This is a genomic window from Thalassotalea sp. PLHSN55 (genome assembly GCF_052030545.1).
Lineage (GTDB): Bacteria > Pseudomonadota > Gammaproteobacteria > Enterobacterales > Alteromonadaceae > CANMXU01.
Genome location: NZ_JBPDIH010000003.1, coordinates 403,701 through 461,371, shown reverse-complemented (window position 1 = coordinate 461,371; position 57,671 = coordinate 403,701). Strand labels below are relative to the sequence as shown.

The 57,671-nt window shown below is 41.2% G+C and carries 42 protein-coding genes (1 of these 42 only partly in view); 31 read left to right on the top strand and 11 right to left on the bottom strand.

Features of this window, described 5'->3' with window-relative positions:
• The first annotated feature begins 34 nt into the window (after positions 1–34).
• The 3 genes from acuI (at position 35) to ACRRSQ_RS07770 (ending at position 2,324) form a co-directional block, all read left to right on the top strand.
• Positions 35–1,018: an acrylyl-CoA reductase (NADPH) gene (gene acuI / locus ACRRSQ_RS07780; protein ID WP_440875148.1), complete on the top strand. Its 984-nt coding sequence runs from the start codon at positions 35–37 to the stop codon at positions 1,016–1,018.
• A gap of 415 nt (positions 1,019–1,433) precedes the next feature.
• Positions 1,434–2,021 carry an aspartyl/asparaginyl beta-hydroxylase domain-containing protein gene (locus tag ACRRSQ_RS07775; RefSeq protein WP_440875147.1) on the top strand — a complete coding sequence of 196 codons (588 nt, stop codon included), beginning with the start codon at positions 1,434–1,436 and terminating at the stop codon, positions 2,019–2,021.
• Positions 2,022–2,030: 9 nt separating this feature from the next.
• Positions 2,031–2,324, top strand: coding sequence for a DUF6916 family protein (locus ACRRSQ_RS07770; RefSeq protein WP_440875146.1), 294 nt, complete (start codon positions 2,031–2,033; stop codon positions 2,322–2,324).
• 27 nt (positions 2,325–2,351) lie between these two features.
• On the opposite strand, the gene ACRRSQ_RS07765 is transcribed toward ACRRSQ_RS07770, so the two are convergent.
• Positions 2,352–2,840, bottom strand: a complete 489-nt coding sequence (locus ACRRSQ_RS07765) for a GNAT family N-acetyltransferase (RefSeq protein ID WP_440875145.1) — start codon at positions 2,838–2,840, stop codon at positions 2,352–2,354.
• Positions 2,841–2,941: 101 nt separating this feature from the next.
• On the opposite strand from ACRRSQ_RS07765, the gene ACRRSQ_RS07760 reads away from it, so the two are divergent.
• The 3 genes from ACRRSQ_RS07760 to ACRRSQ_RS07750 are packed head-to-tail and all read left to right on the top strand — an operon-like array spanning position 2,942 to position 4,574.
• Positions 2,942–3,478, top strand: coding sequence for a phage tail protein (locus tag ACRRSQ_RS07760; RefSeq protein ID WP_440875144.1), 537 nt, complete (start codon positions 2,942–2,944; stop codon positions 3,476–3,478).
• 14 nt (positions 3,479–3,492) lie between these two features.
• The gene (locus ACRRSQ_RS07755) at positions 3,493–4,023 is read left to right on the top strand and encodes a phage tail protein (protein WP_440875143.1); all 531 of its coding nucleotides are present in this window, start codon (positions 3,493–3,495) and stop codon (positions 4,021–4,023) included.
• Between the two features lie 11 nt (positions 4,024–4,034).
• Complete coding sequence (locus ACRRSQ_RS07750; RefSeq protein WP_440875142.1) at positions 4,035–4,574, top strand: phage tail protein; 540 nt, start codon at positions 4,035–4,037, stop codon at positions 4,572–4,574.
• 44 nt (positions 4,575–4,618) lie between these two features.
• Here ACRRSQ_RS07750 and ACRRSQ_RS07745 read toward each other — a convergent pair whose 3' ends face one another.
• Entirely contained in the window at positions 4,619–4,825 is a 207-nt protein-coding gene (locus ACRRSQ_RS07745; RefSeq protein ID WP_440875141.1) for a hypothetical protein, read from the bottom strand.
• 46 nt (positions 4,826–4,871) lie between these two features.
• Here ACRRSQ_RS07745 and ACRRSQ_RS07740 point away from each other — a divergent pair, with 46 nt between their 5' ends.
• The 19 genes from ACRRSQ_RS07740 to rarD all read left to right on the top strand — a co-directional run bounded on the left by ACRRSQ_RS07740 (position 4,872) and on the right by rarD (position 39,826).
• Positions 4,872–5,924, top strand: a complete 1,053-nt coding sequence (locus ACRRSQ_RS07740) for a S8 family peptidase (RefSeq protein WP_440875140.1) — start codon at positions 4,872–4,874, stop codon at positions 5,922–5,924.
• 164 nt (positions 5,925–6,088) lie between these two features.
• Positions 6,089–7,384 (top strand): TIGR03032 family protein, encoded by a 1,296-nt coding sequence (locus ACRRSQ_RS07735; protein WP_440875139.1) that lies wholly within the window; start codon positions 6,089–6,091, stop codon positions 7,382–7,384.
• A 13-nt stretch (positions 7,385–7,397) separates the two neighbouring features.
• Positions 7,398–17,102 carry an Ig-like domain-containing protein gene (locus ACRRSQ_RS07730; RefSeq protein WP_440875138.1) on the top strand — a complete coding sequence of 3,235 codons (9,705 nt, stop codon included), beginning with the start codon at positions 7,398–7,400 and terminating at the stop codon, positions 17,100–17,102.
• Between the two features lie 180 nt (positions 17,103–17,282).
• Positions 17,283–18,062, top strand: coding sequence for a bifunctional demethylmenaquinone methyltransferase/2-methoxy-6-polyprenyl-1,4-benzoquinol methylase UbiE (ubiE, locus tag ACRRSQ_RS07725; RefSeq protein WP_440875137.1), 780 nt, complete (start codon positions 17,283–17,285; stop codon positions 18,060–18,062).
• 27 nt (positions 18,063–18,089) lie between these two features.
• Positions 18,090–18,737, top strand: coding sequence for a ubiquinone biosynthesis accessory factor UbiJ (locus ACRRSQ_RS07720; protein ID WP_440875136.1), 648 nt, complete (start codon positions 18,090–18,092; stop codon positions 18,735–18,737).
• Positions 18,730–20,367 carry a ubiquinone biosynthesis regulatory protein kinase UbiB gene (gene ubiB, locus ACRRSQ_RS07715; RefSeq protein WP_440875135.1) on the top strand — a complete coding sequence of 546 codons (1,638 nt, stop codon included), beginning with the start codon at positions 18,730–18,732 and terminating at the stop codon, positions 20,365–20,367. The genes ACRRSQ_RS07720 and ubiB overlap by 8 nt, the downstream gene beginning before the upstream one ends.
• A gap of 42 nt (positions 20,368–20,409) precedes the next feature.
• Complete coding sequence (locus tag ACRRSQ_RS07710) at positions 20,410–21,234, top strand: cupin domain-containing protein (protein WP_440875134.1); 825 nt, start codon at positions 20,410–20,412, stop codon at positions 21,232–21,234.
• Between the two features lie 275 nt (positions 21,235–21,509).
• Positions 21,510–23,417 carry an alpha/beta fold hydrolase gene (locus ACRRSQ_RS07705; protein WP_440875133.1) on the top strand — a complete coding sequence of 636 codons (1,908 nt, stop codon included), beginning with the start codon at positions 21,510–21,512 and terminating at the stop codon, positions 23,415–23,417.
• Positions 23,418–23,724: 307 nt separating this feature from the next.
• Entirely contained in the window at positions 23,725–23,916 is a 192-nt protein-coding gene (locus ACRRSQ_RS07700; protein ID WP_440875132.1) for a hypothetical protein, read from the top strand.
• Positions 23,917–24,899: 983 nt separating this feature from the next.
• Positions 24,900–26,318 (top strand): TolC family protein, encoded by a 1,419-nt coding sequence (locus tag ACRRSQ_RS07695; RefSeq protein ID WP_440875131.1) that lies wholly within the window; start codon positions 24,900–24,902, stop codon positions 26,316–26,318.
• 2 nt (positions 26,319–26,320) lie between these two features.
• The gene (locus ACRRSQ_RS07690; protein ID WP_440875130.1) at positions 26,321–27,553 is read left to right on the top strand and encodes an efflux RND transporter periplasmic adaptor subunit; all 1,233 of its coding nucleotides are present in this window, start codon (positions 26,321–26,323) and stop codon (positions 27,551–27,553) included.
• Positions 27,550–30,651, top strand: a complete 3,102-nt coding sequence (locus tag ACRRSQ_RS07685) for an efflux RND transporter permease subunit (RefSeq protein WP_440875129.1) — start codon at positions 27,550–27,552, stop codon at positions 30,649–30,651. The genes ACRRSQ_RS07690 and ACRRSQ_RS07685 overlap by 4 nt, the downstream gene beginning before the upstream one ends.
• Before the next feature lie 52 nt (positions 30,652–30,703).
• Positions 30,704–31,303, top strand: a complete 600-nt coding sequence (locus ACRRSQ_RS07680) for an outer membrane beta-barrel protein (protein WP_440875128.1) — start codon at positions 30,704–30,706, stop codon at positions 31,301–31,303.
• Between the two features lie 429 nt (positions 31,304–31,732).
• Complete coding sequence (locus ACRRSQ_RS07675) at positions 31,733–34,588, top strand: TonB-dependent receptor (RefSeq protein WP_440875127.1); 2,856 nt, start codon at positions 31,733–31,735, stop codon at positions 34,586–34,588.
• A 119-nt stretch (positions 34,589–34,707) separates the two neighbouring features.
• Positions 34,708–36,198 (top strand): tryptophan halogenase family protein, encoded by a 1,491-nt coding sequence (locus ACRRSQ_RS07670; RefSeq protein ID WP_440875126.1) that lies wholly within the window; start codon positions 34,708–34,710, stop codon positions 36,196–36,198.
• A 363-nt stretch (positions 36,199–36,561) separates the two neighbouring features.
• A complete protein-coding gene (locus ACRRSQ_RS07665) occupies positions 36,562–36,996 on the top strand; it encodes a biotin/lipoyl-containing protein (protein WP_440875125.1) in 435 nt (144 codons plus the stop codon).
• Between the two features lie 213 nt (positions 36,997–37,209).
• Entirely contained in the window at positions 37,210–38,121 is a 912-nt protein-coding gene (locus tag ACRRSQ_RS07660; protein WP_440875124.1) for a DMT family transporter, read from the top strand.
• A gap of 126 nt (positions 38,122–38,247) precedes the next feature.
• Entirely contained in the window at positions 38,248–38,706 is a 459-nt protein-coding gene (locus ACRRSQ_RS07655) for a thioesterase family protein (protein WP_440875123.1), read from the top strand.
• 193 nt (positions 38,707–38,899) lie between these two features.
• Positions 38,900–39,826, top strand: a complete 927-nt coding sequence (gene rarD / locus ACRRSQ_RS07650) for an EamA family transporter RarD (RefSeq protein WP_440875122.1) — start codon at positions 38,900–38,902, stop codon at positions 39,824–39,826.
• Positions 39,827–39,929: 103 nt separating this feature from the next.
• On the opposite strand, the gene ACRRSQ_RS07645 is transcribed toward rarD, so the two are convergent.
• The 7 genes from ACRRSQ_RS07645 to ACRRSQ_RS07615 form a co-directional block, all read right to left on the bottom strand.
• A complete protein-coding gene (locus ACRRSQ_RS07645) occupies positions 39,930–41,183 on the bottom strand; it encodes a diguanylate cyclase (RefSeq protein WP_440875121.1) in 1,254 nt (417 codons plus the stop codon).
• Between the two features lie 86 nt (positions 41,184–41,269).
• Positions 41,270–43,444, bottom strand: coding sequence for a DNA helicase II (gene uvrD / locus ACRRSQ_RS07640; RefSeq protein WP_440875120.1), 2,175 nt, complete (start codon positions 43,442–43,444; stop codon positions 41,270–41,272).
• Between the two features lie 84 nt (positions 43,445–43,528).
• Positions 43,529–44,233 (bottom strand): HAD-IA family hydrolase, encoded by a 705-nt coding sequence (locus ACRRSQ_RS07635; protein ID WP_440875119.1) that lies wholly within the window; start codon positions 44,231–44,233, stop codon positions 43,529–43,531.
• A gap of 12 nt (positions 44,234–44,245) precedes the next feature.
• Positions 44,246–44,911 carry a DUF484 family protein gene (locus tag ACRRSQ_RS07630; protein WP_440875118.1) on the bottom strand — a complete coding sequence of 222 codons (666 nt, stop codon included), beginning with the start codon at positions 44,909–44,911 and terminating at the stop codon, positions 44,246–44,248.
• Positions 44,912–44,922: 11 nt separating this feature from the next.
• Positions 44,923–45,753, bottom strand: coding sequence for a diaminopimelate epimerase (gene dapF, locus ACRRSQ_RS07625; protein ID WP_440875117.1), 831 nt, complete (start codon positions 45,751–45,753; stop codon positions 44,923–44,925).
• Positions 45,754–45,806: 53 nt separating this feature from the next.
• The gene (lysA, locus tag ACRRSQ_RS07620; RefSeq protein ID WP_440875116.1) at positions 45,807–47,054 is read right to left on the bottom strand and encodes a diaminopimelate decarboxylase; all 1,248 of its coding nucleotides are present in this window, start codon (positions 47,052–47,054) and stop codon (positions 45,807–45,809) included.
• Positions 47,054–47,227 carry an LptM family lipoprotein gene (locus tag ACRRSQ_RS07615; protein ID WP_440875115.1) on the bottom strand — a complete coding sequence of 58 codons (174 nt, stop codon included), beginning with the start codon at positions 47,225–47,227 and terminating at the stop codon, positions 47,054–47,056. Before ACRRSQ_RS07615 ends, lysA begins: the two co-directional genes overlap by 1 nt.
• A 111-nt stretch (positions 47,228–47,338) precedes the next feature.
• Between ACRRSQ_RS07615 and cyaY the strand changes: the two genes are divergently transcribed.
• The 6 genes from cyaY (at position 47,339) to ACRRSQ_RS07585 (ending at position 55,778) form a co-directional block, all read left to right on the top strand.
• Positions 47,339–47,659 carry an iron donor protein CyaY gene (gene cyaY / locus ACRRSQ_RS07610; protein ID WP_440875114.1) on the top strand — a complete coding sequence of 107 codons (321 nt, stop codon included), beginning with the start codon at positions 47,339–47,341 and terminating at the stop codon, positions 47,657–47,659.
• A gap of 46 nt (positions 47,660–47,705) precedes the next feature.
• The gene (hemC, locus tag ACRRSQ_RS07605) at positions 47,706–48,644 is read left to right on the top strand and encodes a hydroxymethylbilane synthase (RefSeq protein WP_440875113.1); all 939 of its coding nucleotides are present in this window, start codon (positions 47,706–47,708) and stop codon (positions 48,642–48,644) included.
• A gap of 5 nt (positions 48,645–48,649) precedes the next feature.
• Entirely contained in the window at positions 48,650–49,393 is a 744-nt protein-coding gene (locus ACRRSQ_RS07600; protein ID WP_440875112.1) for a uroporphyrinogen-III synthase, read from the top strand.
• A 2-nt stretch (positions 49,394–49,395) separates the two neighbouring features.
• A complete protein-coding gene (locus tag ACRRSQ_RS07595; protein ID WP_440875111.1) occupies positions 49,396–50,802 on the top strand; it encodes a uroporphyrinogen-III C-methyltransferase in 1,407 nt (468 codons plus the stop codon).
• The gene (locus tag ACRRSQ_RS07590; RefSeq protein ID WP_440875110.1) at positions 50,799–51,989 is read left to right on the top strand and encodes a heme biosynthesis HemY N-terminal domain-containing protein; all 1,191 of its coding nucleotides are present in this window, start codon (positions 50,799–50,801) and stop codon (positions 51,987–51,989) included. The genes ACRRSQ_RS07595 and ACRRSQ_RS07590 overlap by 4 nt, the downstream gene beginning before the upstream one ends.
• Positions 51,990–52,106: 117 nt before the next feature.
• Positions 52,107–55,778, top strand: coding sequence for a hypothetical protein (locus tag ACRRSQ_RS07585; protein ID WP_440875109.1), 3,672 nt, complete (start codon positions 52,107–52,109; stop codon positions 55,776–55,778).
• Positions 55,779–55,852: 74 nt separating this feature from the next.
• On the opposite strand, the gene ACRRSQ_RS07580 is transcribed toward ACRRSQ_RS07585, so the two are convergent.
• Together ACRRSQ_RS07580 and queG are read right to left on the bottom strand one after the other, a co-directional pair.
• Complete coding sequence (locus ACRRSQ_RS07580) at positions 55,853–56,722, bottom strand: hypothetical protein (protein ID WP_440875108.1); 870 nt, start codon at positions 56,720–56,722, stop codon at positions 55,853–55,855.
• 292 nt (positions 56,723–57,014) lie between these two features.
• Positions 57,015–57,671, bottom strand: partial view of a tRNA epoxyqueuosine(34) reductase QueG gene (gene queG / locus ACRRSQ_RS07575; protein WP_440875107.1) — the 3' portion only. Its footprint extends 507 nt past the window's final position; only the last 657 of its 1,164 coding nucleotides appear in the window; its start codon lies beyond the right edge, outside the window; it ends in the stop codon at positions 57,015–57,017.

Here is a 57,671-nt window from a genome sequence, read left to right as displayed (position 1 = left end):
ACCAGTCTAAATATAACCGCTATGAGGAAATAACATGTTTAACGGTATTTTAATTGAAAAAGACGAACAGGGTTATCGCGCTGACTTAAAGCCGTTAACTGAGGCCGATTTACCCGAAGGTGATGTCACCATTGATGTGCAATTTAGTACCTTAAATTATAAAGATGGCTTGGCGATTACCGGTAAAGGGCCTGTTGTTCGTCAATTTCCTATGGTGCCCGGTATAGATTTGGTTGGCACAGTGAAAGAATCATCATCGAATGAGTTTAGCCAAGGTCAACAGGTGCTTCTAAATGGTTGGGGCGTAGGTGAAAAACATTGGGGCGGATTAGCACAACAAGCAAGGCTTAGCAGCGATTGGTTGATCCCACTGCCAAGTAAAATTACGCCACAACAAGCAATGACCGTAGGTACCGCAGGTTATACCGCCATGTTGTGTGTTATTGCTCTAGAAAAACATGGTATTACGCCGACAAGCGGCAAAGTTTTGGTGACCGGTGCTAATGGTGGTGTTGGCAGTTTCGCGATTTCAATATTAGCCAAGCTAGGTTATCAGGTTGTTGCATCAACTGGCCGTATGGAAGAAAGCGATTATTTAACTGCACTGGGTGCGAGTGAAATTATCGACCGCGCGAGTTTATCTGAAGCGGGTCGGCCGTTAGCTAAAGAGCAATGGGCAGCGGCTATTGACTCGGTTGGCAGCCATACCTTGGCGAATGTTTGTGCTGGTTTAAAATATGGCGGTACGGTGGCTGCTTGTGGCTTAGCGCAAGGTATGGATTTACCTGCCAGTGTTGCCCCGTTTATTTTACGTGGTATTACCCTTGCGGGTATCGATAGTGTGATGCGACCAAAAGCGGATCGACTTGAAGCGTGGGAACGCCTAGCAGAGGTAATTAACGAGTTGCAATTGGAAAAAATTCAAACCGTTATAGGTTTATCTGAGGTTGTTGAAACGGCTGAGCAATTAATGGCTGGTAAAGTACAAGGTCGTGTTGTTGTTGATTTAAACCTATAGCGAATAATAGTTAACCTGAACTCGGTTTAAGAGATATTTAACGAGTTGAAATATAACATCATATTTTTTATGTTAACCTCTAGCTTGCTGGTTTTGCTTACTTCAAGGCAAATTTACGCGACAATAGCTGGTCTATTGCAAGTGAATTTAACGCGGAAGTTAGTAAAAGTAGCGGCTAGAGAAGTATTTATTAAGCCGAGCTCAGGTTAGTTAAGTACTTCAATCGCACCAAAGCGTAGCGCAGAGCGTTATATCCTTCTGCGCTGCCATCCCTTCGTTATTATTTCTTGTTTAAAACTTGCTCATTGGTCATTTTACTAGTATTACTATCTTTAAAGGATTTGGTGATTTAAATCACCGCTGAGGTAATTGATTTACATTATCTTTAGTTAAGTTTTACGTTTCAAGGAGTGAGATGTCGGCCATTATTTATTCAGCGCTGCTGCCATTGCAGGTCAACCTGCATGTTTTACAACAAGAAGTTTCTTCGTTACTGAGCGAACACTGGGTCGATCACGTCAATACCTCATGCTACCAAGGTAGCTGGGATGTATTACCGATTAAAACGCTCGCTAAAAATCTTAAGCAGCACCCAATACTGCAAAGTTTTTCGCTAGAAGAACAAGGTGATTGGCAGTACCTACCAATCATCAAAAAATTACCCTACCTTCAAAAAATGCTTGATAGTTTGCCTTGCTCTGCTCAAGCGGTGCGATTGATGCGCTTGAAAGCAAATGCTTATATCAAACCTCATCAAGATAAAGGTTTATCGATGACCAATGCTATTGCTCGTTTGCATTTACCTATTTTTGCCAGTGAACAGGTTGAATTTACCGTACATGAAAAGATTATACCGATGAAAAATGGCCAATTATGGTACATCAATGCTGACGCGCTACATAGCGTTAAACATATCGGTAGTGAAGACCGTATTAATTTAGTAATTGATTGCCAAGCCAATGACTGGCTGAAGCAGGCAGTGTGCAAAAGTAACTCTCATTAAGGACAGACAATGGAAAAATATAACTTAGAAAACTTGACCAATATCGTGGGTGAATCAGTGCAAGTAGCTGATCAGCAAGGCAATCAGGTTGAACTTACACTGGCAGAGGTAAATGTCGGGGTACTTGATGGTGAGCAGTGGGAAGCTTTTTCAGTGATTTATCATGGCAGCGATGAGTTTGAAATTCCGCAGGGCAGTTATGTTTTTTCTCATCAACTCTTTGGTCAGCAAGAATTGTTTCTCTCGCCGAACAGTGCGACTGAATATGAAACGGTGATCACCCGTGCCAAGCAAGCACATTAACTTTTTCGCGCAGATGTTGGCTGATCATTAAGGCGTCCATTGCATCAATAAATAAATATCATTGGTTTGGGTTTTTAATTCAAACCCCAGCCGTTGATAGAGTTTTTTTGCAGGATTGTTATGTTCAACATGAATCGTAATCGGCTTTTTCTTAGCGCGAGCTAGAGTAAACAATTGCTCAAATAAATAGCTACCAATGCCTTGGTTTTGGTATTGGCTTGTTAAGGTAATATCAACAATGCGAATTTCGTTAGTCCAATAGTCAACAAATAAGCGTCCTATGGCAGCGCCGTTGAGCTCAATAATATCAAAGTGCTCACTGTTGTAATGTTGCAAATAATGCTGGTATTGGGCATTAAATTGTTGGCTGATAAATTGATTTTTCTCTTGCTCGCTAAAATTAGTCATTGCCAGTTCAGCTTGGCGAGTAGTTGCATATAAAGCCAGCATAAAGGGCAGATCATCGGCGTTATGTTGTCTAAGGGTAATGTTTTTGTGCTGGTTATTTTTATCCATAAATATAGCTAGCTCTAATTGTAAGGTATTGGTTAAAAAGAATAATTGATTGAACCATTGTGGAATGTTCCACATTTAATGTAAATAGCAAGGAGAATAAAATGGCAGAACCATTTATGAGCGAAATACGCATGTTCAGTTATAACTGGGCGCCTAAAGGGTGGGCGTTATGTGATGGGCAATTATTAACTATTAATGATAACCAGGCGTTGTATGCCTTGCTCGGTACCAATTATGGTGGTGATGGGCGGACCAATTTTGCCTTACCTGATATGCGTGGTCGAACCCCAGTAAATGCCATGAACAGTCAAACGGGTATTAATATGGGGGCTAGAGCTGGACTTGAAGGGGTCACCCTTACTGCTGCAGAAATGCCCGAACATACTCACCAAGTAAATGCCAATACCGCAGATGGTAATACTACAGCTTTTGCAGGTAGTACTTTTGCTGGTGGCGCAGATATTCGGGCAGGGAAAACTGATCCATTGAATATTTATACCACGCCAAGCAGCTTAACGCCTATTAACCCAGCAAGTGTTGCAGAAACGGGTAATGGTCAGCCGCATTATAATATGCAGCCGTCATTAGTGGTTAGTTTTTGCATTGCTATCACGGGACAATTCCCGTCTAGAAATTAATAAGGAAATTAATTATGAGTGATCCATTTATCGGCGAAATCCGCATGTTTGCCGGCAATTATGCCCCAAAAAATTGGGCTTTTTGTGACGGTCAACAACTTGCCGTAAATAGTAACGATGCTTTATTTTCATTAATTGGCGCAACGTATGGTGGTGATGGTAGAACAAGCTTTGCTTTACCTGATTTGCGTGGCCGTTTACCTATCCATCAAGGGCAAGGACCGGGCTTAACCAGAAGAACATTAGGCAGTCAATTGGGCGTAGAAACAGTTCGATTGTCCAGTGAAGAAATGCCGAGTCACAACCATACCTTAAAGGCGAGTACTGTTATTGCAAATGCTAGTCAACCAACTGGTCAGGTGTTAGCAGCTCAAAATGACGGCGACCAACATTATATTTTATCGCCAACCCCTTCTCGTCTTGAAGCAATGAATGCAGAGACTGTTGCAACGCAGGGAGCTGATGAAGCTCATTTTAATATGATGCCTTATAGCTGTGTTAATTTTATTATTGCAACCCTTGGCCAATATCCAAGTAGAAACTAAGGAGAGTTATTATGTCAGAACCATTTGTTGGTGAGGTTAGAATGTGGGCTTGTTCATATGCGCCACGGGATTGGGCATTTTGTGATGGCTCAGAGCTGCAAATTTCTCAGTTTACTACGTTATTTGCCATATTAGGCAATACCTATGGTGGTGATGGACGCACCACTTTTGCTTTACCAAATTTAACCGATAGAGCCCCTATGCATCAAGGGCGTGGTCCAGGTTTAACTTCCAGAAGGTTAGGAGAGTTAGGTGGTCTTCCTGCGGTTCAATTGAGTAGTGCTGAAAACCCTGCTCATAGCCATAGCGTGTACGGAACTTCTGAAGCAGGTGATACTGCCAGTCCTACGAGTATTGCTTATATGAGTAGAGAAAGTGGTAATCGGAGTGAAAGAAATGCCTATTTATCAACATTGCAAACAACAGATACGAATTTAGCTTTGGAAACTTTGGCAACCGCGGGGCAAAGCCAAGCGCATGAAAATAGACAACCCTTTATTGGTGTTAATTTTTGTATTGCGTTAGACGGATTATTTCCAGCGAGAAATTAGTCTACTTCACTGTTTAGTTGTTAATATTTAATCAGCTTAAGTTATTATGATGATGTTTGAGTCATCATAATAACTTTTTTATTTTTAAAGAGAGTGCCTTTGCCTGCTATTATTTCCCCATTTTCAGTTTGTTTATTTTTTTCATGGCGAGTAATAGTTTGTGCTTTTTGCTTGTTGAATGTAGTTTCAATACCAGCCTTGGCAGCTAATTTAACTTTTAAAAACTTTACAGAATCAGTTACTTTAATCAAACAGCAACAACATTATTTAGTTGCGGGTAGTGGCGTTAAAGTATCGGTGAGTAATCGACTTATTGTTAAAACTTCAAAAAAAATAACTAAAGCTAAGTTGCAGCAATATCATCAGCAAATAAGTAAAGTTACGGAATTATTTATTGGCCAAAAATATCATTATTATGCGGTAGAAATAATTGAAAAAGACTTGTTATCGAAAGTATTAACAGAATTTGCCGATCTGCCAGAAATTAAATTAGTACAGCCTGATATTTTACAACTCAAACAAAAGTCGGCTATTAAAAATAATACTGCTTCTTTATTTGAAAGCAACGAATATATTAACCAGCTTAATTTGCCTAAATTGTGGCAATCCACCAAAGGTGCAGGTATTAAAATTGCGATTATTGACGATGGCTTTGCCCTTAAGCACCCAGATCTTAAACACTTAAAGCCGCTGCTTGCTTATGATGTCACTAATAAAAAATTAACCGCTCACCCGCTGTCACGATTAGATAACCACGGTACTAAAGTGGCGGGTATTATTTTTGCCCAGCACAATAATATTGGTATTGATGGCATTGCGCCTGAAGCTGATATTATCGCCTTACGTCAACCCGATAGCTGGACGTCAAATACCTTACTTAGTTTTCATTTAGCCGCCCTTGCTGGCGCTGATATTATTAATTGCAGTTGGCATTCACAATGGCTATTACAGCCGGTTGCCGAAATTGTGACTGAACTGGCTCAAACAGGTAGAAATGGTAAGGGCATTGCCGTGATTTTTTCCTCAGGTAATCAAGGGAAGCAATTAAGCCAATTTAGCAGCGAAGCCAGCATTGCTGAGGCAATCGTGGTGGGCGCGGCTGATCAATATGGCAATCCGTTACGTTTTAGTAATTATGGCGCTAGTGTCGATTTATTGAATTATGGAAAAAATGCTAAAACTACACTACGCTTAGGAAAATACGGTAATTTTTCAGGAACTTCGTTAGCATCGAGCATAACTTCTGGTTTAGCTGCTTTATTGTTATCGAAACAACCAGAGCTGACGGTAAGCCAATTGTTAGCACAATTGAAATTATTGACTTCGCCGATAGCAAAGCAACCAAGATAAGTTCGCGAAGTAAAAACATATTAACTGCAGGTAACTTCAGTAAAGTTAACTAACGTTAGGCAAAGGACATTCAGTTTCATTAGTGCTGAATAAACTAGTTCATCAGAAAGGGTGAACTTAATAAGGATATTTAGGCTCGCGATGAGCCAGTATGAAGTAACGTTATGGATGATGTAGTAAAAAACACTCAGGCTGAACAGCCACAAGCTCCTTCACTGTCAGCAGATGAACTCGATTTCACCTGTGAATATAGCGAAAACTTACCTGCCATATTAAAAGAACTCAATATCTCACTTGCTTTTACTTCCTATCAAGCTGGGCGGTTAATGTTGATCCGCAGTGATGGGGAAAAGCTTGATGTTAATTTTAAAAGTTTTCCTCGCCCTATGGGGCTTACCGCCAGTGAAGATGGCATTACTTTAGGTATCTTTACCCAAATTATTAACTTTCAACGTGAAGATGGTTTATTAGAGCAAATTAAACAGCCCTTAGTTAAAATTGAAGACGATATCACCGCACCACGCATTAAACCTAAAGAGCAGCTCCAAACTGAACTTGTTGAAAATGACAACAAGGAAGATTCCCCTGAATTAACTGCTGAGCAGCGTGAAAAGCATGAGCAACAACAACAGAAATTTCATGCTTATCAAGAAAGGCTAAACGCAGCACTTGATGAGCGCGTAGACGCTTGTTTCATCACCCGTTCGGCTCATTATTCGGGCATGATCAATATTCATGATATTGACTGGGGCGATGAAGGCTTATGGGCTGTGAACTCAAGCTTTTCTTGTTTATGTACTTTAGATCCAGACTCGAGTTTTGTACCGCGTTGGAAGCCACATTTTATTTCTGAACTTGTCCCAGAAGATCGCTGTCACCTCAATGGTATGACCTTAAAAGACGGAAAACCGGCCTATGTAACCACCTTCTCAAAGTTTGATAATGCAGGTATGTGGCGTAAAGGAAAAAGCTTTGACGGCACCTTAATGTCTGTTGAAACCAATGAAATTTTAGTTGACGGCTTAGCTATGCCGCATTCGCCCCGTTGGTATAACGAACAAGTCTATTTTTGTAATTCAGGTCATGGCCTTATTTGTAGTTATCACCCCGAAACTAAACAAACCGAAACCTTATTTGAAGTGCCTGGTTTTACTCGCGGCATGGACTTTTATGGGCCAATTATGTTTGCTGGCTTGTCGAAAGTAAGGGCTGCTGATGTCACTAAACCAGCACCCTTATCAGAGAAATATGAAGAAACTTTTTCAGGAATTTGGCTATTCAACCTAGATGAAAAGGGCAAACAAGCTGAAATTGGTAATATTAAATTCACTGGTAATGTTGACCAAATTTACGATATTGCCGTAATACCTAACAGTAGTTTTCCTGAGTTAATTGAACCTTCGCACCCAAGAATGAGAAATCATTTTTGTCACCCTAAAATGCAACCACTGACAAGTTAAAGGAATAATGAAAGTGACTAAGCAGATAAATAATTCAAGCCCGTTAAAAGGCAGACCTAACAAGCTTGGCAAAGTGATTAAAAGCGCTATTCCGATGTTAGCTATGTTAGGTGGAGGTGCCGCGGCATCAGTTCGAAATGTGAGCTCTTCAGTCAATGGTCGCCGATTAAAAAGCGAAGCCAAGGTTTACGTTACTAACGATAAGGTGCAGCAAGAGCAAGTATTAGCACAAGATAATGCAAAACAGCATAAAACTAAACGTTCAGCTTTTGGCGCTTTTAGTTATGCTAAAAAAGCGACAAGCAATGTGGCTACTGAGGTAGCGGTAAATAAATCGGCGTTGGACTTCTTAAAGAAAAATGACCTATTAACGCAGGGTGATAGTATTAAAGCAACGCTTTCTGGCAATATGCTTGGTAGAAAAACCTTTGCTAATTTTTGTCATAGTATTAATGTTGATGGTAGAAATGTTGTACCAATTGACATTTATGTTCCCGGTGAAACACACACGGTTACTCCAACGGCTCAAGTTTCAGTAATTACTGGTTTTACTAGCAAAACTGCTTGTACTGCTGCTGGTAATATTTGGCATGTAACGACAGGTGGGGTATGTACCTTGCCTGCTCCAAATATATTAGCTTGTATGGCTACATCTTATTATTGGGGAGGGAACCCTTTTCCATCTCCTATTAACGTGATTAGTACTTTTGGAGGCGCGCCTGCTAATTCTGCGCCAACAGATATCTCTTTAACTTCAAGCAGTGTCAATCAATCTGATGGTGTAAATGCCGTTGTGGGTACTTTATCAACAACTGATGCTGATGGTGGCGATAGCCATACCTACACACTTGTTGCTGGCGCTGGCGATACCAATAATGGCAGCTTTAATATTAGTGGTTCGTCGTTAAGAGTAAATGATGCTGCAGCTCTGAGTGCTGGTTCTTATTCTATTCGTATAAATACCAATGACGGCACCGATGATTTTGCTAAGCAATTTACCATAACCGTTGTGGATAATATTGCGCCGGTATTTGAAAACAGCACGCCTTCAATTAGCGCAATTACAGGCACTGGTGCAACACTCTCGGTAGATCTTGATGAAGACGGTACGGTTTATTATGTCGTGGTAGCAAATGGTGCGAGCGCGCCGTCTGCCAATGAAGTCAAAGCAGGCACGGGTAGTGGCGGCTCAGGCCAGTTAGGGGCAGGAAATTTTACCACTTCATCAACGACGGGCAGCGAAGCTTTTAGCGGCTTAGCTAATAGTACCGATTATGATATTTATGTGGTTGCCCAAGATGATGAAGGTTCACCTAATATGCAAGCATCGGCGACTAAAGTGGATTTCACTACCATAGATAGTACCGCGCCTGTTTTCGAAAACAGCACGCCTTCAATTGGTACTATCACTGGCACGGGGGCGACTTTATCGGTAGATCTTGATGAAGACGGCACGGTTTATTATGTCGTTGTAGCTAATGGTGCGAGCGCGCCGTCAGTCAGTGAAGTGAAAGCTGGTACAGGTAGTGGCGGCTCAGGGCAATTAGCGAACGGCAGTTTTGCTACTACATCAACAACGGGCAGTGAAGCTTTTAGCGGTTTATCAGGAAGTACAGCATATGATATTTATGTGGTTGCTGAAGATGATGAAGGTTCGCCTAATGTGCAAGCATCGGCGACTAAAGTGGATTTTACTACCATTGATAGTACCGCACCTGTTTTCGAAAATAGCACACCTTCAATTGGTACTATCACTGGCACGGGGGCGACTTTATCGGTAGATCTTGATGAAGACGGTACGGTTTATTATGTTGTTGTGGCTAATGGTGCAAGCGCGCCATCGGTTGCAGAAGTAAAAGCCGGTACTGGCACCGGCGGCTCTGGGCAATTAGCCTCAGGGAACTTTAATACCTCATCAACGACAGGCGGTGAAGCTTTTAGTGGTTTATCAGGCAGTACTGCTTATGATATTTATGTGGTTGCTCAAGATGATGAAGGTTCGCCGAATGTACAGGCATCGGCGACCAAAGTGGATTTCACTACCATTGATAGTACCGCACCAACCATCACCGCAGTGAGTATTCCAAACAGCGACCATAAAGTAGGCGATGTGGTAACTGCCACTATCACGGTTAGCTCCGACAGTGATGATTACACCACCGGCAGTGGTGGCATTTCCGGCACGATTAACGGCTTTACTTTAAGTAGCTTAAGTAAAACGAACGATACGACTTATACCGCAACGTTCACCATTACTGATGGCGGCACCGATGTTGGGGCAGGCAGTGATATTGCGGTGAATTTCACCTTAACCGATAGTAGCGGCAATACCAGTGGTGCTTTTACCACCGCGATTAGCCAAGGTGGTGATGCGATTTACGCTAACCTGCCAGAGGTGAACTTAACCACAGATACCAATACCATTGCCGAAGATGGTGGCGTGGCGACCTTAACTGCTACGTTAAGTGGCAGTTTAAATAACTATTGGCCAGCAGATATTACCGTAGGCCTTGCCTACACGGGTACAGGTACATCAGGCACGGATTATTCTAAAGTAGACAGCATTGTTATTTCCTCTGGCAGTAGCAGTAATACCGCTAGCTTAACGGCAATTGCCGATACCATTTATGATGCCGCGGCAGATGAAACCGCAATTGTTGATATCAATAGTTTATCGGTGGGCACTGAAGGCAGTACCAATCAACAAACTATAACCATCACCGACGCAGAATCTGCGCCGGTAGTTGTCTTATCAACAGACACAAGTAATGTTGCTGAAAATGGCGGTACCTCGACTATCACCGCAACATTAAGTCATGGCACCTATGCCAATGTGACGGTGAATTTAAGCTATAGCGGTACAGCAACCGGTGGCGGCACCGATTACAATACGCCAAGTAGCTCAATTACTATTAATAGCGGTGCAACATCCGCGAATGCGACAACTGGCATTACCGCGGTTGATGATGCCGTCATTGATGCCGATGAAACTATTATCATTGATGTTTCCTCAGTCACTGGCGGTAGCGCTACTGAAAGTGGCACGCAGCAACAAACCGTCACTATTACTGATGATGAAGACGGCACTGCGCCAAGTTTTGATAGTAGCCCAACATTATCAGCCGTTTCTAGTAATGGCGGTAATGTGGCTGTTGATCTTAATGAAGAAGGCAGTGTTTATTACCTAGTGGTTGCTGATGGTGAATCGGTACCGACTGCGGCGCAAATCAAAGCCGGGGCTGATTATGGCTCAACCACGGTGCTTGCTCAAGGCACTATCAATACCACAAGTACTGTAGGTAATCGTACTATTACGACGCTTACTGACGGAACCCATTATGATATTTATGTTGTCGCTGAAGACAGTTTTGCAAACTTACAAGATGATAGTGCAATAGTAAGGTTAGATTTAACTACCACAGATACCTTGCCGAATATTACCAGTATCACAATCTCAGGTTCTCCGGCAGATACAGCAACCAGTGTTGATTTTGATATCGTTTTTGCTGATGAGGTCAACAATGTTAGTAGTGATGACTTTACGGCTAATTTAATCAGCGGTGACAGCAATCAAGCACCGGCTATTACAGGTATAACCGGCTCTGGCACAAATTATACTGTCAGTGTTAATACGGGTATTACTGTGGGTGATTTACGGATTGACTTAAACGACAGTACTAATATTAGCGATGAAAATGGCAATATTCCTAGTGCTTATACTAGTGGCGAAGAGCACACCATTGATACTAACAATTTGCCAACCATCACTGAGGCAAGCAATAGTGTTGGGCCGTTTACACTAGATGAAGACGTTAAAACCGCGCTTGATTTAACTGATATCGTGATTGCTGATGGCAATGATGATGAACTAACCGTAACCCTGAGTGTTGATCGAGGTTTATTATTTGCTAGTGATGGCAACGGCACGGTTTCAGATACTACAATTTCAGGTGCTAATGAAAATGGTAGTAGCTCAATTACTTTAACGGGCTTAAGTGCAGATATAACGGCATTCTTTGATGATGACCAACGCATTCATTTTCAAACTGATGAAAACGATACTACTGCTGCAACGCTAAGTTTAAGTGGTGATGATCAACTGGAAGTTAGCGCTACGTTTAGCGAAACATTAACCATTACCGCGATTAATGATGCGCCAACCATAAGTGGCGACCCAACAACCAGCTTGATTGATGGCAATGCCTATAGCTTTATTCCAACTGCAACAGATATTGAAGGGGACACGCCATTAGCCTTTAGCATTACCAATAAACCTGCTTGGGCAAGTTTTGATACTGATACCGGTGAATTAAGTGGTAACCCGACACCTGCCGATGTTGGCATTACATCAGGTATTGTTATTCGAGTAGAAGATCCAAGTTTAGATGGTAATGATTTAGCCGCATTTGATCTAGAGATTATTGCTTCGAACCTTGCCCCTGAAATTAGCCAAGGCACTAGTACCTTGGTCAATATGAGTGAAGATGCAGCGCCTACCGCTTTTGCTCTTTCGCTTGATGCAACCGATGTTAATAACGACAGTTTAACTTGGTCAGTTAGCAGCCAAGCAAGCAATGGTACAGCACAAGCTGCGGGCAATGGCAGTAATCAAACCGTCAGCTATACCCCGAATACGCATTATCAGGGCAATGACAGCTTTATTGTTAGCGTTAGTGATGGCTTATTAACCGATACAATTACAGTTAATGTTGCCGTTGCTTCGGTAAATGACTTACCGTCGTTTAGCTCAAACGCTAGCATGAATATCGCAGAAGATAGCTTGTACAGTTATAGCATTTCGGTCACCGATGTTGACGATACCAGCTTAACCATCAGCGCTACAACTAAACCTGACTGGTTAACGTTAACAGATAACGGCAATGGCACGGCAAGTTTAACCGGCACGCCAACAAATGAGAATATTGGCAATAACAGCGTTACTCTACGGGTGCTTGACGATGAAAATGGTCAAGACTTGCAAAGTTTCACCATCGCCGTAACCAATACCAATGACGCGCCAGTGATCAGCGGGTCACCGGCAACCATCGTGGCTGAAGATAGTGCTTATAGCTTTATACCGGTCGTTAATGATGTTGACAGTGGCGACAGTCAAACCTTTAGCATTACCGGTAAACCGAGCTGGGCAAGCTTTGATAGTGCAACCGGTGCTTTAACCGGAATACCAACTAATGATGATATTGGTAATTTCGCCAACATTGTTATTAGTGTCAGTGATGCGGCTAATGCCAGTGATAGCTTAGCTGCCTTTACGATATCAGTTACCAATACTAATGATGCTCCGGTGATTTCAGGTTCGCCAATCACCACCATTGCCGAAGACAGCGCTTATAGCTTTATTCCGGTGGTAAATGATGTTGATAGTGGCGACAGTCAAACCTTCAGTATTACCGGTAAACCCAGCTGGGCGAGCTTTAATAGCGCAACGGGTGCCTTAACCGGTACGCCAAGCAATGATGATGTCGGTAGTTATGCCAATATTGTTATGACTGTGACAGACAGTGAAAATGCTAGCGATACATTATCGGCATTTACATTAACCGTCACCAATACCAATGATGCACCAGAAATCAGTGGCACACCGACAACCTCAGTGGCTGAAGATAGTGCTTATAGCTTTATCCCGGTAGTGAATGATGTCGACAGTGGCGACAGTCAAACCTTTAGCATTACTGGTAAACCTGCATGGGCAAGCTTTGATAGTGCAACCGGAGCGTTAACAGGCACGCCAACCAATGACGATGTGGGTAGCTACGCAAACATTATTATTAGTGTTGCCGATATGGCCAATGCGAGTGATAGCTTAAGCGCATTTTCATTAACAGTGACCAATACTAACGACATTGCTCAAGGTGAAAACCAAGCATTAAGTTTAGCGGAAGACAGCCAAATCGAGGTTGAGCCGATATTTAATGATGATGACGGCGATGAGCTGACCTTCCAAGTCGTTACCGCTCCTACTCATGGTGACATTGACCAACTCGCTTCGCCTTGGGTTTATACGCCTAATGCGAATTATCATGGCGAAGATACCATGACCATCACAGCCAATGATGGCAGTAATGATTCGACGCCAGTGACCATTAGTTTCACCATAACCCCAGTAAATGATGCGCCAGAAGCGGTTGATGATGTTGTGAGCATCGAGTTAAATCAAGAGAATACTTACCTGCTTGATGTACTTGAAAATGATATCGATATAGACGAAGACACACTTATGATCTCAGCGGCAAGTGCTAGTTTGGGGCAAGTGAATATTGTTGATGGTCAGCTGCAATATGTTGCGCAAAGCGGCTTTGTTGGCGATGTTCAGTTGTCTTACAGCATTACCGATGAGCATGACGAATTCAGTGAAGCCAGTGTATCGCTGATGATCACCGGCAGTGGTAATGTTGCTGCTCCTGAGTTAATTGTACCTGAGGCTGTCACCGTTAATGCAACTGGCTTATTTACGAAAGTGGATCTTGGCATTGCCACGGCAATGGACAGTAACGGAAAAGCCATTCCGGTGTCGTTGGTTGATGGCGTGAATTTATTCACACCAGGTAAAAACCTTGCGTACTGGCAAACTACAGATAACGCTACTGGGCTTTCAAGTACGGCCAGCCAAATTGTTAATGTCAATCCACTTATCTCGTTAAGTAAAAACCTAACCACCACTGAAGGTGCAAACCTTGCTATTTCAGTGCTGCTTAATGGCCAAGCGCCAAGTTACCCTGTAGAAATAAGCTATAGCATTAGTGGTACAAGTGACAGTGATGATCATAACTTGACTGACGGCACTGTGGTGATTACCTCAGGAAGCCAAGCAACCATTGACCTTGCTATTGCCACTGACGCAGACATTGAAGGCGATGAAACCTTAATTATCACCTTAGATGAGTCGTTAAATTTAGGCGCTAAAGCGCAGCAAGTGATCACTATCACAGAAGAAAATGTTGCACCAGAAGTCACCTTAACGGCGAGTCAAAATAGCTTAAAAAGCATCAAATTTACCCCTGACGGTGGCGATATTATTATTACGGCACAGGTAAGCGATGTGAATGTAGATGATATCCCATCGGTCAATTGGGGATTACCGGCTGAATTTGACATTATTGAACAAACCGATAGTCAAGTTCACATTGATGCCAGTACTTTGCCTTTAGGCGTTCATAGACTCAGCTTAACGGCAACTGACGATGGTTTATTGTCAAAAACCGCGACGCTTCGTTTTATCGTGGTTGCACAATTACCGGTATTACAAGCTGATGTAGATAGCGATGGCGACCTTATTCCTGATAGCCAAGAAGGTTTTACTGATGCCGATAACGACGGTATTCCAGATTATCTAGACGCCATTGCTGAATGTAATGTCTTGCCAGAGCAAATTGATACACAGCAACGTTTCCTTGTTGAAGGTGAACCCGGAGTTTGTTTGCAAAAAGGTCATACCGTTGCAGAAAGTGAGCTAGGCGGCATTCAACTTTCTGAAAACGATATAAACGCAAGTATCGGCAGTGATACACAGGCGCAAAATGTTGGTGGTATATTTGATTATATCGCTACAGGTTTACCCACTGCAGGACAGCAATATAGCTTGGTATTACCGCAGCGTCAGCCAATTCCTGATGGAGCGGTTTATCGTAAATTTAATGAAACGAGTGGCTGGGGCGAATTTATTCAAGACGCCAATAACTACTTACATTCAAGCGCGGGTGAGCCGGGATATTGTCCTCCACCTGCCAGTGAACAATGGACAAGCGGCTTAACGGCAGGTCATTGGTGTGTACAACTGACCATCAGTGATGGTGGCCCGAACGATGATGATGGCTTAGCCAATGGCACAATTGTTGACCCAGGCGGCGTGGCGGTGATGATGACCACCAATACCATGCCATTAGCTAACCAAGACAATATCAGCATGCTTCGCAATGAAAGTCGCATTATTGATGTGTTAAGCAATGATAGCGATGCTGATGGCGATCCCCTCACTTTAGGCGTTGTTAGCGCGATATTTGGCGAAGGAACTATAACCGCTGAGCAGATGATTGATTATACGCCACCAGCAAACTTTGCCGGCATTGATACCATCACCTATAGCATTTCAGATGGCAATGGTGGCGTTGCAAGCAGCACCGCCGTGGTGGAAGTGAGAGTCAATCAAGCCCCGGTGATTAACAGCGAGCCTGAGGTTTTTGTCGTTGATGATCACAGCACTGTGACGGTTGCGCCACTATTAAATGTGACCGATGTTGATAACGATACACTCACGATAACCACAGTAACGGTTGACCAAGGCAGTATAGTTATTAATGGTGATCATAGCTTAACTTATACCCCAGAGCTGGGTTACCAAGGCAATGCTATGGTGAGTTATTGGGTTAGTGACGGTGAAAATGACCCAGTACAAGGCAGCTTTACCATAGAAGTTACCCCGTATGAAAATGTAACTTTAACCAGTAAATCATCTGGAGGAAGCATCAATTCTGGCTTGTTGTTTATTGGTTTCTTAACACTAGTTATGCGAGCGAGAAAAATATTCAAACTTCGTTATCTCGTTGCGCTTATGGCGGCAATCAGTAGCTCAAGCCAAGCACAACAGTCACTTTCAGGCTTTTTTGTTGGCGGTGGCTTAAATCAATTATATTCTTCAGATGCCGAAGACGAAATTAATAAGCTAACCCAAGGCATAGATAATGTTGATGCTGACGCCAGCAGGCTAGGTTGGCAATTGCACGCCGGTTATCAATTTGATAATCATTGGCGGCTTGAACTAGGTTATCACGACCTCGATGATGTCAAAGTGAGTTTTGATGCCTTGCCAAGTGCCATAGATTATCAACAACTTGCTGAGGCTCAAGCGGCAACCGGCTCTGGTATTGCATTCGTTGCCGCTTACCAGTGGCAACTCTCTGAGCGTTTGAGCTTGCAACCACGTTTAGGATTAATGCATTGGTCATCTGATATTTATTTAACCGATAACAATAATGCTCAGCTTGCTCGGGCAAAAGACTCTGATACCGATGTTGTCGCCGGTTTGGTACTTGAATATCAACTTAATCGCCATTGGTCGATGTACGCACAACTTCAAAACTATTTCTTTGAAGACAACGTATCGAGCATAGGCTTAGGGGTGAATTATTACTGGGGTAAGCAAAGCGCTGATTATAAACCTAAAAAAGCACCTGCTAGCCAGCAGGTATCCCAGCCAAGCCAACCAAAACCTGTTGCAGTGGTGAGTCAGCCAAAAGACAGTGATGATGACGGTGTGATTGACCAAAAAGATCAGTGTCCGGCAACATCGATGAAGCATGCTGTTGATGTTAATGGCTGTGCGATTATGGAAACCCGTGAAGTTGAGATGCAAGTGGTTTTGCATTTTGCCAACGCCAGCTCTGAAATTCAGCCTAAAGATCAGCAAAAAGTGCAAAAATTAGCCGAGTTTATTGGAAAGTATCAAGTTACATCATTAACCATTTACGGCCATACCTCAGCGCAAGGACCTGCGGCATACAATAAAACCTTGTCGCTTAAACGGGCTCAAGCTTTGTTAAGCCAGTTACACCTTGACTATGGCATTGATGAAAATATTATGACCGCTATTGGCCTTGGTGAAGAAGCCTTGCTTGATAATGCCAATACCGCAACAGCGCATCAAATAAACCGCCGCGTAGAAATTCATTTAAAAGAAGTGCTGAGCGTGGAAAAGGCTCGTTAATTCGCCGATAAAAATACTGATGATGAAAGGAGCAGAGCCATTCATCATCAGTGACTCCTTTTAGCATCGGCATTTTACTTTGATCTTGATAGCAAATATCACAAAATTTTTACCAGATATTTGTTGATCTAAAGCGCATACAGTACACTAAGCGCAATTTAAATTACTTGCGATTTCGCCATGTCAGCTCAAGAACAAAATAATCAAGCAAATACTAACGATTCTACTACTCATTTTGGTTATAAAACCGTAGATAAAAGTGACAAAGCTTCAATGGTTGCTGGAGTATTTCACTCGGTAGCTAAACAATACGACGTGATGAACGATCTGATGTCTTTTGGTATTCATCGTTTATGGAAACGCTTTACTATTGACGCCAGTGGTGTTCGCCCAGGTAACAAAGTACTAGACCTTGCTGGCGGCACGGGTGATTTAACGGCAAAATTTTCGCAATTGGTTGGTCGCGAAGGCAAAGTTATTTTAGCTGATATTAATAGCTCAATGCTTAATGTTGGCCGCGATAAATTGCGTGATCGTGGTTTAGTGCAAAACATTGAATACGTGCAAGCCAATGCCGAATACCTACCGTTTGAAGAAAATACCTTTGACGTGGTCACCATTGCTTTTGGCCTTAGAAATGTTACCGATAAAGACAAAGCGCTTCGCTCTATTTTTTCAGTATTAAAACCAGGCGGACGTTTATTGGTTTTAGAATTTTCCAAGCCAGAACAAGAACTCTTAAGTAAAGCTTATGATTTCTATTCATTTAATATTTTGCCTAAAATGGGTGAATTGGTCGCTAAAGACGGTGAAAGCTATCAATATTTAGCCGAATCTATTCGTATGCACCCAGACCAAGAAACATTAAAATCGATGATGGAAAATGCAGGTTTTGAGCAAACTACCTATAAAAACTTAACCGGTGGCGTTGTTGCATTGCATAAAGGTTATAAGTTTTAAGTTAATCATTGTTTAGTAAAGGCCACCATGTACCAACAACTACTTTGCGCCGCGATAGAAAAGATTATTGCTACTGCCCTTGACCTTAATCAGCGTGGCAGTGAACAATTAGGTGCGCTTGAGCAAAAAACACTGGCATTATCCTTAGCTGAATTAGGCTTTGTGCTAAAGTTCACCGTTAATAATGAGCATATTATGGTGACCAGTGTTATTGACCCAATTTCAGGCGAGCTTGCTGACTGTCATATCAGCACCAGTGTAAAAACCGTAATTGAGCTTAAAAAAGAACAACAATTAACTGAGCTGATCAAGGAAGACAAGTTATCACTCACTGGCGATATCAAAATTGCCCAGCAGTTTGCCCGTATTGGTGAAACGCTAAATATCGATTGGCGTAGCGAACTAGCCAAGCATATTGGCGACATTCCTACTTATCAATTAGAACGTTTTGGCCAATTTGTTTTTAACAAGTTGAATTTTGCCGTTAAGCAAATTCAGGCTGATGCAAGTGAGTATGTTGTGCACGAACAACGTTTAGTGGTAACGGCAAGCCAAATTAATCATTTTAACCAGCAAGTTACGCAAGTTGAACATCAAACTCAGCAGTTAGCAACACGTCTCGAGCAACTGATGAATAACGTTAACCTTCCACCGCAAAAGGCTCAGTGTGAGTAGTATTCGTCTCTATCGTATCGTTAAAACGTTTCTTCAATTCGGCTTAGATGAATTGGTGCCCAAGTATAAACAGCCTTGGTATGCAAAATTGGCGCGTCTGTCACTTTTTTGGATGCGCAACCAACACAAAGACAAGCCTATTGCGCTGCGTTTTCGTTTAGCAATTGAATCGTTAGGCCCTGTATTTATTAAATTTGGTCAAATGCTATCGACGCGCCGTGACTTACTACCTGATGACTTTGCCAATGAATTAGCACTGCTGCAAGATCAAGTCGTCGCTTTTGATGGTGAAGAAGCAAAAGCGTTGGTGATCGCCGCGATTGGCCAAGAAAATTTTGAGCAGTTTTTTGCTGATTTTGACTGCACGCCGTTAGCCTCGGCATCTATTGCCCAAGTGCATACCGCAAGCTTGCTACATCAAGGCGAAACTCGTCAGGTGGTGATCAAAGTATTGCGCCCTAAGATAGGTAAAATTATTTTAGCAGATTTAAAAGTAATGAGCTTATTTGCTGATATCGTTACGCGCTTATTTCCAGACGGTAAACGTTTGCGACCAAAAGAAGTGGTGGCTGAATATCGAAAAACCATTTTAGACGAGCTTGATCTCAATCGAGAAGCGGCCAATGCGATTCAATTAAAGCGTAACTTTAGCCAAGGTTACGATAGTGACAAAGTGCTTTATGTACCTGAAATATACAGTGAGCACAGCCATAAAAATGTTTTAGTGATGGAGCGTATTTACGGTATTGGTGTCGGAGAAGTGCAAACGCTGACCGACCTTGGCGTCGATATGAAATTGCTTGCTGAACGTGGTGTCGAAGTGTTTTTTACGCAAGTATTTCGCGACAGTTTTTTTCATGCTGACATGCATCCCGGCAATGTTTTTGTTAATGCCACAAATCCTGCAGACCCTACGTGGATCGCGATAGACTGCGGCATAGTGGGCACGTTAAATCGTGAAGATAAACGCTATTTAGCCGAAAACTTTGTTGCCTTTTTTAACCGCGATTACCGCAAAGTTGCTCAGCTGCATGTTGACTCTGGCTGGGTACCAAATGATACCAGTGTTGATGAATTTGAATTTGCTATTCGCACCGTTTGCGAGCCGATATTTAATAAGCCTTTGGCTGAAATTTCCTTTGGCCAAGTTTTAGTCAATTTATTTAATACCGCGCGCCGCTTTAATATGGAAGTGCAGCCACAATTGGTGTTATTGCAAAAAACCTTACTTTATATCGAAGGTTTAGGTCGTCAGTTATATCCGCAGCTTGATTTGTGGCAAACCGCTAAACCTTTCCTTGAAGATTGGGTCAAAGAGCAAATGGGCGTTAAGGCGGTCTTTAGCAAAATTAAAGATAACATCCCATTTTGGAATGAAAAGCTGCCTGAAATTCCTGATTTAGTGTACGACTATTTAAAAGCGGGTAAACAATCGCACGAGCATCATGGTGAACTGATCAGACAAATGACACTAGCGCAGGCAAAGCAGGGGCAGCGTATTATCTGTAGTGTATTAGCCGGCGGTAGTTTTATTGCAGCTAGTGTTTTTTATACCCAGCACTTTCAAAGCTTAGCCATCATTAGTGCAACCTTTACGCTCGTATTTTCTTTATTGGCGCTGAGAAAATAAATACGCCGTTTTCTATATTTTTGATAAACCGTCAAGGTGTTTATGTCTAAGCGACAAGTTGTTAAGCTAACCCAAACACCTTTGGCGCAAGCCAATAAAATAGATACCTTTGTTGAAGGTTGTCACGCCAGTTGTTTTTATTGCGCCAAGCAGAATTTTTCGATTGGTTTCTTTAAACCCATCAAGCTAGCTCATCACAATCTCACCAAAAAAAGCCAAGCGAGCGAAGTCACGGTTTCACAGGGCGACCAAGCTTTTATTGTGCTTAGTGGTAGCGCCGTCATTGAAACAACGTCAAATAACAAAAGCTATCAATTCTGTTCCGGGCAAGGCTTTGTACTGCCGCAAGGGTTAGCCTATCGCTGGTTGAGCCAATCAAGTGATTTTACTGCGCTGCATGTGTTGATGCCTGTTGTAATTAGTAACAACTCTACTGCAAATCTTGAAATGGTTAACGCTGCATCTAGCGAAATAATCGACATAATATTATTTGATGATACCGCAGACGCATTAGCAGGTATTGCCTTAACAGGCGATTCGTTTGTGCTTAAGCAAGCAAAGCAACTAAAGCAATCAAAGCAAAAAACGCAAGCAAATAAAGGCGAACACCTTTACCAAAACAAGCCGAATCAGCAAGACAGTTTTATTGCTGGACTTTGGCAAGGCGACGCTTTAGAAACGGAATTTCAGCCTTTTCCTCGCCATGAATTTATTTATATAAACGCGGGTGAGCTTACCTGTTTTGACCAAGAGTACGGTGAAAATACCTATTCTGTGGGTGATGCGTTATTTATTCCTAAAGGCACATTATGTCGTTGGAAAATTCCTGACAAGGTTGAAACCTACTACGTTATTATTCAAGCATAACAGTACATCAATGCAATTATTGCCTACTTTTATCAAAGAGTGCTTATTTTGCTCTTTATCGCACCTAAACTTAATTATTTTTACTAAGCTGCTCTTTTATTGTTCTTTTTTTTATTTATAATGACAAAGATAGGAATAATAAATAGCCTGATTCAGTATGAAATACAAGCGCACCTAGCCGATGCAAAGCCAATAAATACGCGTTCTAGCACAGGAAGGTGAGCTTAATTTTGTCGTGAATATGGGCAATATACTTAGGATAAGTAATCATGTTCATGCGTATTTTAATCGTAATTTTATTGACGATACCCAACTTTATTTTTGCACAAAATGCTGAAATACCACTAGAAGCCTACGGAAACCTACCGAAAAAAAGTATGTTGGTGATCTCACCCAATGCTGAACGTTTGGCTTATCGTGATACCACAGGCGGTCGTGATATAATGATGGTGGTCGACATTAAAACCAATACTTTAATAAGCGGTGTTAATCTTGAGGGTGTTAACCCTGACAATGCTTATTTTATTGATAATGATCGCTTAATTTTAGTTGCTTCTAAAAACCGCCGCATGTATGGCTATCGTGGCCGTCATGATATCAGTGCCGCGTTTGCTTATAATGTTACTTCTGGAAAAATTCATCAATTGCTTAGTGCGGGTTACCATATACACGAAGGGCAAACTAAGCTTGGCAGCATTATGGGCATATCGCCTGACAAAAAATATGCTTATATGCCAGCTTACGGTGAAGATGGCCGATACAACTTATATCGTGTTAGTTTAGAAAGACGAAAAAAGCCGAGAGTTCATCGCAAAGGCACCCGCGATACCATTGATTTTTTTATCGATCAAGAAGGTGAGGTAGTTGCACGCGAGCGCTATAACAACGAAACCGATACACATTTAGTTCAATCAGTTATTGATGGTGAATGGGTTGATATTTTTAAACACAAAAGCCCTTATATAACTCGCGGTTTTTCCGGTTTAACGCCTGATGGTAAAAGCTTAGTGATGCTCAACCAAGACGCTAACCATCGACGTTGGGCCTATTATACGATGTCGCTTACCGACGGCGCTGTTTCTGAGGCAATATTTAGTCGTAAAGATAAAGATGTCGAACACGTTATTTCAGATATTCAACGCGTTGTACATGGCGTGCAATATTCCGGTTTTACCCCAACCTACGAGTTTTTTGATAAAAAACTTAACGCAAGAATGCGTGGTATTAATAAGGTTATGCCAAACAATACCTTTACCATTCGAGACTACACCCCTGATTGGTCGAGCATGCTATTTTTTATGGATGGCGAAGCAAGCTCTGGGGACTATTTATTATACAACAATAGCCGATTAGGGTTTCTTACGCAGGCACGTCCTGAAGTGCCACCTGAAGCGGTAAATACGGTGAAATCGATTAGTTTTAACGCGCGGGACAATTGGCCAATTCCTACGTTAGTGACTATGCCAAAAGGCAAAGGGGATAAAAATTTACCTGCGATAATGATGCCTCATGGCGGCCCTGAAAGTTACGATAAATTAGGCTTTGACTGGATGGCACAGTATTTTGCTAACCAAGGCTATGTGGTGATTCAACCACAATTTAGAGGCTCAACGGGGTTTGGTAGCGCACATTTACTTCGAGGTCGTGGTGAGTGGGGGCGTAAAATGCAAGATGATTTAACCGATGCAGTAACTTATTTGGCCAAGCAAGGCACTATTGATAAGAACCGGGTATGCATTGTTGGCTCAAGTTATGGAGGTTATGCCGCACTAGCTGGAGCGGCATTCACGCCAGAGCTATATAAATGTGTTGTCTCTATAAATGGGGTTTCGGATGTTGAACGTATGTTAGATACCGAAGAGCGAAACTATGGTCGAAATCATTGGGTGGTATCTTACTGGCAAGATGTGATTGCCGATGGTGATGTCGATGAAGATCATCTTGAGCAGATTTCTCCGGCAAATCATGCCAAGAAAGTGCAAGCGCCGGTATTATTAATTCACGGTGAGCATGATCTTGTGGTGCCGATCAGGCAATCAAAAATAATGCGTGATGAGCTTGAAGATGCCGACAAACAAGTCACTTTTGTTGAACTAGACAATGGTAATCATCACTTAAGTAAACGAGAGAACCGATTAAAGGCGTTGAAAGCTATCGACAAATTTATTAAGGAATATATTTAGCTATAACGGCCTGCCTTTGTAGTTTTATATCTGGTGGTTAGAAAGCGGTGTCATTCCCTTGTGTTTAAAGATCAGGAATGACACATTATTCCATTTTTCGACTTTAATAAAGTATTAGTAAGCCTAGGCATTAGTGCTATCTCTGCTTCCCTTGTTTTAAGGTATGATTTGAATAGAAGCTTGCCAATAAAATAAAGTGTTATTTATGAATACTCAGTTATCAACTCTTGTCCTGTTGTCACTTGTTATACAGCTAGCTGCATGCAGTGCGAACGGGGAAAAATCTAAGCAACAGGTGCCATGTTCCATGCAGCAGCTACTGCGCATTGAGGAACAAGTAAGTTCTAGTGACGGTTTAGGTCATGGACCTGACGTTGGTTCTGGAGAATGGAAGTCATCGATTGAATTTAGGTTGGGGGTTAAACATAACAGTGATATTCCGAATGAATTGAATTTAAGCTGGTGTAATAAAATAGAGCAAACGTTAAAAGCAAAGTGAGTTAACGGGCAGTAGTTTTAGCCTCAGCTGCTCAGTTGCTAAGTCTTTTCCTTATCAATTTTTAAAATATGTCTGGTAAAAAAAGAGCTTGCTGAGCTAGTGCAGATGACCTAGCGGCGCTGAGCAAGTCGCATCATTTAAATACATTCGCCTCTAAATTTATCAACGCTCTTCAAGTATCGCATCCCGCTCTAGCGTTACATTTAATTACGCAACACTAACAGTAAAGAACACTAAGGCTAGCTATTATCAATACATACTTTTCAACGCAATAGCTTGATTAGTGTTGTTATACTTCCCTTGTTTTTTTTAGACTCAATCACCCTTTGGATTGAGTTTTTTTTTGCCTAAATTTTATCTAAACGTAGCAATAAATAGTACCGCAGCAACTGTAACAATGCGAGTTACAAATCATTACCTAACGCACACAGTAAAAAACACCGAAGCTTTATATTATTAACTCAACTTTTCTAAGCAGTAGCTTGATAAGTGTTGTTATACTCCCTTGTTTTAGCTCAATCACCCTTTGGATTGAGCTTTTTTTTGCCTGAAATTTATGACTTGGCAGACGCTGTATTTTAGATCGAAAGCAGTTAGGTCAAATGCCGTAAATAATCCAATACCGCCATTAATTTGTTTGTAACTACCAGAGTTACAATTGATCACTTTTTACACACAGTAAAAAACACAACTTAGCGATATTATTATTCCATCTTCTTAAGCAGTAGCTTGATAAGTGTTGTTATACTCCCTTGTTTTTAGCTCAATCACCCTTTGGATTGAGCTTTTTTTTGCCTGAAATTTACAGTCATCTCATTTATCTCTTAACCTAATAGCGCAACAATAAACACTATTTGCGGTGTTTTTACACATCTAAGTAAAACTTTTGTAAATCTGCCGTAAAACTTGTTGAGCTATTGGTTAACTAAATTATAAACTTGAATTCACATTTCCCCGCGCGTTTAATTTGAACAGGTTGATATATGAGGCTGCGCCTAAACAGACTCTCGCTTTTACTGACTACAGCTTTGCTTGCAGCTTGTAACTCTACGTCTGAAATTGATGAAAAAATTCGCCACTATAATATTCCTGCTAAATGGCAAAATAGTGCAGAGCAACTTACCGTTGAACAATTTAACGTTGAACATGGTTGGTTAAACCAAATTCCAAATCAGCAAATAAAACAGTTAGTTGACCTTGCTTTAAATAATAATTTTGAATTAAAGCAACAAGCGTTTGCTGTAGAAGTTCAACAACAAGAGCTAATCGTTGCAGGCAGTGCGCTGTGGCCATCACTTGATTTATCACTAAGGGCTGGTCGAGATAAAAATAGTCAAGAAAACTCAACGAGTCGATACAATAATAACGCGTCGCTCGGATTAGATTTATCATACGAGTTAGATTTATGGGGTAAGCTTTCAGCGGCAGATCAACAAGCAAACTTAACGCTTGTCGCGCAGCAGACAAGTTTCGAGCAAGCCAAGCAGCAGTTAGTTGCTGATGTCGTTATGGCATGGTTTAGCGTTATTGAAGCTAAGCAGCTGGTTAAGTTATATCAACAGCGTACCGATAATACTCAGCAAAACTTAGACATTATTCAGTTAGGTTATCAGCGCGGCTTAAACAGTGCGCTCGATGTTTACTTAACACGTAACGAAGTGGCAAACGAGCAGTCGCGCACTTCTGCACAGAAAAATGCCTTGGTGGTTGCAATACGAGAGCTAGAATTATTAATTGGTCAATACCCGCAAGGTTTACTTGAAGTCGATGCTAAATTACCCTTGTTAGACTCTGCCATTCCTCAAGGTTTACCTTCTGAATTAGTCAGTCGAAAACCTGAACTTGTGGCAAGCTGGTATCAACTACTAGCGCAAGACGCAGCGCTTGCATATGCGCACAAGCAGCGCTTTCCAAGCTTAACCTTAACTGCGTCTGTTGGACAAAACTCAGAGCAACTTAGCGACTTACTGTCAGCTTCGTCATTGGGTTGGTCGTTAATGGGCAGTTTGGCTATGCCACTTTTTAATGCTGGCCGCCTTGAAGCAAACGAAGAAAAAGCACGTTTGCAATTAAAACAACAAGAGCAAATTTACCTTGATTCGTTACACAATGCTTTTGCTGATGTTGAAAATCGTATTAGCGAAGAGCAAAGCTTGACTGAACGTTATCAAATGATGCTAACCGCGCAACAAAATGCCATGGCGGCTGAAACCTTGTCGTTTGAAAATTATCTTGCAGGTTTAGTGGATTACACCACCGTGCTCGATGCTCAAAGCCGCTCTTTTGACGCGCAAAGCACATTGATTGAAATTAAAAACCAGTTGATTGCTAATCGCATTAAATTACACCTTGCACTTGGCGGTGATTTTTCCGCAGCAACTCAACCTTCTTTGGCAGAATAGTCATGACTAACATTAAAAAATACCTTGTTCCTTTCCTTATTATTTTAGTCACCCTTATTTTGGCCAAAATAATTTTTGATAATCCACCCAAAAGTGACCGAGGCCGCGGACCTAAAGGTGCGCAGATGAGTGTTGAGGTGATGCAGGTAAAACCTCAAGCTTATCAAGTAGAGGTGGAAAGTTTTGGTAACGTGCAGCCAAGAACGCAAAGTGCCTTAGTGGCTCAAGTTTCTGGTCAAATTGTTAAAACTAGCGAGCAATTTAGAGAAGGTGGCTTTTTTAACAAAGGCGATGTGTTAATCGAACTCGACGATAGAGACTATATTGCTGAACAAAAAATTGCCCAAGCCAGTTTATTATCAGCTCAGCAATTGTTACTAGAAGAACAAGCGAGAGTTGAACAAGCATTAGCCGACTGGCAACGATTGGGTAATGGTAATAAAGCGTCAGCATTAGTTTTGCGTGAACCACAATTAGCCGCGGCCAAAGCGCAAGTCTTATCGGCACAAGCACAGCTGGAAAAAGCTGACTTAGCGCTTGAACGTAGCAAAATTATTGCGCCTTATAACGGCCGCATGCTTAATCAGCACGTTGATTTAGGGCAAGTGGTTTCAGCCAATACGGTATTGGCTGATATTTACGCGATTGATAATGTTGAAATTCGCTTACCGATCAAAAATAAAGACTTAGCGTTAATTCAACTGCCTGAAGAATTTATTAACAAGCAAAACATGCAGCAAGGGCCAACGATTAGTTTATATTCACAACTAACTGGTCAGCAGAGCTGGCAAGGACAAGTGGTTAGAACCGAAGGTGCCATTGATACTAACTCGCAGCAATTACATATTGTTGGACAAATCGACGATCCTTTTTCTAAAACTGCGCAGCACAGTACAGCGGTAAAAATTGGCCAGTACATGACTGCCAAAATTCAAGGCAAGTTATTGCACGACTCATTAATTATTCCTAACAGCGCCATTTATCAGGGCAGCTATGTCTATTTAGTGAAAGATAATTTATTAATGCGCCAAGACATTAAAATACGCTGGCAAAATAAACAAGATGCGTTAATTACTGATGGGTTATCGGCGGGAGACCAGCTTGTTATTACACCGCTTGGTCAAATAAGCTCTGGCACGCCTGTTGATGTTGTTGGTGCACCGGCAAACAAGAAAAAGGGGCGTGGTGATAAACGACCGGGCCAAGCTAAACCAGCACAAGGAGCTAAACCATGATCGCTTGGTTTGCTCGCAACCATGTTGCTGCTAATTTATTGATGATCACCATTGTCTTTACCGGCTTATTTAGCTTGGTGAGTCAAATTCCATTAGAAGTTTTCCCGGGTATTGAAGCCGATAAAATATCAGTTAATGTCACCTTACGTGGTTCAACCCCAGAAGATGTTGAGCAAGGCATTGCCATACGTATTGAAGAAGCGGTGCAAGACTTAGAAGGCATTGAACGGATTTTAAGTAAATCTACCGAAGGTTCTGCCTCGGTAACGATTGAAATTGAAGACAGATACGATGCGCGTGAAATGTTGGCGGACATTAAAAACAGGGTTGATGCGATCAATACTTTTCCCGCCGATGCAGAAAAACCGATTGTCGCTTTAGCGCAGCGTAAATATGACGTAATGGCAGTAACCGTTTCCGGTATTTATAGCGAAAAAGAAATTCGCGAATTTGCCGAACAAGTACGCGACGATTTACTGCGCATTCCGGGTGTCACCCAGCTTGAATTAGATGGTGTGCGCGACTATGAAATCGCGATTGAAGTCTCGCAAGACATATTGCAACAGTATAATCTCAGCCTAGACCAAATTAAAACGGCCATTGCCAGTGCAAGTTTAGACGTTTCCGCTGGTAACATTCGCACCGCAGGCGGCGATGTCTTGATCCGCTCCAAAGGGCAAGCTTATCGTAAAGATGAGTACAGTAAAATTGCCATTAAAACCCTTACCGACGGTTCGGTGTTAACCTTAGCCGATATTGCTGATATTCAAGATGGTTTTGAAGAAACACCGGTTAGAACACGCTTTAATGGTAAACCTGCCGCCTTTATTGACGTTTTTCGCATTGGTCAGCAAAGCGCTATTGATGTTGCTAGTAAAGTTAAAGACTACATTAAAGAGCGCCAAGATACGCTACCGCAAGGGTTTGAATTAAGTTATTGGGATGACGACTCTGAAATTGTACGTAAACGTATTTCCACGCTAACCAGCAATGCCATGCAAGGTGGTTTTCTTGTTTTTGTCTTACTAACGCTATTTTTGCGACCTGCAATTGCGATTTGGGTGTGTGTTGGTATTCCTGTATCTTTTATGGGCGCCTTTTTAGTGATGCCATTTTTTGGCGTTACTCTTAACATTATGAGCCTTTTTGGCTTTATCTTAGTACTGGGCATTGTTGTTGATGATGCGATTGTCACTGGAGAGAATATCTATTCGCATTTACGCAATGCCGAGTCGGGGGAAGAAGCAGCCATACGCGGTACCCAAGAAGTCGCCACTCCGGTAACGTTTGGCATTTTAACTACTGTAGCGGCATTTTTACCGTTAGCATTTATTGAAGGTGGTCGCAGTAGTTTGTTTGCGCAAATTCCAGTGGTAGTTATTCCGGTATTACTCTTTTCATTAATTGAATCAAAATTTGTACTGCCATCTCATTTAAAAAATATTAAGTTACGTCGTGAAAAAGAAGGCGCAGGTAAACTTGAGCAATTTCAGCAGCGTTTTGCCGATGGCTTTGAGCGTGCAATTTTAAAATATTATCAGCCGCTATTAGTCATTGCTTTGAAAAACAAATTAGCAACCGTCGCGTTGTTCTCAGGCATTTTAATTCTTATTGTAAGCTTGGTGATGAGCGGTTGGACTAAATTTATTTTCTTCCCAAGAGTGCCGAGCGAAACAGTGCGCGCTAACTTAGTGTTGCCGACAGGAACACCATTTGAAGTTACTAATAAATACATCACTAAAATGACAGACAAAGCATTTGAGCTTCAGGAAAAGTATCGTGATGACTCTGGCGAGAGCATTATTATTAATATTTTGTCGGTGACTGGCGGCCGAGGTGGTGTGTCGCACTATGGTGGTGTCCGTTTTGAAATTCAGCCAGCAGATGAACGTACTACCGATATCAGCTCGGCGGAATTAGTGAATGAATGGCGCCAGAGCATCGGCATTATTCCGGGTGCTGACAGCTTAACGTATCGTGCAGAAATAGGTCGTTCTTCTGATCCTATTGATATTCAATTAAGTGCTAACGATTTAGCAACACTCGAGGAAGTAGCAGCCAAAATAAAATCGCGTTTAGCGACTTATCCTGCGGTATTTGATATCGGCGATGGTTTATCTGACGGTAAAGAAGAGTTGCAAATTGAGCTGACTGAACAAGGCCGTGCTTTAGGATTAACCCGAGTGGATATTTCAAGGCAAGTACGCAACGCCTTTTTTGGTGCGGAAGTACAACGTATTCAACGTGGTCGCGATGATGTGCGTGTAATGGTGAGATTGCCGCTTGAAGAGCGAAGTGCGGTGGCAAACTTAACCGACATTTTGATTGAAACACCAAGTGGTGGCAATGTGCCGCTTGATCATGTTGCCCGTTTAGTGCCAGGTCAAAGCCCGGCAACCATAAACCGTATCGATCGTTATCGTACTGTTAATGTTACTGCCGATGTTGATAAAACGGCAACCAATATGACAGTGCTACAGGCCGATCTTAAACAATATTTAGATCAGCTAATCGAACAATACCCTGGCGTTACACATTCGTTAGAAGGGGAAGCAAAAGAGCAGCGTGAGTCGTTTGGTTCATTAGCGTGGTCATTATTGTTCGTCTTTTTTATCATTTATGCTTTATTAGCGATTCCATTTAAATCGTATTTGCAACCTGTGATTGTGATGAGTGTCATCCCATTTGGTTTAATTGGCGCGGTTGTTGGTCATTGGATTATGGCGATGGAACTTACCATTATGAGCTTCTTAGGTATGCTAGCGCTGCTTGGGGTAGTGGTAAATGACTCACTCGTTTTGGTTGATTTTATCAATAAAAAGCGCCAGCAAAATTACCCCTTATTGGAGTCTGTCTTAGTGGCAGGAGCTTCACGCTTTAGGCCGGTAATGTTAACGAGTTTAACCACCTTTATTGGTTTAATGCCGTTATTGTTTGAGCAATCTACCCAAGCGCAGTTCTTAATTCCTATGGCGGTATCGTTAGGTTTTGGTATTTTGTTTGCAACATTTATCACGTTAATTATGGTGCCAGTGAATTACATGTTAATTACTCGATTAAGTGAATATTTCAATCCGAATAAAATTGAGGTATGTTAACAATAGACACAATAAATTATTCACGGTTAACACTCAAAGTGGAGCTAATGCAATGATAATAAGAACAATCAGCGTTATTTGTTTATTAATTTGTAGCAGTTCAAGCTTGGCGTTTCAGCAACGAACTGCTTATATAAACCATTCTGGTGTTATGGCATCTGTTGGTGTGGTCAACTTAAATAAGCAAGTAGCAGCCGATAATTTTGTTGAAGACAGTGCCACTTATTGGAAGCTAGGTTGGGAACAACAAAAAAATAGTTGGTTGTTAGGTTTGGGCATTTCTGGTTATTTATATAATGACCAAGCCGAGTTTACTCAATTAACTGAAAGTTTAATTGGTGATACTAAAGAGGAGACATCAAAAGCTAATGCTTTTAATGTTTATGTTGAAAGTGGCTATAATTTTCGCGTTGATAAACGCCTCAATCTCGCTTTTTTAGTGGGTTACGAGCACGCCATTAAATCAGATCGTAGTATTGATTCTTGTGATGACTGTTATGCTCAAGACATTGAAATTAATGCTGGCGTATATGCGCATCCAAGAGCAACTTATGCTTGGAGTCGAAATTGGTATTCGTCACTTGGTTATAATGCTTATTTTGATGATGACATTAAAAACAGTCTTTACCTGACGGTCGGCACCCACTTTTAGCGAATTTTTACTCACTTCTTTATTTAACCACATATTTAACCATCCGCTTAAAATAATAAGCGGATGGTTTTTTGTTTTTTAGTCGTGTATCAATCCTTCCTGCCTAATACAAATTCTGTCTGAAATTCACAAAATAGCCAATAACAAATCAATTCTTAAAAGTTACCTATACTTACACTTAGCTTGGTCGTTTGTTTAAAAAAAAGCGCTTTTGCTTATTTATCATACTATTGAATACGTATGCATAAGCTTTTAGCTTTTTGAATACGTATGCAAGGCGTATGCATCTATTTATCTGCTCTCTATAGTAAGGATATCCACAAAATAGAAGTGGGTCTAAAAACATTAAATGAAAAATACAAGCTATTACATCAGTGAGTAACACTGAATAACAAAACAGACACGGACGCTCTGGGGGATATAATCAATATGTTAAATTTTAAGCCGAACAAATTAACACTGGCGTTGCTATCAACAGGTTTGATGGCAATTAGTAGTCATTCAATTGCTGCAGAAGCTGCAACAGCAAAAGAGCAAGAAGTCGAAGTAATTCAAGTCACCGGTATTCGTGGTGCCCTGCAACGTGCACAAGCGATTAAAATGAGTGAAAACTCAATTGTTGAAGTTATTTCAGCAGAAGATATCGGTAAATTACCTGATACCAGTATTGCAGAATCGTTAGCACGTTTACCGGGCGTAACGGGTGAGCGCAGAAATGGCCGTACGAGTGGTCTATCTGTTCGTGGTTTTAATGAAAACTATATTGGTACAACCTTAAATGGTCGTGAACTTTTAGGTATGGGTGATAACCGTGGTGTTGAATTTGATTTGTACCCAACGGAAATTGTTACCTCTATGCTGGTTTATAAAACACCAGAAGCGAGCTTAATTTCACAAGGCATTGGTGGCACCATCGATTTACAAACCGTAAGCCCATTAAATGCCGATGCAAGTATGGCGGTGAATTTAGATTACGAACAAAATGGCAAAGATTCTGCCAATCCAGATTTTGATGATACCGGTCACCGCGCTTCTTTTAACTATGTAAACCAGTTCCTTGATAATACATTAGGCTTAGCGCTTGTTGTATCAAGCCAAGAAACGCCGCGCCAAGAAGAGCAATTCCGTGCATGGGGTTATGCTGATGTTAATTTAACACCAGCAGGTGAAGATGGACATAATCCTCGTCGGTTAACAGACCCAGTTTCGGCGTCAGCAGGCGATAAAGTTTTAGGTGGTCATGACTCTTTTGCACGTTCTGCAATGATGGAACGTGACTCAATTGCCGCTGTTATTGAATACGCTCCAACAGATAATTTAAACATTCAGCTAGATGCGCTATATATCGACTTTAAAGAAAGTGATGTTCGTCGTGGTTTAGAAGAAGGTGGTGCTGAATGGGGAACTGGTAATTATACTATTACAGATATTGAAAATGGCGTTGTTACTGCAGGTTATCACGATGGTTTCCATAGCGTTATTCGTAATGATGCGAGAACACAAGATTCAACATTAACGACCTTTGGTTTAAATGTTGACTATATGCTAAACAATGAATGGTCAATCGAATTAGATTTATCAATGGGTGATGTTGATAAAACCATTACCGATATTGAAAGTTATTCAGGAGTTGGTCGTGCTGGTGTTGACGATCGTCCGTTAGCGGCACGTTCTTGGGAAATGACTTCGACCGGTGTAATGTATAGCGACCATCCAACATTACCAGGTGTTGATTACACGAACGAAAGCTTAATTCGTTTAGCGGGTCCACAAGCTTGGGGTGGCGGTATGGCGCCAATTGAAGAATTTGGTGGTTCTGACCGTGCTCAAGATGGTTTTGTTAACCAACCAGAATTTGAAGAAAGTTTAGATAGCATTCGTTTAAGTGCAACGGGCGCAATTGAATTTAGTATTTTCAATGGTATTGAGTTTGGCGTAAATTACTCTGAACGAGAAAAAACTAAGGTCAATAAAGGCGCTTTCTTAACAGCACCAACTTTCCCTAGCGACGGTCCAATTCCAAGTGAATTCCTTGTTGGCACCACTAGCTTAGATTTTATAGGCATTAACGGTGTAACGGCGTACGACAGTATCGGTTTATTTAACAGCGGCTATTACACTTCAACCAATGCAGCATTAATTGAAAATGGTCGTTTTGGTGATACTTATACAATTACCGAAGAGTTACTGACAGCTTATGCAAAATTAGATATTGAAGCTGAAATTGGTGATATTTATGTAAGTGGTAACTTGGGCGTTCAAGTAGTCAATAGTGACCAAACGGGTAAAGGTTTTAGTACATATACTAATGAAGACTTATTTACAGAAACAACCCCTGTTTCAGGTGGTGATTCTTATACTGACGTGCTACCTACGTTAAATTTAAGCTTTGAAGTGGCTGAGAATCAATTTATTCGTACAGCTATGGGTAAAGTGATGAGTCGTCCGCGTATGGATGATATGCGTCCAAATACAGTGGTAAGTTTCCAGTTTAATGATGCAAACATTTTGTCTGACGATCCTGCATCTGGTCCTTGGAGTGGCAGTGCTGGTAATTCTTCGTTAAAACCTTTAGAAGCCAACCAGTTTGATTTAGCGTACGAGAACTATTTTGCTGATGATGGTTATTTTGCAGTTAGTTTTTTCTACAAAGATTTAACCAACTGGCACAAAAGCGGTGCAGCAGTGGCAGACTTTTCAGAATATTACATTCCTGGTTATCATCAATCATCAGATGATACAGGTAACCAGCCACCTGCAACTTTCTTAGGTGGTGTATCGTATCGTGAAGATGGTTTAACCGGATTTGTACGTGGTTACGAATTGCAAGCAAGCTTACCGTTATCTTTAGCGCACAAGTCGTTAGAAGGTTTTGGTATTGCGATGAGTGCTACTTTCCTTGATGGTGAACTTGATGTCGCTGAGGGAGAAGATAATCGAGTTCCTGGCTTGTCTGAAGAAAGTTACTCGTTAACTGCTTATTATGAGCATGAAGGTTTTGAGATCCGTGTATCTGGTACTAAACGTGATGATTTCTTAACCGAAACTCGTGGTATCAGCTTATCGCTTGTAGGTGCAACTGACCAAGGTGCTGAGCTATGGGATGCGCAAATTGGTTACGACTTTAGTGAGTCAGGCATTGAATCGCTAGATGGTCTTCGTATTACATTGAAAGCGCAAAACATTACAGATGAAGATACCGTACAAACCGATTCTGCAGGCAATATTACTCAGTACCAATCGTTTGGCGCTAACTACTTATTAGGCCTTAACTACAAATTCTAATGTTAGTTAATTGTTTAATGAAATAACGTAATTAAAAACCTGCGAGGCAACTTGCAGGTTTTTTTGTTTTAGCCTTTAGTTAGGTTTAGCTTAGTTATGCTGTCGTTTTAGGAGTTGTTATGAACAATGCAGTGAAGAAAGTTGTTGTGCTTGGTGGCGGTACTGCCGGTTGGATGTCAGCTGCGCTGATAAAAAAATTGGTTGGTGCAAGTATTGAGGTTGAGCTAGTCGAGTCAGACGATATTGGCACTATTGGTGTTGGTGAAGCAACCATTCCGCCGATTCAAAACTTTAATCATGTTTTAGGGTTAAACGAAGCCGAGTTTTTAAAAGCAACTAAAGCGACCATTAAGTTAGGTATCGAGTTTGAAAATTGGAAAAATGTTGGTGAGAAGTATTTTCACAGCTTTGGCGCGGCAGGTAAAAGCACACCATTTTGCCATTTCCACCATTATTTAAAGCGCGCGCAAACCTTAGGCTTAACAGATAACCTGTGGGATTATGATTTAAACCACTTATCGGCTCAGCAGGGTATATTTGCTAAAATTAAAACCAAAGATCCGATCATCGAAATTCCTTATGCCTATCATTTTGATGCTGGACTCTATGCCCAGTTTTTACGACAGTTTAGTGAGAAACTTGGCGTTAAGCGCACCGAAGGCATGGTTGACAATGTCTTGCAGTGTCAGCAGTCTGGTAATATTACTGCGTTGCAATTAAAAAGTGGCCAGCAAATTTCAGGTGATTTATTTATCGATTGCTCGGGCTTTAAAGGGCTATTAATACAACAAACATTACATACTGGCTATGAAGATTGGAGTCATTGGCTGCGTTGCGATCGTGCCGTTGCAGTGCCTTCAGAGCGGTTTGAACATACATTGCCTTATACGCGCTCAATTGCCCATGCCGGCGGTTGGCAGTGGCGTATTCCACTGCAGCACAGAAATGGTAATGGCTTGGTCTATAACAGTAGCTGCTATAGTGATGAACAAGCCACTGACCTATTAATGTCTAACATAGAAAGTAAGCCGTTAGCAGACCCTAAAGTGATTGGTTTTAAAACCGGGCGTCGTCGTCAGCAGTGGCATAAAAATGTTATCGCAATTGGCTTATCCAGTGGTTTTTTAGAGCCGCTCGAGTCAACAAGTATTCATCTTATTCAATCCGCTGTTGTGCGCCTAATTCACATGTTTCCGCATCAGGGCATTAATGAGACTGAAATCGCTGAATACAATAAGCAGTCAGAGCTTGAATATCAGCAAGTGCGTGATTTTATTATTTTGCATTATCATGTTAATCAGCGCACCGACAGTTTGTTTTGGCAAGACATGCAGACTATGGACATTCCAGCAAGTTTGCAGCATAAAATTGAATTGTTTAAGCAAAGTGGCAAAATATTTAGAGAGCAAAACGACTTATTTAACGAAGGCTCTTGGTTGCAAGTGATGTTAGGTCAAGGGCTTGAGCCACAAGATTACCATCCTATGGCTAACAATATGTCTGCCGAGCAATTGCTTGAAATGATGAAAAAACTCAAAGCCATTAAAAATGAACCGCTAAGTCAATTACCTAGCCATGACCAATTTTTAAAACACATCACGGGTAACTAACGAGTATTGTATTTATACATTTGTATCAATAAGTGAGTGCAGTAGCTACTCACTTGTTGTTAAGGTGTTCTTTATTTATAGAATAATTTTTGTTTATAAATATCTGAAAATATGAGATATTAAAACTGTATTGCAGGATTTTTTTGATGATGGATTATTAAATACCTATTTCTGATACGCGTTTCAATGTGTATTTTCTCGATTTATCCATACCTTAAAAACTGTCGTATTTATTACCAATAATAATAATTATGCTCAAAAGCACGTTTGTGACTTTTTAGCTGCACAATAAAAATAATAAAGCGTTTTATATCTGCTAAAGTAACGCGGTATAAGTAAGCGCATAGTACGCAAGGATGAAGTGTGAATATTGATATTCGAGTGCCTGATTTGCCAGAATCAGATGACAAAGTCACTATAGCTAAAATTTATGTAGAGCCTGGGCAACAGGTCGAAATTAACGACCCGCTATTTGATATTGAAAATGGTAAGGTTGTCTTAGAGGTCTCTGCTCCTCAAAATGGTATTATTGAAAAAATTGATATCAGGCCAAAACAGCACGTAAAAGCCAAACAATTAGTTATGCATTACGCGCCGACTCATCCTAGTCATCGCATTGAACAAGCTGACAAAGTGGTTGAGCAAATCGTTAATAAGCAGAACCAATCCTCAACGAGCATTCAAGAGCAATTGTTTCACGTAGACCCAACTGTTCATAAATCATTAAATACCGGCATTATTTATAGTTTGGTTGCGATTATCTTTAGTGTCTTTGTCGGTATTTTATTGTTGGAATAACAGTGTTTTTGCTACACGCTAGGTTTGGTATCTGTTCCAGCTATGCAATTGTCACAAAGTGGAAAAGTAATTGTGATGAATAGATAACTTTACGTTACTGAGTTATTTATCTAGTGGTTATTTTGTCACTGGCTAGCGTAGTGATTGGTTAATGCATCAACAAGTTTGCTAAAATAAGCATTCTTTGTTGTTTCGTTTTGAGTAATCACTGACATGCCCGCTAGCCTTTGTTTATTAATCGCCACTTTCTTATGGGGCAGCTCATTTATTGCATTAAAGTATGCGATAAATTTATATGATCCCGCCGTGGTTATCTTCCTGCGCATGTTAACAACGTTAGTGGTATGCATTTTATTATGGCGCTATGTTAAACGTTTTAACTATCAGCGTGGCGATTGGAAATTTCTCGTTGGCATGTCGCTAGCCGAGCCTTGCCTGTATTTTTTATTTGAAGGTTACGCGCTTGAATACACATCTGCTGGGCAAGCGGGTGTTATTGTCAGTTGCTTACCCCTAATTATTGCTGTTCTCGCCTATTTTTTATTAAATGAACGTTTATCAAAAAGCATTATCATTGGTTTTACCTTGTGTATTAGTGGCAGTGTCGCACTGACCTTAGTTTCTCCAGACACCAGTTCAGCGCCCAATCCGTTACTGGGAAATACCCTTGAGTTTATTGCCATGATTTGTGCTGCGTTTTATACGGTCAGTGTTAAACATCTCTCTCATCGATACTCACCGATGAGTTTAATCGCTTTGCAAGGCATTAGCGGTTCACTATTTTTTGGACCGTTTTTATTTTTTGTACATTTGCCAGAAGAGATGAGCTTAGCAGGCATTGGTAGCATTTTATACTTGGGTATTTTTGTCACCCTTGGCGGTTATGGTTTGTATAACTATGCTATTTCAAAAGTCTCAGTACTAACCGCGGCAGCATTTTCAAATTTAATACCGGTGTTTACCCTATTCTTAGCGGCGCTGTTATTAAATGAATCGCTAACATTGTTGCAGTGGCTAGCGATTGGGGTTGTATTTTCAGGTGTAATGGTTAGCCAAAGACATAAATCTAAAGCACAAGAACAAGAGACTGCTGATGAAGATGCTATTGTGGTTTCTAACTATTAGTGCAGCCGTTTAGCTAGCAGCAGTCAGTGACTCATTGGTTGGACAAATAATTAACACGCTATTTGTCAATGATAAGTGTTCAGTGGTATGGTAATTCCAACTTGTCTGACCAGAAGAGATTGCCTAATGAACAAAAAAGAGATTTATCAGCAGCTAGCAAATTTTTGGAATAACGACATGCCATTTAATCAGCTGGTGGGTTTTAACATTACCCGCTTTGATAATGAGCATTCGGAAGTGCGTTTTCAGTGGCAAGACAAATTAATTGGTAACCCAATGCAGAAAATACTGCATGGTGGTGTAACAGCAGCAGCGTTAGATTTAGTGGGCGGCGTTGTTGCTGCTGGTAATATTATTGCCCATATTGAAGAGCCCTTAACCGCAGAGACCATTCAAACCAGTTTACGTAATTTAAGTACGATAGATTTGCGTACCGACTACCTGCGCCCAGGTCGTGGCGAAGAATTTATTGCCACCGCTAAAATTATTCGCAGTGGTAGTAAAGTGGCGGTGACTCGTATGGAATTGCACAACGAGTTAGGTGTGCATATTGCTTTTGGCACCGGCACTTATATGGTGGGTTAAAGGTAAATGATTTACTAGGCTAATTACCTTAAACATGAGTACTAGACTGTTAGCCATTTCTTGCCAGTACAGGCACTAGTACAGATAGTTGAACAGTTTTTGCTAATTATTATCACCTTTGTTGGCTCCGCTAGCTGATAAGCACAAGCTGCAATGCTATTATCCGCGCCTGTTTTTTTGCTGAGCTAAATTCATGTCTTTGCCATCTTCTGATCATAACGAGCAACGCATAGGCGCTATCAATGCTATTTCTGCTTATGTTATGTGGGGACTTGCACCGTTATACTTTAAATTGTTGGCTGAATTATCGGCGACAGAAATTTTAGTACATCGCGTTGTTTGGTCAACATTATTTCTAGCGCTTATTATTGTATTTAGTGGCAAAGTTAAAGCACTTATTAGCGTATTACAACAACCTGTAGTGCTGATAAAGCTATTGATAACTTCATGCTTTTTAGCGATGAATTGGTTTTTGTTTATATGGGCGGTGAACAACGACCATATTCTTGATGCCAGTTTAGGTTATTTTATTAACCCACTGTTTAGTGTTGCCTTAGGTATGATTTTTTTAGCTGAGCGTTTACGACATTGGCAAAAATTTGCGGTGTTACTGGCAGTGGTTGGCGTTGTTATTCAGGTGGTTATACTGGGCTCGCTTCCTGTTGTGTCGTTAGCGTTAGCTGGCACATTTGGCATCTACGGCTTATTACGCAAAAAGCTGCATATCGACTCGTTTGTCGGCTTATTGATTGAATCAGCAATTATGTTACCAATAGCACTAATTTATTGGTTATTCTTTATTGAGAGCGGTACCAGCAACATGTTTGCTAATACAACATATCTTAATTGCTTATTACTTGCTGCCGGTGTGGTAACAACGGCACCGTTATTATGTTTTACTGCCGCGGCTAAGCGACTTAGTTTAGCGACCGTTGGTTTTTTCCAATACATTGGCCCGAGTATTATGTTTTTGTTGGGTATTTTTTATTTTCAAGAAGCACTTGAACCTGCAAAATTAGTGACCTTTGCTTTTATTTGGTTAGCGCTATTTATTTACAGTGTTGATTCTTTTCGTGATTACCAAAAAAAACGTCGCCAAGCGGCGACGTTAAAAAGTTGAAAGCTAAAAGTTAAAAGCCAAAAGCTATAAGTTGAAAGCTTGCCGCTTATAACTTACAGTTTGCGGCTAAAATCTTACAGCTTTTAACTGATGGCTTGCCGCTTTACTCTTCACCACCCACTATCGCTACTTGGTTGCGACCATTTTCTTTGGCGCTATACAAGGCTACATCTGCTTGGTTAAGTTGCTGAGCTAACGTACCTTCACCATTAAAGTTCACGCCAATACTGATGGTAAATGGTATGTGGTTATCTTCGTACGCTATTTGTGCTACGGCAATTTCACGGCGTAAATCGTCAAGCTTATTGTAAAGTTGGTCTTCATCGATGCCTGGAAATAGCATGGCAAATTCTTCACCACCTAAGCGCGCCATTAAGCTGCCGCGCATATGTTTACGTAAATATAGTGCCATTACTTTTAAGATGTGGTCGCCGGCTTCATGACCATAAGTATCATTAACCTTCTTGAAAAAGTCGATATCAAGTACTGCCAAAGCGTAAGGAACTTGTTTGTCGCGATACTTGGCGATATGTTGCTCGCCTGCTTGAAAAAATGATCGTCTGTTAGGCAAGTCGGTTAAGTAATCGGTATTGGCCGCTTTTTGAATTTGCTCAATATTACTTAGGTTTTCAATATTTTGCGTAATGCGACAGTAAAACTCTTCTGGGCAAAATGGCTTACGTAAAAAGTCATCAGCGCCATTTTTAATAAAGCGAGCAGAGTGAATACCATTGCTTGCACCAGAAATACCGATAATGGCAAGTTGGTCTCGGTTATAGATTTTTCTCACTTCATTGGTTAGCTCAATACCGTCCATGGTCGGCATTTCAAGATCGGTAATGATCAGTTTAATATTTTTCTGCTGTTTCAATAATTCGAGTGCAGATTTGCCGTTGTCAGCGACATAGACCGAAAAATTACGGCGCTTTAATAGCTCAACAATATGGTTTCGTGCAGATGCCGAGTCATCTACGACTAAAATGCCATTTTGGCTATTGGTTAACTGCCAATGTAAAATTCGTTTTAAGTATAAAAACGCTTGGCTGTTTTCTTTGGGAATATAGTCAATTACTGGTTGAGCAAGAATTTTTTGACGAGTAGGTTCGTCCATTTTACCGGTTAATACCACGCCCGGAATACCATGTGAAAGCACACACTGGATTGCTTCACCGTCATCAGCGTCGGGTAAAGAATAGTCGATAGTCGCTGCAAAAAATTGTTGGTCACCTTGTAGAATTTGTTCGACTTCCGCCAAACTTGTTGCCACGGTAACTTCATATTTTAGCGATTCTGCTATTTGTTTGATCACACTTGCTATAGGTTTACTGTCTTCTACCACCAATAAATTTTTTGACATAGTTACTCCGCAGGTTCGTGCTTGCTTATCACTTGTTGTATTTGTTCTCGTTTTTTAATTCTATGTTTTTATTTCTATTTGTTGCATTAAATGACTTCTAAATTGGCATACGATACCACTAACCATTTGCTGCCAACGTCGGCAAAATTTATTTGAATTCGACTCTGTGCGCCACTACCTTCGTAGTTAAGTACAACCCCTTCGCCAAATTTAGCATGTTTTACCCGTTGTCCTAATTTAAAGCCCGAGTTTTCAAATGTTTCCATTGTGAACGTCGCTGAAAATTTGCCGGTTGTTGCTGGCTTTTTCACTTGATTTTGCATACGAATTTCATCAACGTATTCGCTCGGTATTTCACGTAAAAATCGACTGGCTTTATGATATTTTTCTTGACCATACAAACGACGACTCTCCGCGTGACATAAGTATAGCTTATTCATGGCGCGCGTCATGCCGACATAACATAATCGGCGTTCTTCTTCTAAACGAGCGATATCTTCAACCGATTGCTGCGATGGAAACATGCCTTCTTCAAGGCCAGCAATAAAGACTAATGGAAACTCCAATCCTTTGGCTGAATGCATGGTCATTAGCTGTACCGCAGGTTCGTATTCATCAGCTTGAGATTCGCCTGACTCTAATGCCGCATGGGTTAAAAAGGCGGTTAAATCACTCATTTCTTCCACTAACTCAGCGTCAGGTGTGAAGGTTTGACAGGCGGTAACTAGCTCGTTTAAGTTTTCAATACGCGCTTCGGCTCGTTCACCTTTTTCCGCTTGGTACATGGCTTTTAAACCACTAAATTGAATAACATGGTTAACTTGCTGATCTAAATTTAAGTTGCTGGTATCGTCTTCAAGCAATTCAATCAATTCAATAAAAGCGTTAATGGTTTTTGCACTACGACCTTTTAATTCATTGTTGGTTAGCATGTACTTACATGCTTGCCATAACGTGCCACCTTGGCTTCTAGCCGCGTCGCGCACTAAGGCAACGGTTTGATTACCAATTCCACGCGTTGGTGTATTAATAATACGTTCAAAGGCGGCATCATCGTCGCGGTTGTTAATCAAACGCATGTAAGCGAGCGCGTCTTTAATTTCTTGGCGTTCAAAAAAGCGTAAGCCGCCATAAATGCGATACGGTAATTTGGCTTGTAATAACGCTTCTTCAAGTAAACGCGATTGCGCATTGCTACGGTATAAAATGGCAACATCGTCTAGTGAGCCATTGTCTTCTCGCCATTGATTAATTCTGCCAGAAATAAAGCGAGCTTCGTCGATTTCATTAAATGCGGTGTAAATTGAGATTTTTTCACCGGCCTCGCCATCGGTCCAAAGATCTTTACCTAAGCGATTATTATTATTTGAAATAAGTTGGTTTGCAGCTTTTAGGATATTCGCGGTTGAACGGTAGTTTTGCTCAAGTCGAATCGTTTTTGCGTGATCAAAGTCGTTTAAAAAACGCTGAATATTTTCAATTTTTGCGCCGCGCCAACCGTAAATAGATTGGTCGTCGTCACCAACAATCATCACTTTGGAATTTTCATTGCCAAGTAAGGTTAGCCATGCATATTGGATTGCATTGGTATCTTGAAATTCGTCCACCAAAATATGGCGAAAACGGTTTTGATAATGGGCCAGTAAATGGGGATTATTGAGCCATAATTCGTGAGCGCGTAATAAAAGCTCGGCAAAGTCGACTAGCCCTGAACGATCGCAAGCGTCTTGATAGGCTTGATAAATTTTGACAAACATTTGCTCTGTTGGGTCAAAATGGGTTTCGATATGTTGAGGTCTTAGCCCTTCATCTTTTTTACCATTGATGTACCACAGCATTTGTTTGGCTGGCCACTTTTTCTCATCAATATTAAGCGAACGTAAAATGCGCTTAACCAGTCTTAATTGATCGTCAGAGTCGAGTACTTGAAAGCTTTGCGGCAAGTTAGCTTCTTGAAAATGCATGCGCAATAAACGATGTGCTAAGCCGTGAAAGGTACCTACCCACATGCCGTGGGTATTGCCATTAACGGTTTGCTCAACCCGAGCACGCATTTCAGCAGCGGCTTTATTGGTAAAGGTTACCGCAAGCACACTATGAGCAGAAGCCTGCTCAACTTGCATTAGCCAAGCAATACGTTGCACCAGTACACGGGTTTTACCGCTACCGGCGCCAGCAAGTACCAACATATTTTGCAAAGGGGCAGCAACAACATCGCGTTGCTTCTCGTTTAAACCATCAATTAATTCGGAAACATCCATTGGGTAATCTAATTCTATATAAAAAGGTAAATATCAGCAGCTAACGTTAACCATAGCACTTTGCAGACGAAGTAGGCGATTAGTTTATAGCAGGCAACGTAATTCTGTTATGTCGTTAATTTCAATATTTGGCAGTAAAGCGAGTGACTTGCCTATACCGTGATGTGGTAACCATGCGGTTTGATAGCCAGCAAGTACTGCGCCTTGCACATCGGCTTTACCGCAATCGCCAACATGTAAAATATGCTCGGGCGCAAGCTGAAGTTGGCGTGCGGCTAGTTCAAACATATGTGCATCAGGTTTTTGTTTTAAGCCATCACCAGCATGGAAAATAACGGAAAAATAATCGGCGATGCCAATGGCTTTGGTATCAACATTGCCATTGCTAATGGCTGCTAAGGGAAATTTTTCAGCCAAATCCGCTAATAATTGGTGGCTAGCAGCAGGCACGGTAAAGTCGCTTCGTACTTCGACAAAATACGCTAACGCTTTGTTAGCTAGCGCTAATGCCTCTTCGGGTTTGTAGCCTAAGTGTTGTAACCCTAAATAGTAACTTTGCTGGCGCGCAGCGGCGACGTCATGTTTGAGTTCAGGGTTGTTAATAATGGCTTGATTGCGAAATGTAAACCAAAAGCTAAAGTCGTAATTTTGCTTACCGCCTAATTCACGGTTAAAAAACTGCACCATTTTTTCATAGGCGGCCAACATGATAGGGTGATTGGCATAAAGGGTATCGTCTAGATCAAAGCTTAATGCTTTGATCTGCGATAATCGGCGATAACACTGCATTTAATTGGGCTCTTAATTTAAATGCTGAAGTAAAAGTTTCGAGACCAACTTTTTAAATTGGCCTAACAGTAATGTATCCATGCGCGGGTCAAAATGTTCGGCATCGTCACTGCTGATCGCCAAGAAACCAATGGTTTCGTCATAGTGGGATAATTTCACTAATACCACAGAACCTGTGATGGTTTGCGAGAAAATCAGTTGTTGTTCGCTGTGTTGCAAACGGCCAAAGTAATAGTCTTCATTGGCTAAGCGATTTTGCATTACACCAGCGCAATCTCCTTGGCTTAAACTGGCATGTTCAAAATCTTTTTTATCAACCAACCATACTTTTAAATCGGCAAGCGATAAAAGTTCGGTGGTGGTTTTGAACAGACATTCCAGTAGTTCATCGGCACTTTTACAATCAAGCAAGCGTAAATAAATGTCGCTGTATAAACCAAACAGTTGTTCATTGTGATTAGCGATGGCAAGCAGCTGGGTGATCTCTTCTTCTAAACCATGAATTTTTTGACGTAATTGTTGCTGCTGTTTTTCAACTAATGACACCACGCCACGTTGTTGATCGCTGATGCGCAATGACGCAACTAGTTCAGGGTTACGATTAAAAAATTCAGGGTTGTCTTGTAAATAAGTGACAATTAATTCGTCGCTTAATGGCAGTTCATCGATAGAATTCAAGTTGCTTTCGCTCATATATTTATTTGTCCGTCAAATACGTGTTCAGCTGGGCCTGACATTTTTACCGGGTGGCCTGGACCTTTCCAATAAATGCGTAGTTGGCCGCCCGGTAGTTCCACCGTCACTTGCTTGGCCAATTTTTTCTGCATTTGTCCAATGGCAACCGCAGCACAAGCGCCACTGCCACAGGCTAAGGTTTCCGCAGCGCCTCGCTCGTATACGCGTAGTTTAATAAAGTTGGGTGCGACCACTTCCATAAAACCGACATTAGCATCTTTGGGGAAGCGTTCGTGTACCGATAATGCATGGCCTAAACGTTCAACTGGCGCTTCTTCAACTGAATCAACCGTTAAAACACAGTGCGGATTACCCATAGAAACGGCGCCGCATAATACGGTTTCATCTTCGCTACGTAAGATGTAGGTACCTTCAGTTTTTTGTGCCTTAAAAGGAATTTTTGCTGGGTCAAACTGCGGTACAGGCATAGTGACTGAAATATTACCGTCGCGCTCCACGTATAAGGTCATTTTACCTGAAGCGGTTGATACCTTAATTTTATTTTTATTGGTTAAGCCTTTTAAGCGAACAAAGCGGGCAAAACAGCGAGCGCCATTGCCGCATTGGCTTACTTCGCTGCCGTCGGCGTTATAGATACGGTAATGAAAATCAAGATCAGGATCGTAAGGCGGCTCAACCACTAATAATTGGTCGAAGCCAACACCAAAGTTGCGATCAGCGAGCTTTTTAATTTGCTCATTTGATAAATAAACATTTTGGGTAACATTGTCGAGAACAAAAAAGTCGTTCCCTAAACCATGCATTTTTGAAAAATTAACCAGCATTTTTTCTTATCTTTTCCTCAGGGTCAGTGACCTTGATATTATTTATACAGCAGTTACGGTATTAATTGCTCACCTTGCCATAATTGCTCAATGGTTTCACGTGCTCTAATAAGGTGGCTTGTATCGCCATCAACCATGACTTCCGCTACGCGTGGGCGAGAATTATAGTTTGAACTCATGGTAAAGCCGTAAGCACCAGCAGAACGCACTGCTAATAAGTCGCCAGGGACAATAGCTAATTCACGTTGCTTACCTAAAAAGTCGCCAGTTTCACAAATTGGGCCGACAATATCGTAGCTTTTAGTGTCAGTATCGCTTCGCTCGGTCACCGGAATAATGGCTTGCCATGCTTGATATAATGACGGACGAATTAAGTCGTTCATGGCGGCATCAACAATGGCAAAATGACGATCTTCGTTGGTTTTTAAAAACTCAACTTCGGTGACTAAAATACCCGCATTGGCCATAATCGCACGGCCCGGCTCGTAAATAAGCTTAATGTCGCGATCGCCTAAACGGTCGGCAATGGCTTTAGCATAATCATTTGGATGCGGAGGCGTTTCGTCTTGATAACATACGCCTAAACCGCCGCCAACATCGATATGTGATAATTCAATATCAACCGATTTTAATTCATCAACCAACATTAATACGCGATCAAGTGCATCTAAAAATGGCGCAACTTCGGTCAGCTGAGAGCCGATATGACAATCAACCCCTTTAATGGCTAAGTTTTCTAAGCTTTTGGCATATAAATAAACGTCTTTGGCGCCGTCAATGCTAATGCCAAACTTGTTTTCTTTTAAACCGGTTGAAATATACGGGTGTGTGCCAGCATCAACGTCTGGATTAACACGTAATGAAATCGGTGCAACTTTGCCCATGCGCTTGGCAACTTTCTGAATGCGATCTAATTCAGACGGTGATTCAACATTAAAGCAATAAATGTCATGATTTAAGGCAAACTCAATTTCGTCTTCTTTTTTACCAACACCTGAAAAAACCGTTTTCTTCGGATCGCCACCGGCTTGAATAACGCGAGCAAGCTCGCCCTGAGAAACGATGTCGAAACCTGAACCCAAACGGGCCATTACATTTAATACCGCAATATTGCTATTGGCCTTCACTGCGTAACACACTAAATGAGGGCGATCGCCGGCTGCATTATCAAAGGCATGCCAATGACGTTCAATGGTTGCGCGAGAATAAATATATAATGGCGTTTGATAATTTTTGGCAAGTTCACTCACTGAGTTGTCTTCAGCAAATAAGGTTCCGTTTTTGCGATTAAAAAAATCCACTAGTGCTTTTCCTGTTGGTCTTGAATTTGTTCTTGGTTATTTTGGCCAACTTTTTTGGCCTGTTCACTTGGCTCAGTTTCAGGAGTTTGATATAAATCCTTCTTCACGCCACAACCTGCTAAGGTAGTTAAAACGATAAAACAGGTGAAAATAATTGAAATTTGTTTAGTCATTTTGATTTATTCGATTTTTTTCCCATGATAGACGTTTTATAATCTGATGCATATAACAATTACAAGTGATATATAGCTAAATTCTTGTGATTGACCCAATAAGGATAATAAATGAACGATAGTCAGTACAATTTACTCGCCGATGAGCTGTTATTAGCGGTAGAAGAGGCGATTGAAGATTGCGGAACCGATATCGATTATGAAGGTGTTAGCGGCCTATTAACGCTAACCTTTAAAAACGGCACAAAAATTATTTTAAACAAACAAGCACCACTGCATGAAATTTGGGTGGCAACTAAATTTAATGGTCACCATTTTAGCTATCAAGAACCACAGTGGATTGATAAGCGCGGTGGCGACGAGTTTTGGGCATTTTTATCTGCAGCAGTCAGCAAACAAGCTGACACTGAGATCAGCTTAGCGGCAGAATAACTTCACTGTATTTAGCAGTGACATACATAATAATTAGGAAACTTTAATGGCAACACAAACGGTACGTATCGCAACGCGAAAAAGTGCATTGGCACTTTGGCAAGCAGAATATGTGAAAGCACAACTTGAGCATTTTCACCCGGGGATTAATGTTGAGTTAGTACCAATGACCACTAAGGGCGATATTATTCTTGATACGCCATTAGCGAAAGTGGGTGGCAAAGGCTTGTTTGTTAAAGAACTTGAAGTGGCGATGTTAGAAAATCGTGCTGATATTGCTGTGCATTCAATGAAAGATGTGCCGGTAGAGTTTCCAGAAGGTCTAGGTTTGCAAGTCATTTGCCCACGTGAAGATCCGCGCGATGCTTTTGTTTCAAACACCATTAAAAGTTTTGAACAGTTACCACAAGGTGCTGTGGTAGGTACCTCAAGTTTACGTCGTCAATGTCAAATTAAAGAGTTGCGTCCAGACTTAGATATTCGTGACTTGCGCGGTAACGTAAATACCCGTTTAAGAAAATTAGATGAAGGTGAATACGACGCAATTATTTTAGCAGCGGCCGGTTTAATTCGCTTAGAAATGCCAGAGCGCATTGCCCAATATATTGACGCGGGCACTATGTTACCGGCTAATGGTCAAGGTGCTGTCGGTATTGAATGTCGCACTGATGACGAAGTATTACATGCGTTATTAGCGCCACTTGAATGTAAAACAACACGTGTTCGTGTGTTTGCAGAGCGTGCCATGAACCGCGCGTTAGAAGGCGGTTGTCAGGTACCTATTGGTAGTTATGCTGAAATTGAAGCTGACGGGCAGGTTTTCCTTAAAGGTTTAGTTGGTTCGGTTGACGGTAGCACCATTTTACGCGCAGAAACTCGTGGTAGTGCTGAAAACGCTGAAGCCTTAGGTCAAGCACTGGCACAAGAGTTATTGTCGCAAGGTGCTGATGCAATTTTAAAAGAGGTTTATGCCAGTTCAACGTAACTACTATGGCCACTAATAAACTGAATGTTTTAATTACACGTCCTGAAAAATCAGGGCGCGGTTTAGTATTAAAATGCCAAGCTTTGGAGATAGCAGCTTGGCATCAACCGCTTTTTTCTTATCAAGAAAACATATCATCATCTTCATTAATTACACGCGTTGAGCACACCCAAAACCCCATTGTTATTTTTGTTAGTGTGGCAGCGGTAGAATTTGCCGAGCAACTATTTACCATTAAACAATGGCAAGCGAGCAGCGTTATTGCCGTGGGTAGCGCAACACAAAAAGCGTTAAAAGCCTTGTCGATAGATGCCATATGCCCGACGCTACATACCAGTGAAGGTTTATTAGCACTACCTGTGCTAGATAACGTCAATAACCAAGATGTGATTATTGTCCGTGGTGATGGCGGTCGTGAACTTATCGCTGAGCGATTAACCGAGCGTGGCGCCAATGTGCAGTATTTGGAAGTGTATCAACGCATTTGGCTGACATTTGCCCCAGATCTTGGACAAACTTGGCAACAAAAAAAAATCAATACAATCGTTATCACCAGTAACGCTTTGCTCGAAAGCATAGTAAACTTAATTGAGCTGCGTGATAACTATTGGCAAAACACCTGCTTATGGATAGTTGCCAGTGAACGCATAGCAGAAAAAGCCAGAGCGTTAGGATTAAAACACGTGATCAATGCGCACGGCGCTAATGACGAAGCCATTATGGCCGTTATCAGACAACATGGAATTTAATAATGAGCGACAAAAAGCCTTCAGACAAAGTCACAGAATCAGCCAAGGTTGAAGACCAGCAACCTGAAACGAAAGGGCTATCTGCTTCTATTAACTTAACGGCAACTGATACGCATGCCGATAAAACCAATGAAAAGGTTACCGAAAAATCCGCTAGCGACGCTAACTCATCATCGGCAAAAAAAACGTCAACCGCATCTGATACAGATAAATCATCATCAGCAAAATCAAAAAATTCCCCTGACAATTCTGCTGAACAATCGCCAAAAACTGCGTCGCCTAAACCTAGAACAAAAGAAACCATGTCAAAAACAACACCAACGGCACACGCTGCCAATAAAACCGTAGAAAAAACGGCTAAACAATCGTTATCTAAAACCGCGGTGGTTGCATTACTGATCGCCTTACTCGCGTTGGCGGCAGTGGCAGGGTTGTTTTATTGGAACCAACAACAGCAACAAGCTTTTCAAGCGACACTGTTAAATGAAAGTCAGCAAATTAATCAGGCCAGTCAACAGCAACTAGAGCGATTATTATCAAGCCAGCAACAGCAAATGACAGCGCAACTTGCTGAGCAAAAAGAACAAGTATTAGCGCAAAGTAGCCAACGCATTGCGCAATTAGAAAATAGCTTAGCGCGATTAAGCCAAAATGAACCAACCGATTGGTTGATGCACGAAGCTGAATATTTAGTGCGCATCGCTGGTAGAACCTTATGGTTAGAACACGATACCCGCGCAGCGATCAACTTATTGCAAGATGCTGATAATCGTTTAAGTGAACTCAACAACCCTGATTTATTACCGGTTAGAAAATTGATTCATCAAGATATTGAGCAACTGAAGTTGATTCCAACATTAGATGTTGAAGAAGTCGTATTAAGTTTAAATGCGATGGTGAGTCAGGTAGACAGTTTAGTTTTATCTTTGAAAGATCAAGGGATTGATGGTTGGAAAAAGCAAGAGCTTGAGCTTTCTGATGACATAAGTGATTGGCGTGAGAATCTATCGAAATCGGTAGATAAATTTTTGTCTACTTTTGCAGTACGAGTGAATCAGAATGTAGAGCAGGTAGAGCCACTTTTAACACCTCAGCGTCATCAGAATCTGCGTGAAAATATCAAATTAAAACTGCAACTGGCGCAATGGGCTGCGGTTGATGAAAAAAGTGATTTATATCTAAGTGCGCTAAAAGATGTTCAGCAGTGGCTTAACGACTACTTTGACATGAACGAAGCTATTAATCAGCGTTTTAATGAAAGCGTGGTTGCGTTGGAAGATAAAAATATTTCTTTTAACTATTCAGGTAACTTAACCTCATTAAAGGCCTTAAGAGATGTGAGCCGTAATGCTAAAAGTCCAAGCTTTTCATCGGAGCCATTAAGCGGCGAAGAAGAGGGCGCACTATGAAGATTATAGTAGCCGTATGCCTGTTTTTGATTTTTATATCATTAAGTCCTCTTATTATTCAAGATACTGGTTATATTCGAATTGTTATCTGGGGAAGTGCTGTTGAAACAACGGTTTGGGCAGCTGTTGTTTTCTTAGTGTTAGCCTTCATTGCCTTATTATTTTCATTGAAAGTATTGCGTGGCAGTTTACGTTTAGGCTTTGGTACTTGGCATAAAATCACCTTTGCCGGTCGTCGTAGAGCGCTTCGAAATTTCAATAAAGGCATTGCCAGTTATGTGTTAGAAGACTATCAGCAAGCAGAGCATTTGTTGGCAAAAAGTGCCGAATTATCTCCTTGTGAAAATACCGCTTATTTGTTGGCAGCCGCCAGTGCCGAAAAGCAAAACCTGTCATCGAATATTCAGCATTATCTCAATTTAATTGTTGATGATAAGCATGCGGTGAAAGAGTTAGGTTTAGACAGTATCTTGGTGCGTATTAAGTTATTAATGGCGCAAAAAAAATACCCTGGTGCTCGTGCGCTAATTGATGAATACCATAAACACATTGGTCATGATGCAAGATTATTAGCCTTAGAAATCGAGCTTTGTTTGATTGAAGCGCGCTACCCGTCAGCGATTGAATATTTAAATAGCGCGCGTAAAAAGAAAGAATTTAGCGAAGCGCAAATAATTGCTTGGGAAGATACCGCCTTTTATCAGCACTTTGCCGCCACGATCCGCGAAAAGGACCAAACGGCGCTAGCTGCCGAATGGCAAGGTTTGCCGCGCAAAGTCAAACAACGCGAAGCGGTGTTATTTGCTTATTGCCAAGTATTGGCCGAGCAAAATATGCTTGAGCCACTGAACAATATTTTACTCGCTCCGATGAAAAAAGACGCCAGTGAGCAATTTTTACATCGCGTGCGCAGTTTGCCGCTAAGTAAGCCGGTCAGTCTTATCAGTGCCGTGCAAAAACACTTACAGCAAAATAGTCAAAGTGCAAAATGGTTGAGCATGCTTGGTCATTTAGCGGTAGCTGGTCAAGAATGGTTGATGGCTGAAAAAGCATTCAGTACCTTGAGTAACCTTGAAGGTGAACAGTACGACCAAGCTGACTTAATTGCGTTTGCGAAAGCGCTTAATGCACAGGGTAACTTGCAAGCTGCGAATAAATTATATGCAAAAATTATTGGTAACATCTAATACGAGTTACGGTAAGATAGTCGATTAACAACTAGAGCGTGTCGTCTTTTTAGTATAAATTTCGTTTGCATAAAACACGCTCTAATAATAATAAAGTCGCAGGGAACGTTTCATCTTATGGTTAGTCGCGCAGAGCAACCTTTTCACCGTCAAATAACGGGTTCATTCATTTGGGCATTTTTTGCTTTTTTTATGGTGGTTGCCGCACTTGCAGCGTTAATGTACTTACAAGAAAAGCAAAATTACTTTTTACAGTACCAACAATTACCCGAAATAGAAAAAACGCAGCAACTACAGAGTGTATTGCGCAGCGCGCAAACGAATATCGACACCATTTTTGCTGAAGAAAATGCGCAGCAATTTCCTCAACTTCATCAGCAGCTTGATAAAGCCTTTCGACAACTACGCTACAGTCAATACAAGAGCGTGGTTTTGCCGCGTGAAAATTTTTATCCTTCCGGCAGTGTTGAAGTTAATTTAAGTCGTTTAGCGCGTAATAGCGCGTTAAATTTGAAGTTGAAAGAGCAAGGCCTTGAACAATTGGCGCCGTTGCTTTCTGCATTTCGCATTGAAATTATCGACAAAGAGGTTAAACAAAATCAGCTTTATGGGCAGATCGCCAATGATCGCGCCAACGATAGAGTTACTGCCAACAGAGCTCGCGCTTACGCACTGTTAACCAATGAACTGGGCAAGTTTCATCAGTTAAATGATCTGTTGATGGAGATTAACCAAGAATTTAATGCCTTGAATATTCATACGCCGTTAGCGCAGTTTGAATTGTTGACGCATCAAATAGCCAGTGCTTATACACTTTATCAGCAACTTGAACAGGCCTCGTTGATCAGTAATGATGAGGTGAAAAATCAATTTCTACAGCTCGATTTATTATTGTTTACCGAACAACGAGCATTGTCTAAATGGCGTGGTCACTTACGCATCGCAGAACCTTATTTATCGGCATTAGTTATCCAGCAATCACAAATTAGCCGAGCGTTAACACAACCGAATACGGTTAGTGTTTCGACCTTATCAGAGCCGGAAAATTTATTGATCGCTTGGTTAGCAAAATATAACTTGGTGATTAACCAACAACAGTTAATGTTAATGCTCTTGGCGGTTGCCGCTTTGTTTGCGGTTATTTTGCTGCTTGTCTTAAGCGGCATTCGCCGAAAAGTAAAAGCCAATGGTCACGACAGCGTGATGTTATGCAAACAGTTGCAAACAGAGCCTGATAAAGAGTTTAAGCAGTTCCTCAGTTTTGAGCATAGTCAAATTGCCAAACTGGTGAATAAAATACATAAACCTGAGCATAGTGAAAACGACTACCAACAGTTGCTATCGCAGCGTCAAATCGAAAATGAATTGTTAGCCAAAACAGGGAAAGTCGCGTTTTGGTCGAATGCGCAAAATCAGCAGCAGCGTCAGTTATTGGTTTCATTATTGTTTAACAAAAAAGAGCGTAAGCAGCTCGCTGTTAATCAACGTTGGCAAACCTGGTTTGACAAAAAGACCTTCAAGCTATTAATCGCGACAGCTAACAAAGCAAAAAGTAGTGGCGAAATGCAAAGTGTGTGTGTTGCTTCGCGGGCGAAAAAAAGCTTAGTTATTACCGTGTCTCATCAAAACGGTCACTATTTTGGTACGGTGCAAAATACCAGCCAAACCACTAAGCTTACTCAGCAGCTTGCGCAGGTAAGCCAAGAGAAAAAAACACAAGAACAAGTGTTTTTTAATATGCATTATCAGCAAGCAAGTCATGTTGAAAAATCGGCTATTATTACCTCATTGCAAAATCAAACGGTATTGGTTGACGCTGCGATCCCATCGCTAAAAGTGCACCGCCGTTTAATGAAATTACTGACTAAAAATCAGCAAAATAAAACCTTAAGCCGATTAAAAATTACCGAACATTCCTTGCAATTGAGCGACTTTAATTTCCGCGACAAACTTCATGTTGCGGTGTTTAACGCCATGCAAACCGCTAACAGTCAAAAAAACAAATTGTTGTTAAACTGCGACCAGCAAATATCGCACTATGTGCGCTTAGATGCTGACTTGTTTGTTGAGTTGCTAAGCAGTATTAGTCAAAACCTCTTGCTTGAGCAATTCAACGCGACGTTGTTAATAAACTGCCAACTTGCAGATAAAAATAGTGGTCAACAAACGGTGCGGATAAAAGCAGAAGTGGTTACTGAAAAACCGCTCAAACAAGCACCTGAGTTATTAACGGCTTTTACTAAGCAATCCAACATAAATAATAACGACAGCAATTTAAGCTTTAGTGAATACATTCAGGCATTATTCAATGCCATGCATGTCACTAATGTGCATACTGACGTTAGTGAAACGGGTTACTTTTTAACGATTGATTTGCCTGTCGCCACAGTGCAAAGCTTACCTGCAAGCTCAAACGGTGCTGCAGATGAGTTAACCGATGTTAATTTGCAGCAAACTAATATTTTAATTTTAGGTAATGAAGCGCATAGCCAACAGATACTGAACGATATTTTAGTGGACGTTGGTGCTGAGGTGAGTTGTTTAACCGAATTTGAACAATTTGTTGCCGCAACGCAAAATGAAAACAGCAAACCTTTTGCCGCCATTGTATTGCTTGCTGATTTATATTTGAGTCACTTCAAAGCGATAAGCGCACATATCGACAGTTTACCAAAAGTTGAACAACCTAAATTAATGGTGATGCAGCCATTTTTTCATGCGCCATTTTCGCGTCACGGTTTATTTAGTCAAGCCAACATGCCGATTTGTGCTGACCATTTTATTGCTGAACTTCATACGCTATTGCAGGGTGAGCAACGCGATAACTGTTTAATTGCCCGTGACGCGTTTGACTCGTTCCGCCCAAGCGTGGCACCCAGTGAAGTTTTACTGGCAATTGCTAGCCCTGAGCGTCAGCAAACCCTAATTCGCCTTTTACAATGGTTAGGTTTGCAAGTGACTTTAGCCAATGATGCGCAAAGCTCAATTACGCAATGGCAAACTGGACGCTACTTAATTCTGATCACTGAATTTGAACAATCGCCTTTAGTTAAACTCGCCACTGGGCAAAGTATTAACCGAGGTGTTTTTAATCTTAATGAGCAACAACATACCTTAATTAATGAGGAAGAATCTGCCATTGCACAACGTTGGCAGCTAGCGCAATTTCCTGCTATCGACAATGTTAACGATATTATTAGCTTACTTAAGCCGTGGTTAACGTTTGCCAAAGATAAATCAATAGACCAATCATCAGCTAAACAAGCTGTGCCGACACCAAGCGTTGCTACTCAACATTTACCCATTCAACATGCACCAGCTCAAAATGTGTCAGTGCAATCAGCAACACAACAAGCAAAGAGTGAGCAGGAGCTATCATCTTTTTATGATGACGAAGATTTTGAACTTGATGGCGAATTGTTTACTGAATTTTTAATTGATGATGTTGAAGCGATCGACCTTGATGCCAGTTTTGATCTTGAACTTTATGCCATGAACCAAGGCTCGGCGGAAATAGCAGCTTTTATGCTATCAACTTATGTGGAAGAGCTGGAGCAATTTGCTGACAATCTGCAAACTGCCGTTGTCGAAAAACATCAGCAAGATATCAGTAAATGGCTGCAAGAATTAACGGTAGTGGCAAAAGTGATGGCGGCACCTGACCTGATAAGTACTTGTCAGCAACTTAAAGAGCATATTAGCCATGAAAATGGTGAAATTGATTCTGATATGCTTGAGCAACTGCAACAACAAATTGCCGCTGTTAGCGCATATGCTGAGGCGATTTAAATCTGCTTCATTGAATTTAAAAATACAGCTCAATATTATGTGATATTGAGCTGTATTATGACATCAGCTATCAACTAATTTCCGCGACACTCAATATCGTGTTCATCGCTGACATCAGTATGAACATCAACATAAATGTATTTAACTCCATCATTGTCGACTTTTGATATTTTATATCGGTAACTAGCTTTAGTGGATGTATTGACTACGCAGGAATAGCCGCGCTCGCTGTAGTAATCGACAATGATGTCGGCATCAACCGCGGTTAAGTTATTGCTGTTTAAGTCTTTGACTACTTGTTCGAATGTTTGGAATGATTGTCCTCTAGCGGTATAACTGGCTAGTTTATCTAAAGATATTCTAGGCGCAGCTCCCGAGATATCTAAATTAATAACTAACCGGGAGCCATTTTCAAAATCAAAAACTGCTTGTTTGTTAAAGCCGTTACCTTTAATGGTAGCAGAGCTAACATTTGCAATATTAAAGGTGAGATCTACGGCACCAACAACATCAGTAATTTTTTCCCATAGGCCTCTATCGTTATACTTATCTAGAATAATACCATTAATAACAACTTCACAATCAGTGCTTGTGGCATAATGATATGCATCATTGCATTGTCCGTCACTTGCGGAGCCAGATTTATACTGATAAGCCGTTTTAGGGATAGATTTTTGCTGAGCGTAGTCGGCAATATCTTGTTGACTAAATCTTAACTCTTCATCAATTTGTTTCGATACATGATAATAGTTTATTGCACTATCAAACATGTTCTTTTCAATAGTTGAAATGGTTCGCGTATTAATGCGTTTAGTATTATCTACCTCAATATAGTATTTGCGACGGGTATTATTAATTGGGTCGGCTAAATAGATATAGTGTCTGCTAGGTTCTACTTCCTCAACTTCTTCGTCATTGGCTTGTGAAAAAGGTCGAGGCGTCATATTTTTTGCTTTGCTTTTAAACTGAGCGTCACTACAGTTAAAACAAAAATCAAATTTTTTATTGGCTGCAAATGCGTTAGATGACAGCGTTACGCTCATTATGAGGGTAGTTAAAGTTATAATTTTTTTGTACATCTACTAATTCCTTATCCTTGTAGAAGTGATTATGTGAAGAATTTAATCCGTTAAGTTCTTGATAAATTTTGCACAAAAAATAACCCTTAATCAAAAGGTCGTGTGATATCTCGGCTGGTAATTTGTTGAAAAGTGTAAAGCTCTGTTTGCGGCTTTATTAAGCATCCCTAGGTAAGCCTTTTTCAACCGAGCGGATCAGTCGTCCTGTTAAGCGTTCATTTTTTAACGACAACGGCTGTTGTTGCTCGAGTGCATTGCAACGCATTTCTTGCTGCGCGAGTGCCCAATCAATATGTTCAACCACCATGTCAGATGAAATTGGTTTTTGCTGCACTAATGCACTAACGATTTCGGCGTTGTAAGGCGCGTTTCCTAAAGCAACGGCTATATTTCTTTGCCAACAATCAAAGCCTATGCGGCGAATTGGTGAACCTTCTGTTTTGGCTAAAAAGGTATTTTCATCCCATGAAAATAAGGTCAGCAGTTTCACCTTGTCGAGATTTTGTCTTGCTTGAAAATCGTCAACTTGACCAAGTTTGGCAAATTTATTCCACGGGCAAATGAGTTGGCAGTCATCACAACCGTAAATACGATTGCCAATAAGTGGTCGAAATTCCAGTGGAATAGCATCGCGTAACTCTATGGTTAAATAAGAAATACAGCGGCGGGCATCCACCACGTAAGGTTCAACAATGGCGCCTGTTGGGCAAATTTTCATGCATGCAACGCAGCTGCCACAGTCGTTTGATGGTTTTTCGTCACAAGGCAAAGGTAGGTCGACTAATAATTCACCGAGAAAAAACCAAGAGCCGGC

Bases quoted from the DNA above. Each gene is read 5' to 3' on its own strand.
- ACRRSQ_RS07765 (WP_440875145.1), bottom strand. From the start codon at position 2,840: ATGGATAAAAATAACCAGCACAAAAACATTACCCTTAGACAACATAAC.
- ACRRSQ_RS07645 (WP_440875121.1), bottom strand. From the start codon at position 41,183: ATGTCAAAAAATTTATTGGTGGTAGAAGACAGTAAACCTATAGCAAGT.
- cyaY (WP_440875114.1), top strand. From the start codon at position 47,339: ATGAACGATAGTCAGTACAATTTACTCGCCGATGAGCTGTTATTAGCG.
- ACRRSQ_RS07720 (WP_440875136.1), top strand. From the start codon at position 18,090: ATGTACCAACAACTACTTTGCGCCGCGATAGAAAAGATTATTGCTACT.
- ACRRSQ_RS07595 (WP_440875111.1), top strand. From the start codon at position 49,396: ATGAGCGACAAAAAGCCTTCAGACAAAGTCACAGAATCAGCCAAGGTT.
- ACRRSQ_RS07775 (WP_440875147.1), top strand. From the start codon at position 1,434: ATGTCGGCCATTATTTATTCAGCGCTGCTGCCATTGCAGGTCAACCTG.
- ACRRSQ_RS07685 (WP_440875129.1), top strand. From the start codon at position 27,550: ATGATCGCTTGGTTTGCTCGCAACCATGTTGCTGCTAATTTATTGATG.
- ACRRSQ_RS07600 (WP_440875112.1), top strand. From the start codon at position 48,650: ATGGCCACTAATAAACTGAATGTTTTAATTACACGTCCTGAAAAATCA.
- ACRRSQ_RS07755 (WP_440875143.1), top strand. From the start codon at position 3,493: ATGAGTGATCCATTTATCGGCGAAATCCGCATGTTTGCCGGCAATTAT.
- ACRRSQ_RS07635 (WP_440875119.1), bottom strand. From the start codon at position 44,233: ATGCAGTGTTATCGCCGATTATCGCAGATCAAAGCATTAAGCTTTGAT.
- ACRRSQ_RS07675 (WP_440875127.1), top strand. From the start codon at position 31,733: ATGTTAAATTTTAAGCCGAACAAATTAACACTGGCGTTGCTATCAACA.
- ACRRSQ_RS07705 (WP_440875133.1), top strand. From the start codon at position 21,510: ATGCGTATTTTAATCGTAATTTTATTGACGATACCCAACTTTATTTTT.
- ubiE (WP_440875137.1), top strand. From the start codon at position 17,283: ATGTCAGCTCAAGAACAAAATAATCAAGCAAATACTAACGATTCTACT.
- dapF (WP_440875117.1), bottom strand. From the start codon at position 45,753: ATGCTGGTTAATTTTTCAAAAATGCATGGTTTAGGGAACGACTTTTTT.
- ACRRSQ_RS07590 (WP_440875110.1), top strand. From the start codon at position 50,799: ATGAAGATTATAGTAGCCGTATGCCTGTTTTTGATTTTTATATCATTA.
- ACRRSQ_RS07580 (WP_440875108.1), bottom strand. From the start codon at position 56,722: ATGACGCCTCGACCTTTTTCACAAGCCAATGACGAAGAAGTTGAGGAA.
- ACRRSQ_RS07655 (WP_440875123.1), top strand. From the start codon at position 38,248: ATGAACAAAAAAGAGATTTATCAGCAGCTAGCAAATTTTTGGAATAAC.
- ACRRSQ_RS07690 (WP_440875130.1), top strand. From the start codon at position 26,321: ATGACTAACATTAAAAAATACCTTGTTCCTTTCCTTATTATTTTAGTC.
- ACRRSQ_RS07760 (WP_440875144.1), top strand. From the start codon at position 2,942: ATGGCAGAACCATTTATGAGCGAAATACGCATGTTCAGTTATAACTGG.
- acuI (WP_440875148.1), top strand. From the start codon at position 35: ATGTTTAACGGTATTTTAATTGAAAAAGACGAACAGGGTTATCGCGCT.
- ACRRSQ_RS07615 (WP_440875115.1), bottom strand. From the start codon at position 47,227: ATGACTAAACAAATTTCAATTATTTTCACCTGTTTTATCGTTTTAACT.
- uvrD (WP_440875120.1), bottom strand. From the start codon at position 43,444: ATGGATGTTTCCGAATTAATTGATGGTTTAAACGAGAAGCAACGCGAT.
- ACRRSQ_RS07585 (WP_440875109.1), top strand. From the start codon at position 52,107: ATGGTTAGTCGCGCAGAGCAACCTTTTCACCGTCAAATAACGGGTTCA.
- ACRRSQ_RS07660 (WP_440875124.1), top strand. From the start codon at position 37,210: ATGCCCGCTAGCCTTTGTTTATTAATCGCCACTTTCTTATGGGGCAGC.
- ACRRSQ_RS07735 (WP_440875139.1), top strand. From the start codon at position 6,089: ATGGATGATGTAGTAAAAAACACTCAGGCTGAACAGCCACAAGCTCCT.
- ACRRSQ_RS07700 (WP_440875132.1), top strand. From the start codon at position 23,725: ATGCAGCAGCTACTGCGCATTGAGGAACAAGTAAGTTCTAGTGACGGT.
- ACRRSQ_RS07770 (WP_440875146.1), top strand. From the start codon at position 2,031: ATGGAAAAATATAACTTAGAAAACTTGACCAATATCGTGGGTGAATCA.
- rarD (WP_440875122.1), top strand. From the start codon at position 38,900: ATGTCTTTGCCATCTTCTGATCATAACGAGCAACGCATAGGCGCTATC.
- ACRRSQ_RS07670 (WP_440875126.1), top strand. From the start codon at position 34,708: ATGAACAATGCAGTGAAGAAAGTTGTTGTGCTTGGTGGCGGTACTGCC.
- ACRRSQ_RS07680 (WP_440875128.1), top strand. From the start codon at position 30,704: ATGATAATAAGAACAATCAGCGTTATTTGTTTATTAATTTGTAGCAGT.
- hemC (WP_440875113.1), top strand. From the start codon at position 47,706: ATGGCAACACAAACGGTACGTATCGCAACGCGAAAAAGTGCATTGGCA.
- ACRRSQ_RS07750 (WP_440875142.1), top strand. From the start codon at position 4,035: ATGTCAGAACCATTTGTTGGTGAGGTTAGAATGTGGGCTTGTTCATAT.
- ACRRSQ_RS07695 (WP_440875131.1), top strand. From the start codon at position 24,900: ATGAGGCTGCGCCTAAACAGACTCTCGCTTTTACTGACTACAGCTTTG.
- ACRRSQ_RS07710 (WP_440875134.1), top strand. From the start codon at position 20,410: ATGTCTAAGCGACAAGTTGTTAAGCTAACCCAAACACCTTTGGCGCAA.